58 protein-coding genes and 1 pseudogene (2 of these 59 only partly in view) are annotated in these 55448 nt (G+C 67.6%); 32 read left to right on the forward strand and 27 right to left on the reverse strand.

Annotation, left to right across the window (positions count from 1 at the left end; genetic code table 11):
* Together BN996_RS04540 and BN996_RS04550 are read right to left on the reverse strand one after the other, a co-directional pair.
* Positions 1–469, reverse strand: the 5' portion of a protein-coding gene (locus BN996_RS04540; RefSeq protein ID WP_089777384.1) for a helix-turn-helix transcriptional regulator. 428 nt of this gene lie to the left of the window's left edge; only the first 469 of its 897 coding nucleotides appear in the window; the start codon lies at positions 467–469; its stop codon lies beyond the left edge, outside the window.
* 1034 nt (positions 470–1503) lie between these two features.
* Entirely contained in the window at positions 1504–1767 is a 264-nt protein-coding gene (locus tag BN996_RS04550; protein ID WP_089777386.1) for a hypothetical protein, read from the reverse strand.
* A 209-nt stretch (positions 1768–1976) separates the two neighbouring features.
* On the opposite strand from BN996_RS04550, the gene BN996_RS04555 reads away from it, so the two are divergent.
* From BN996_RS04555 to BN996_RS04565, 3 genes are all read left to right on the forward strand, one after another.
* Positions 1977–3368, forward strand: a complete 1392-nt coding sequence (locus BN996_RS04555; protein WP_089777387.1) for an FAD-binding oxidoreductase — start codon at positions 1977–1979, stop codon at positions 3366–3368.
* 65 nt (positions 3369–3433) lie between these two features.
* Positions 3434–4318, forward strand: coding sequence for an aldo/keto reductase (locus BN996_RS04560; protein WP_007275241.1), 885 nt, complete (start codon positions 3434–3436; stop codon positions 4316–4318).
* A 40-nt stretch (positions 4319–4358) separates the two neighbouring features.
* Positions 4359–5105, forward strand: a complete 747-nt coding sequence (locus BN996_RS04565; protein WP_089777388.1) for a class I SAM-dependent methyltransferase — start codon at positions 4359–4361, stop codon at positions 5103–5105.
* Positions 5106–5114: 9 nt separating this feature from the next.
* On the opposite strand, the gene BN996_RS04570 is transcribed toward BN996_RS04565, so the two are convergent.
* From BN996_RS04570 to thiE, 4 genes are all read right to left on the reverse strand, one after another.
* On the reverse strand, positions 5115–5912 hold the full coding sequence (locus tag BN996_RS04570) for an HpcH/HpaI aldolase family protein (protein WP_089777389.1): 798 nt from the start codon (positions 5910–5912) through the stop codon (positions 5115–5117).
* Positions 5913–5990: 78 nt separating this feature from the next.
* Positions 5991–6830, reverse strand: coding sequence for a bifunctional hydroxymethylpyrimidine kinase/phosphomethylpyrimidine kinase (gene thiD / locus BN996_RS04575; protein WP_089777390.1), 840 nt, complete (start codon positions 6828–6830; stop codon positions 5991–5993).
* Positions 6831–7727 (reverse strand): hydroxyethylthiazole kinase, encoded by an 897-nt coding sequence (thiM, locus tag BN996_RS04580; RefSeq protein WP_188422929.1) that lies wholly within the window; start codon positions 7725–7727, stop codon positions 6831–6833.
* Positions 7724–8356 carry a thiamine phosphate synthase gene (gene thiE, locus BN996_RS04585; protein WP_193310929.1) on the reverse strand — a complete coding sequence of 211 codons (633 nt, stop codon included), beginning with the start codon at positions 8354–8356 and terminating at the stop codon, positions 7724–7726. The genes thiM and thiE overlap by 4 nt, the downstream gene beginning before the upstream one ends.
* A gap of 148 nt (positions 8357–8504) precedes the next feature.
* On the opposite strand from thiE, the gene BN996_RS04590 reads away from it, so the two are divergent.
* The 17 genes from BN996_RS04590 (at position 8505) to BN996_RS04670 (ending at position 24260) form a co-directional block, all read left to right on the forward strand.
* Positions 8505–9080 carry a flavodoxin domain-containing protein gene (locus tag BN996_RS04590; RefSeq protein ID WP_007275235.1) on the forward strand — a complete coding sequence of 192 codons (576 nt, stop codon included), beginning with the start codon at positions 8505–8507 and terminating at the stop codon, positions 9078–9080.
* A gap of 26 nt (positions 9081–9106) precedes the next feature.
* Positions 9107–9919, forward strand: a complete 813-nt coding sequence (locus BN996_RS04595; RefSeq protein WP_089777392.1) for a hypothetical protein — start codon at positions 9107–9109, stop codon at positions 9917–9919.
* Positions 9920–10064: 145 nt separating this feature from the next.
* Positions 10065–13226 carry an FAD-binding and (Fe-S)-binding domain-containing protein gene (locus tag BN996_RS04600; protein ID WP_089777393.1) on the forward strand — a complete coding sequence of 1054 codons (3162 nt, stop codon included), beginning with the start codon at positions 10065–10067 and terminating at the stop codon, positions 13224–13226.
* A gap of 144 nt (positions 13227–13370) precedes the next feature.
* Positions 13371–14507, forward strand: a complete 1137-nt coding sequence (locus BN996_RS04605) for a pyridoxal-phosphate-dependent aminotransferase family protein (RefSeq protein WP_193310940.1) — start codon at positions 13371–13373, stop codon at positions 14505–14507.
* A gap of 127 nt (positions 14508–14634) precedes the next feature.
* The gene (locus BN996_RS04610; RefSeq protein WP_089777395.1) at positions 14635–14901 is read left to right on the forward strand and encodes a hypothetical protein; all 267 of its coding nucleotides are present in this window, start codon (positions 14635–14637) and stop codon (positions 14899–14901) included.
* A gap of 70 nt (positions 14902–14971) precedes the next feature.
* A complete protein-coding gene (locus BN996_RS04615) occupies positions 14972–15568 on the forward strand; it encodes a hypothetical protein (RefSeq protein WP_089777396.1) in 597 nt (198 codons plus the stop codon).
* A 188-nt stretch (positions 15569–15756) separates the two neighbouring features.
* Positions 15757–16989 (forward strand): Nramp family divalent metal transporter, encoded by a 1233-nt coding sequence (locus BN996_RS04620; RefSeq protein WP_089777397.1) that lies wholly within the window; start codon positions 15757–15759, stop codon positions 16987–16989.
* A gap of 113 nt (positions 16990–17102) precedes the next feature.
* Positions 17103–18389 (forward strand): histidinol dehydrogenase, encoded by a 1287-nt coding sequence (hisD, locus tag BN996_RS04625; protein ID WP_089777398.1) that lies wholly within the window; start codon positions 17103–17105, stop codon positions 18387–18389.
* A 129-nt stretch (positions 18390–18518) separates the two neighbouring features.
* The gene (locus tag BN996_RS04630; RefSeq protein WP_008095106.1) at positions 18519–18884 is read left to right on the forward strand and encodes a HesB/IscA family protein; all 366 of its coding nucleotides are present in this window, start codon (positions 18519–18521) and stop codon (positions 18882–18884) included.
* Positions 18885–18923: 39 nt separating this feature from the next.
* Positions 18924–19172 carry a DUF5816 domain-containing protein gene (locus BN996_RS04635; protein WP_004042840.1) on the forward strand — a complete coding sequence of 83 codons (249 nt, stop codon included), beginning with the start codon at positions 18924–18926 and terminating at the stop codon, positions 19170–19172.
* Between the two features lie 87 nt (positions 19173–19259).
* On the forward strand, positions 19260–19604 hold the full coding sequence (locus BN996_RS04640) for a DUF7116 family protein (protein ID WP_089777399.1): 345 nt from the start codon (positions 19260–19262) through the stop codon (positions 19602–19604).
* A 56-nt stretch (positions 19605–19660) separates the two neighbouring features.
* The gene (locus BN996_RS04645; protein WP_089777400.1) at positions 19661–20383 is read left to right on the forward strand and encodes a hypothetical protein; all 723 of its coding nucleotides are present in this window, start codon (positions 19661–19663) and stop codon (positions 20381–20383) included.
* A 56-nt stretch (positions 20384–20439) separates the two neighbouring features.
* Complete coding sequence (locus BN996_RS04650) at positions 20440–21039, forward strand: DUF2238 domain-containing protein (protein WP_394326167.1); 600 nt, start codon at positions 20440–20442, stop codon at positions 21037–21039.
* 100 nt (positions 21040–21139) lie between these two features.
* On the forward strand, positions 21140–21949 hold the full coding sequence (locus BN996_RS04655; RefSeq protein WP_089777402.1) for a helix-turn-helix transcriptional regulator: 810 nt from the start codon (positions 21140–21142) through the stop codon (positions 21947–21949).
* A 100-nt stretch (positions 21950–22049) separates the two neighbouring features.
* Positions 22050–22262 carry a dodecin gene (locus tag BN996_RS04660; protein WP_008576032.1) on the forward strand — a complete coding sequence of 71 codons (213 nt, stop codon included), beginning with the start codon at positions 22050–22052 and terminating at the stop codon, positions 22260–22262.
* 119 nt (positions 22263–22381) lie between these two features.
* Positions 22382–23761 carry a bifunctional metallophosphatase/5'-nucleotidase gene (locus BN996_RS04665; RefSeq protein ID WP_089777403.1) on the forward strand — a complete coding sequence of 460 codons (1380 nt, stop codon included), beginning with the start codon at positions 22382–22384 and terminating at the stop codon, positions 23759–23761.
* Between the two features lie 91 nt (positions 23762–23852).
* The gene (locus tag BN996_RS04670; protein WP_042662696.1) at positions 23853–24260 is read left to right on the forward strand and encodes a universal stress protein; all 408 of its coding nucleotides are present in this window, start codon (positions 23853–23855) and stop codon (positions 24258–24260) included.
* An 82-nt stretch (positions 24261–24342) separates the two neighbouring features.
* Here the strand turns inward: BN996_RS04670 and BN996_RS04675 are convergent, their stop codons facing one another.
* Positions 24343–25500, reverse strand: coding sequence for a mechanosensitive ion channel family protein (locus tag BN996_RS04675; RefSeq protein ID WP_089777404.1), 1158 nt, complete (start codon positions 25498–25500; stop codon positions 24343–24345).
* 92 nt (positions 25501–25592) lie between these two features.
* On the opposite strand from BN996_RS04675, the gene BN996_RS04680 reads away from it, so the two are divergent.
* Positions 25593–26333 carry a proteasome assembly chaperone family protein gene (locus BN996_RS04680; RefSeq protein ID WP_089777405.1) on the forward strand — a complete coding sequence of 247 codons (741 nt, stop codon included), beginning with the start codon at positions 25593–25595 and terminating at the stop codon, positions 26331–26333.
* A gap of 129 nt (positions 26334–26462) precedes the next feature.
* Positions 26463–27524 carry an HTH-type sugar sensing transcriptional regulator TrmB gene (gene trmB, locus BN996_RS04685; protein WP_042662698.1) on the forward strand — a complete coding sequence of 354 codons (1062 nt, stop codon included), beginning with the start codon at positions 26463–26465 and terminating at the stop codon, positions 27522–27524.
* A gap of 59 nt (positions 27525–27583) precedes the next feature.
* Here trmB and BN996_RS04690 read toward each other — a convergent pair whose 3' ends face one another.
* From BN996_RS04690 to BN996_RS04725, 8 genes are all read right to left on the reverse strand, one after another.
* Complete coding sequence (locus tag BN996_RS04690; RefSeq protein WP_089777406.1) at positions 27584–28384, reverse strand: DUF8054 domain-containing protein; 801 nt, start codon at positions 28382–28384, stop codon at positions 27584–27586.
* A 42-nt stretch (positions 28385–28426) separates the two neighbouring features.
* A complete protein-coding gene (locus BN996_RS04695; RefSeq protein ID WP_089777407.1) occupies positions 28427–29527 on the reverse strand; it encodes a Gfo/Idh/MocA family protein in 1101 nt (366 codons plus the stop codon).
* Between the two features lie 170 nt (positions 29528–29697).
* Positions 29698–29901 carry a DUF8005 family protein gene (locus tag BN996_RS04700; RefSeq protein ID WP_042662700.1) on the reverse strand — a complete coding sequence of 68 codons (204 nt, stop codon included), beginning with the start codon at positions 29899–29901 and terminating at the stop codon, positions 29698–29700.
* 104 nt (positions 29902–30005) lie between these two features.
* Complete coding sequence (locus tag BN996_RS04705) at positions 30006–31193, reverse strand: ABC transporter ATP-binding protein (RefSeq protein ID WP_089777408.1); 1188 nt, start codon at positions 31191–31193, stop codon at positions 30006–30008.
* A gap of 2 nt (positions 31194–31195) precedes the next feature.
* Complete coding sequence (locus BN996_RS04710) at positions 31196–32281, reverse strand: carbohydrate ABC transporter permease (protein WP_089777409.1); 1086 nt, start codon at positions 32279–32281, stop codon at positions 31196–31198.
* A 1-nt stretch (position 32282) separates the two neighbouring features.
* On the reverse strand, positions 32283–33230 hold the full coding sequence (locus BN996_RS04715; protein WP_089777410.1) for a carbohydrate ABC transporter permease: 948 nt from the start codon (positions 33228–33230) through the stop codon (positions 32283–32285).
* Positions 33231–33356: 126 nt separating this feature from the next.
* The gene (locus tag BN996_RS04720; RefSeq protein WP_139043103.1) at positions 33357–34907 is read right to left on the reverse strand and encodes a substrate-binding domain-containing protein; all 1551 of its coding nucleotides are present in this window, start codon (positions 34905–34907) and stop codon (positions 33357–33359) included.
* A gap of 155 nt (positions 34908–35062) precedes the next feature.
* Positions 35063–36040, reverse strand: a complete 978-nt coding sequence (locus BN996_RS04725; RefSeq protein WP_089779830.1) for an aldo/keto reductase — start codon at positions 36038–36040, stop codon at positions 35063–35065.
* Between the two features lie 125 nt (positions 36041–36165).
* Between BN996_RS04725 and priS the strand changes: the two genes are divergently transcribed.
* Genes priS through bcp form a run of 3 tightly spaced genes read left to right on the forward strand, consistent with a single transcriptional unit; the run spans position 36166 to position 38804 of the window.
* The gene (priS, locus tag BN996_RS04730) at positions 36166–37323 is read left to right on the forward strand and encodes a DNA primase small subunit PriS (protein WP_089777412.1); all 1158 of its coding nucleotides are present in this window, start codon (positions 36166–36168) and stop codon (positions 37321–37323) included.
* Positions 37320–38300, forward strand: a complete 981-nt coding sequence (locus tag BN996_RS04735) for a DNA replication complex subunit Gins51 (protein WP_089777413.1) — start codon at positions 37320–37322, stop codon at positions 38298–38300. The genes priS and BN996_RS04735 overlap by 4 nt, the downstream gene beginning before the upstream one ends.
* Positions 38301–38336: 36 nt before the next feature.
* Complete coding sequence (gene bcp, locus BN996_RS04740) at positions 38337–38804, forward strand: thioredoxin-dependent thiol peroxidase (protein WP_089777414.1); 468 nt, start codon at positions 38337–38339, stop codon at positions 38802–38804.
* 337 nt (positions 38805–39141) lie between these two features.
* Here the strand turns inward: bcp and BN996_RS04745 are convergent, their stop codons facing one another.
* Complete coding sequence (locus tag BN996_RS04745; RefSeq protein WP_089777415.1) at positions 39142–41406, reverse strand: CDC48 family AAA ATPase; 2265 nt, start codon at positions 41404–41406, stop codon at positions 39142–39144.
* Positions 41407–41658, reverse strand: a complete 252-nt coding sequence (locus BN996_RS04750) for an Hsp20/alpha crystallin family protein (RefSeq protein WP_042662709.1) — start codon at positions 41656–41658, stop codon at positions 41407–41409.
* A 251-nt stretch (positions 41659–41909) separates the two neighbouring features.
* On the opposite strand from BN996_RS04750, the gene BN996_RS04755 reads away from it, so the two are divergent.
* The gene (locus tag BN996_RS04755) at positions 41910–42692 is read left to right on the forward strand and encodes an alpha/beta fold hydrolase (protein WP_089777416.1); all 783 of its coding nucleotides are present in this window, start codon (positions 41910–41912) and stop codon (positions 42690–42692) included.
* Positions 42693–42737: 45 nt separating this feature from the next.
* Here BN996_RS04755 and panB read toward each other — a convergent pair whose 3' ends face one another.
* Positions 42738–43547, reverse strand: coding sequence for a 3-methyl-2-oxobutanoate hydroxymethyltransferase (gene panB, locus BN996_RS04760; RefSeq protein WP_089777417.1), 810 nt, complete (start codon positions 43545–43547; stop codon positions 42738–42740).
* Between the two features lie 148 nt (positions 43548–43695).
* Here panB and BN996_RS04765 point away from each other — a divergent pair, with 148 nt between their 5' ends.
* From BN996_RS04765 to BN996_RS04775, 3 genes are all read left to right on the forward strand, one after another.
* Positions 43696–44202 carry a type IV pilin domain-containing protein gene (locus BN996_RS04765; RefSeq protein ID WP_089777418.1) on the forward strand — a complete coding sequence of 169 codons (507 nt, stop codon included), beginning with the start codon at positions 43696–43698 and terminating at the stop codon, positions 44200–44202.
* A 132-nt stretch (positions 44203–44334) separates the two neighbouring features.
* Entirely contained in the window at positions 44335–44571 is a 237-nt protein-coding gene (locus BN996_RS04770; RefSeq protein ID WP_049920556.1) for a DUF5822 domain-containing protein, read from the forward strand.
* A 103-nt stretch (positions 44572–44674) separates the two neighbouring features.
* Complete coding sequence (locus BN996_RS04775) at positions 44675–45523, forward strand: eIF2B alpha/beta/delta subunit family protein (protein WP_089777419.1); 849 nt, start codon at positions 44675–44677, stop codon at positions 45521–45523.
* A 378-nt stretch (positions 45524–45901) separates the two neighbouring features.
* Here BN996_RS04775 and BN996_RS19710 read toward each other — a convergent pair whose 3' ends face one another.
* The 5 genes and pseudogenes from BN996_RS19710 to BN996_RS04795 all read right to left on the reverse strand — a co-directional run bounded on the left by BN996_RS19710 (position 45902) and on the right by BN996_RS04795 (position 49960).
* Positions 45902–46222, reverse strand: coding sequence for a hypothetical protein (locus BN996_RS19710; RefSeq protein WP_139043104.1), 321 nt, complete (start codon positions 46220–46222; stop codon positions 45902–45904).
* A gap of 68 nt (positions 46223–46290) precedes the next feature.
* A pseudogene (locus BN996_RS20770) lies at positions 46291–46443 on the reverse strand (integrase core domain-containing protein); the annotation flags it as partial.
* Between the two features lie 670 nt (positions 46444–47113).
* Positions 47114–48232 (reverse strand): Gfo/Idh/MocA family protein, encoded by a 1119-nt coding sequence (locus BN996_RS04785; protein WP_089777420.1) that lies wholly within the window; start codon positions 48230–48232, stop codon positions 47114–47116.
* Positions 48233–48405: 173 nt separating this feature from the next.
* The gene (locus BN996_RS04790) at positions 48406–49374 is read right to left on the reverse strand and encodes a sugar phosphate isomerase/epimerase family protein (protein WP_089777421.1); all 969 of its coding nucleotides are present in this window, start codon (positions 49372–49374) and stop codon (positions 48406–48408) included.
* Between the two features lie 109 nt (positions 49375–49483).
* On the reverse strand, positions 49484–49960 hold the full coding sequence (locus tag BN996_RS04795) for a GNAT family N-acetyltransferase (protein WP_042662716.1): 477 nt from the start codon (positions 49958–49960) through the stop codon (positions 49484–49486).
* 175 nt (positions 49961–50135) lie between these two features.
* Between BN996_RS04795 and BN996_RS04800 the strand changes: the two genes are divergently transcribed.
* Positions 50136–50546, forward strand: coding sequence for an archease (locus BN996_RS04800; protein WP_089777422.1), 411 nt, complete (start codon positions 50136–50138; stop codon positions 50544–50546).
* Positions 50547–50652: 106 nt separating this feature from the next.
* Entirely contained in the window at positions 50653–52113 is a 1461-nt protein-coding gene (locus BN996_RS04805) for an RtcB family protein (protein WP_089777423.1), read from the forward strand.
* Positions 52114–52134: 21 nt separating this feature from the next.
* On the opposite strand, the gene BN996_RS04810 is transcribed toward BN996_RS04805, so the two are convergent.
* From BN996_RS04810 to BN996_RS04820, 3 genes are all read right to left on the reverse strand, one after another.
* Positions 52135–52482: a hypothetical protein gene (locus BN996_RS04810; protein ID WP_042662718.1), complete on the reverse strand. Its 348-nt coding sequence runs from the start codon at positions 52480–52482 to the stop codon at positions 52135–52137.
* Positions 52483–52608: 126 nt separating this feature from the next.
* Positions 52609–53022 (reverse strand): DUF7969 family protein, encoded by a 414-nt coding sequence (locus tag BN996_RS04815; RefSeq protein WP_089777424.1) that lies wholly within the window; start codon positions 53020–53022, stop codon positions 52609–52611.
* 193 nt (positions 53023–53215) lie between these two features.
* Positions 53216–53770, reverse strand: coding sequence for an HAD family hydrolase (locus tag BN996_RS04820; protein ID WP_089777425.1), 555 nt, complete (start codon positions 53768–53770; stop codon positions 53216–53218).
* A 75-nt stretch (positions 53771–53845) separates the two neighbouring features.
* Here BN996_RS04820 and BN996_RS04825 point away from each other — a divergent pair, with 75 nt between their 5' ends.
* Entirely contained in the window at positions 53846–54259 is a 414-nt protein-coding gene (locus BN996_RS04825; RefSeq protein ID WP_089777426.1) for a hypothetical protein, read from the forward strand.
* Between the two features lie 46 nt (positions 54260–54305).
* On the opposite strand, the gene BN996_RS04830 is transcribed toward BN996_RS04825, so the two are convergent.
* Positions 54306–55448 carry the 3' portion of an acyl-CoA dehydrogenase family protein gene (locus tag BN996_RS04830; RefSeq protein WP_089777427.1) on the reverse strand. Its footprint extends 3 nt past the window's final position, so 1143 of the gene's 1146 nt are visible here — the last part of the coding sequence; its start codon lies off the right edge, out of view — the gene reads right to left on this strand; its stop codon occupies positions 54306–54308.

Here is a 55448-nt window from a genome sequence, read left to right on the forward strand (position 1 = left end):
CGACGGTCACCGTCGCGTCCGCGAACGGTTCGACGACGAACTCGTCGTGGTCGTCGCAGATGGCGTCGAGGAGCGGCGTCAACCGCCGGGCGGTTCGGACGTTCGCCTCGAATCGCAGGACTTCCTCGGCGACGACTTCTCCGAGGCCGGTCAACCGGAACCGGCGGTCGGTTCGCTCGCCGAGTCCCCGCTCGTCCAGCCAGCGCGTGAAGCGGTGGCTCGTCGCCTTCGAGACCCCGAGTCGGTCCTCGATTCCCCGCCTGTCCAGCGGTTCGTCGAGGAGCGCCTCCAGTAGCGGACCGTGCCGGACGACGTCCACGAGGTCGTCCGTCTTGATGCGCTCACCCGCGGTCGACAACTGCCGTCCGAGACGTCGGCGGTTCCGCGCGTTTTCGAGAATCGCGTCCAGAACCGACGGCTCCGGCGGCGAACCGTCGCCACCGCCGGAACCGCCGTCGGAACTGTGCATGTGAATCACTGGCTAGTTGGTCGGCCCGAGTAGTAACTTCATCCCTCGGCGCTCAGTGGTCGGTGGCGCGCCCCTTCAGCAACGGGTTCCACCTCGGTTGGGTTCCACCGGCTCACTGCAGCGTCTCGTTGGAATGGCGTGGTGGACCCCTCTTTGGTAGATTAGTGGACGCGGTGCAGACAAAACACATACTTCGTGGCGGGGTCTCAATGTCAAACGTGAAGACTGTCAGACAATTTAGTCTGGAAACTCCGTGGGTCTTCGTTCTCGTAACGGTGGTTCTGTGGGTTCTCCTCTACGTTCTCCTCGAATCGGTGCTCTTCGGCGGACAGTGGGTGAGTGCGGTGAGTCGGGGCGCGTTCGGCGGGTTCGTCTGTGGCCTGACAGTGTTGGCATGGAGACGTTATGAACCATAATCACGAGACACGGCTGTAACGCGGCTGCTGACAGGTGCGGCGTGATACGTATTGCGGTGAGACTATCGACCGAGCATACCGAGGCTTCCATAGAACACGAACAGTGCCCCGAGGACGACCCCTCCAACGAGCGTTCCGGCTGTCGACGAGACAACGAGCCCAAGCGTCGCTATCCCGCCACCGACGACTATCCAACACAGGCCAGTCCAGCGATGGCTGAGGCGCTCGAACCACGGCGAGATTCGGGGGGGCGAGAACCCGTACAAGACCGATGAGCGCGAGAGCGATTCCGGCGACAACGCCAGCAGTATCGATGGGGTCTGTCGTGAAGACGAGAACGCCGATAGCGAGCAGTGCGACCAGCACCGTACTCACGCCGGACCACACACCACCGAACTCGTCGTCACTGTCAGTCATCGATAGCGGTCAGATGTCGGTTGCAACGCATCTGTGAACGAGTACTGGTCGGACGTCTAATATATTTCGTCAGCGCCAGTGACCGACTCGCGCGTTGTATTCGGCAAACCGCCGCTCTCTGTTTCCACTGGGCGAGCCAAACGAACCGATTGAAAAAGCGTGCGTATTCGTCATCGATCTAGAGAGGTCGCGAATCCACACTCAGAGTGACGTAGACACCTGAACTGAGAGAACTCCCACAGCGCCCAAGACTACGGCCCAGAATCCTAAATCGCCGATCTCGAAGTCGGATGGAGACCCGGTGGACATCTCGTATACTGATGCGAGTATCAGCCCCACTCCAGCGATGCTACCCAAGATGATGGGTAGGCCCGCGCTCCCCTCGGTGAGAGCGAGGACTGGCCCGATTGCGAAGGCCGCACCATAGACCGCCAAGCACGCGTAAAATACGTAAAATCGCTCCATGGATAGTAGTAATACAGAGCTGACATAATCGTGGGGGTTGAGCCGACCGATACGCGCGCTGTGTTCAGCACGACTTCGACGCGGTGTCTGAAACGAACACTCTCGATAGCGTCATCGGACCCACTTGTCTCACGGAGTGAAACGCGACTCACGCCGGAACACACCTCTCGGGAGTTGAGGCTAACGGCCGTGCGAACCAATGGCAACGCATGTCCAACGACCAGCAACGCGACAGCTTCGACGCGAGCCTTCGCGGAACAGTCCTTCGCCCGGGAGACGCCGAGTACGACGAGGCCCGCGCGGTGTGGAACGGGATGATAGACAGGCGACCGTCGCTCATCGTCCGCTGTGCGGGTGTCGCCGACGTGGTCCGGTCGGTGGACTACGCGCGGGAGAGCGGCCTCGTCGTCGCGGTTCGCGGCGGCGGCCACAACGTCGCGGGAACGGCCGTCTGCGACGACGGCATCGTCATCGACCTCTCGGAGATGACGGGCGTCCGGGTCGACCCCGACGAGCGAACCGCGTGGGTCGAGGGGGGCGCGCGGTGGGCCGACGTCGACCACGAGACGCAACTGTTCGGTCTTGCCGCGCCGGGCGGCGTCGTCTCCGACACGGGCGTCGCCGGACTCACGCTCGGCGGCGGCCTCGGACACCTCCGCCGGAAGCACGGCCTCAGTTGCGACAACCTCCGGTCGGTGGAACTCGTCACCGCCGCCGGCGAAGTCGTGACCGCGAGCCGGGACGAGAACGCCGACCTGTTCTGGGGGCTCCGCGGCGGGGGTGGAAACTTCGGCGTCGTCACCGGCTTCGAGTTCGAACTCCACCCCGTCGGCCCGGAGGTCGCGATGTGTCTGGTGTTCTACCCCGCGGCCGACATCCCGGACCGCCTGCGGGACTTCCGCGAGTACGCGCGGTCCGCCCCCGACGAGGTGAGCGCGCTCACCTTCTCGGGCGTGCTTCCCGACGAGGAACTGTTCGGCGAGGCGGCGGCGACTCCGAAACTCGGCGTTCTCGGCTGCTACGCCGGTCCGCCCGAGGAGGGAACCGAGGCGCTCGCACCGCTCCGCGAGTTCGCCGACCCAATCGCCGACTTCAGCGGCGTGATGCCCTACGTCGAACTCCAGCGCCTCCTCGACGAGGACTACCCCGACGGCATGCGCTACTACTGGAAGTCGCTCTACCTCGACGGGCTTTCGGACGACGTCATCGAACGACTCGGCTACTGGACCGACGCGGCTCCGTCGCCGCTTTCGACCGTCGACGTGTGGCACCTCGGCGGCGCAATCGCCGACGTCGGCGCGGACGAGAGCGCGTTCGCCGGTCGGGGCGCGCCGTACCTCCTCGGCGTGGAGGGTAACTGGGAGGACCCCGACGCCGACGCGGAGAACGTCGCGTGGGTCCGCGACTGCATCGACGACATGCGGCGGTTCTCCGACGGCACCGTCTACCTGAACTTCCCCGGCTTCCTCGAAGGCGGTGACGAGCTGGTGCGGACGACGTTCGGCCCCGCCTACGAGCGACTCGTCGCCCTGAAAGACGAGTACGACCCGACGAACCTGTTCCGGCTGAATCAGAACGTCGCGCCGTCGGCCTCCCGGTGAGCGCGTCACGGAAAACGGACCGGGGGAGACGCACGTTTTTGTCCGTCGGCGATGACGTTCGACGTATGCAGACCCGCGCACTCGGCGACACCGGCCACGAGAGTACCATCGCAACGTTCGGCGCTATCGCGCTCAACTGGCTCGAACAGGAGGGCGCGAACCAGATGGTCGAACACGTCCTCTCGAAGGGCGTCAACCACTTCGACGTGGCCCCGACCTACGGCGACGCGGAGCTCAAACTGGGCCCGAAGCTCCGCCAGCACCGCGAGGACATCTTCCTCGGCTGTAAGACCCAAGAGCGGGGCTACGAGGGCGCGAAGCGGAAGCTCGACCGCTCCTTTGACCGCCTCGGCGTCGACTACATCGACCTCTATCAGGTCCACGGCCTCGAATACGAGTCCGAACTGGACGAAATCACGGCCGACGACGGCGCGCTCGCGGCCTTCCGCGAGGCGAAAGACGAGGGGAAAATCGGCCACATCGGGCTGACGAGCCACGGGAATCCGGGGCTCATCCGCGACGCCATCGACCGCATCGACGACCTCGAAACGCTGATGTTCCCGCTGAACCCCGTCGTCGTCGGCAAGGGCGACGACGAACACGACTACGCGGGCGTCTTCGAGGCGGCCGAGAAGGCGGGTATCGGGACGCTCGGCATCAAGGCGTTCGCTCGCGGCCCGTGGCCCGACACCGACGACCTCCCCGAGGCGGACCGGCCGTTCGCCAACTGGTACGAGCCGGTCGACGCCCCGGACGAAATCGCCGAGCGGTTCGACTTCGCGGCCGCCCAGGGCCTCACGAGCGTCGTCACGCCGGGCGACCCGAAGCTCGTGGCGATGGTCCTCGACGCCGCGACGCGGTACAACGGCATGGACGAGACGGCCCAGCGGTCGCTCATCGAGCGCCTCCGCCACGACGAGAGCCCCGTGCCCGAGCAACTCCACCACTAGCGAGGCGAGACGACTCCCGCCTCGATTCCACCCGCCGCCAATGGACGTTCCAACGACCGTCACGGCCGCCCTCGACGACCGGCCGGTCCGCGACGCGGTCTGTCTGGAGGCCGGCGCGGGGACCGGCAACGCCACCGCCGGACTCCTCGACGCGGGCGCGAAACGGGTCTACGCCGTCACGAACGACCCGGAACACGCCGCCCTCGTCCGCGACCGGGTGGCACCCGAGCCGGCGGACCGAGCGCGGACCGCGGTGCTTCAGGCCGACGTTCGGAGCCTCCCGCTCGCCGACGACTCGGTCGGTATCGTCACCGCCCACGGGCTGTTCAACCTCATCGGTCCCGAGTCGCTCGCCGCCGTCGCACGGGAGCTAACGCGGGTCGCCGCGCCCGGCTGTCACCTCGTCGTCGACGACTACGAACCGCTCCCCGACGACGCCGCGATTCGGGAGCTGTTCGCGCTCGAAAACGCGGCGAGCCAGTTGGCCCGCGGGCGACCCGCGCTGACGTTCTATCCGGGCGACGCGCTCGGGGCGCTGTTTTCGGGGTACGACTGGCGCTTCGACCGCGAACTGACCCTACTGGACCCGGTGCCGTGGTCCGAAAGCCACGTCGAGGCGCACGCGTCGCTGGCGAGGTCGCTGGCGGCCGAGGTTCCCGACCCGATGGGCGGGTGGCTCGCGGCCGAGGTCGAGCGCGTCGCCGACGCGGTCGAATCGGAGTCCGCGGGCGAGATGTACAGCGTGGCGATGCGGCTGTCCGACTCGGGGGCGGACGCGACTCGATAGCCGCGGGCGCTACTCCCCGCGGTCGACCGCCGCGTCGTCGAGCCAGCCGTCGACGACGCCCTTGAGCGCGCCGGTGGTACTGCCGAGATTGATGAGCTGATAGCCGTGTTCCGCCTTCCGGTTCGCGTCGTCCATGCCGAAGCCGAGGCCGCCGACGGGGACGCCCGCATCGACGGCGGCCGAGCGGATGCGCTCGACCGCGTCCCGCACGTCGGGGTGGTCTATCTCGCCGGGGTGGCCGAGCGCCACCGAGAGGTCGAACGGCCCGATGAAGACGAAGCCCAGTTCGGGCACGTCGAGAATCGCGTCGAGGTCCGCGAGCGACTCGGCGGTCTCGATGGTCACGCCGACGAGCGTCTCGCGGTCCTCGCGCGCGACGTAGTCGTCGGCGAGGCCCCACCGGCGGGCGCGGGGCGACGCGAGGCCGCGGTCGCCGGGGCCGTCGCCGTAGGTGAAGCGGGCCGACCGAACCGCCGCGCGGACCTCGTCGGCCGACTCCACGCGCGGGAGGAAGACGTTCCTGACGCCGAGGTCGAGGGCCTTCCGGACGAACTCGGGGTCCGCCGTCGGGAGCCGAACCAGCGGCTCGATGCCGGTTCGTTCCGCCGCGCGGAGGAGGTCCTCCATCGCGCCCGAGTCGAGCGGGCTGGGGCCGCCGTGTTCGAGGTCGAGCCAGACGAAGTCGAGACCGAGTTCGCCGTAGAACTCCACGAGCGTCGGGCTGTAGGTGTTGTCGAGGACGCCGAGCGCGACGCCGCCGGCCTCGATTCGGGCGCGGAGCGCGTTCGATGCTGGTGTGTCGACCATGTTCGCGATACGACACGTAGCCGGAAAAAGGGGCGTGGCGGCCGTCGGAGAGCCGCGTCGCCGGTCGCCGGTCGTCGCTTACGACTCGTCGGGCGTCCAGCCGTCGCCGACGCCGACGAGGTGGTTCACGCTCCCCGCGCCCTCGCCCACGTCGGCGGGTTCGGCGAGGGTCGCGCGCGTGAATTCGATGCCGTGCCGGACCGCGTCGGCGAGGTCGTCGCCGCGGGCGAGGCGAGCGGCGACGGCGCTCGAAAGCGTACAGCCCGAGCCGTGAGTCGCCGTCGCGTCGATGCGGGGGTTGACGAACGTCGTCGTCTCGGTCGGCGTGACGAGCGTGTCGACCACGGTGTCGCCGTCGGGCGCGACGTGGCCGCCCTTCAGGAGCACGGCGTCAGCGCCGCGGTCGAAGAACCAGTCGGCGGCCTCGGAGACGGCCGTCGGTGAGTCGGGGAACACGCCCGTCAGCGCCTCGGCCTCGTCGGCGTTCGGCGTGGCGAGCGTCGCCCGCGCGAACAGCGCGTCGTAGGCGTCGACGGCGTCCTCGGCCAGCAGTCTGTCGCCGGAGGTGGCGACCATCACGGGGTCGAGGACGACCGGAGCGTCGCAGTCGGCGAGGCAGTCGGCGACCGTCTCGACGGCCTCGGCCGTCGCCAGCATCCCGAGTTTCACGGCCGCGATGTCGAAGTCGTCAGCGACGGCCTCGAACTGGGCGCGAATCGACTCGGTGGGGAGGACGTGCGACCCCTCGACGCCGCGGGTGTTCTGGGCCGTCGCGGCCACGATGACCGACCCGCCGTAGACGCCGAGTCGGGTCATCGCCTTCAGGTCGGCCTGGATGCCCGCGCCGCCGCCGGAGTCGCTGGAGGCGATGGTGAGGGCGTACGGCGGCGTCCGCGGGTCGGGCGGGGTCCCCGGCATCTATCGCACCTCGATGCGGTCGATTCGGTCGGCGATGTCCGGTGTCGAGGCGTCCGCGAGCCCCGCGACCGCGTCGAGGAAGGCGATTTTGTAGCTCGCCGGGCCGCGGTAGTCGCCGAACGCGCCCTCGGCGGCGAGTTCGCCCGCGAGCCCGTACGCCGCGGTTCCGGCGAGCGCCGCGTCGAGCGGGTCGTCCACGGCGGCCGCGAACACCGCGAGGGTCACGCCGAGCATACAGCCGGTGCCGACGACCGCGCCCATCATCGAGTGGCCGGCGTCGACCTCGAAGGCGGTCTCCTCGGTGGCGACGATGTCGGTCTCGCCGGAGGCGACGACGACCGCGCCGGTCTTCCGGGCGCACTCGACGGCCGCCGCGGCGATTTCGGCGTACTCGCCGACCGACTCGACCCCGCGGACCTCGGCGTCGTCGCCGACGAGCGCGGATATCTCCCCGTAGTTGCCGTTGAGCACGTCCACGTCGAGGTCGGTGACGAGGCGGTCCGCGACCCGGTCTCTCGTCGGGGTCGCGCCGACGCCGACGGGGTCGACGACGAGGGGCACGCCGCGCTCGTTGGCGGCCCGCCCGGCGGTCAGCATCGTCTCCTCGCCGGACTCGCTCACGGTCCCCATGTTGAGCAGACAGCCGTCGGCGATACCGACCATGTCGCCGACCTCGCGCTCGTCGTCGGACATGACCGGCAGGCCGCCCCAGTAGAGCGTGACGTTCGCCACGTCGTTGACCGTCACGTCGTTCGTGACCGAGTTGATGAGCGGTTGCTCGCCCGCGACCGCGGCGAGCGCCTCGTCCAGCGCCACGTCGGGCACGCCGCCCGTACCGGGCGCGTCGTCCGAACCGCCCGGTCCACCCGCGCCGTCAGCGTCGTCGTGTCCGCTCATCGGCTGTCCCTCCCGGCGGCGACCGAATCGGCGAGGTGGCGGGTCGCGTCGGCGGGGTCGTCCGCGGCGGTGATGGCCGAGACGACCGCGACGCCGTCGGCCCCGGCGGCGACCACGTCGGCGGCGTTGTCGGGCGTGACGCCGCCGATGCCGACGAACGGAATGGAGACGGCGTCCGCGATGGCAGACACGCGCTCGGTCCCGATTTCGGACTGCTCGGGGTCGGTGTCTTTCGTGTCGGTGGCGAACACCGCGCCGACGCCGAGGTAGTCCGCGCCGGCCTCCGCGGCGGCTCTCGCGCCCGCGACGGTCGAGACCGACCGGCCGACGATGGCGTCGTCGCCGAGTTGCTCGCGCGCGACCGAGACGGGCACGTCGTCGTCGCCGAGGTGGACGCCGTCGGCGTCGATGGCGGCCGCGATGTCGACCCGGTCGTTGACGACGAGCGGGACGCCCGCGTCGGCCGTCACGGCGCGAACCTCGTGGCCGATCTCGTAGCGCTCGCGGGCGCTCGCGTGCTTCTCCCGGAGTTGAACGACGTCGACGCCGCCGTCGACGGCGGCCCGCACCACGTCGGGCGTCGACCGCCCGGCGGAGCGGTCCGACTGCGTGACCAGATAGGTTCCCATCGGGATATTCATGAGTTGTATTCAAGAGTGATGCGGCGACGGGCAAAACAGTTCCTCCTCCGAGCGTCGTCCGGCCGGATTCCCGACGACTGAGAGGTGCCGACTGCCGTTATGGTGTGAGCGAGCTAACAGGAACGCGGTGAACTGTATGGGAACGATACTCGTCGCGTACGGGAGCAAAGAGGGACAGACGGAGAAGATAGCCGGGCGCATCGCGATGGCGCTGGCGGCCCACGGGTACGACGTGCGGACCGAGTCGGTCACCGACGACGCCGCCGGCGAGGCGGTCGCCGACGCCGACGCGGTGCTCGTCGGGTCGTCGATTCACATGGGCGCGCACTCGAAGCAGGTGTACGCGTTCGTCCGCGAGTACCGCGAGGACATCGAGGCGCGGCCCAACGGCTTCTTCCAGGTGTCGCTGTCGTCGGCGCTCGACGACGAGGACGCCCGCGCCGAGGTCGCGACGTACATCGACGAGTTCGTCGAGGAAAGCGGCTGGCACCCCGAGCGGATGGCCGCGTTCGGGGGCGCGCTTCGGTACTCCGAGTACGGCTTTCTCACCCGGATGGTGATGAAGCGCATCGCCAAGGGCGCGACCGGCGACACGGACGCCTCGCGGGACTACGAGTACACCGACTGGGACGAAGTCGAGACGTTCGCCGCCGACTTCGCGGACTTCGTGGACTCGACCGCGGGCACCGCCGCGGGAGGGGCGGCGGTCTGAGCGGGCGGGCCGGCCCGGTGATTTCCGTGAATTTCCGCACACTCGGTATCGTCGTCGTCGCCGCGCTCGTCGTGGTCGCGGTCGCGGCCGGCGGGCTCTGGGCGTTCGGCCGGCTCTCGTTTCTCGACTCCTACGGGAGCCAGTACGACTACAGCGTCCGCATCTCGGCGGACGAACCGGTTTCGAACGTGACGGTCCTCGTCCCGCTTCCCGTCAGCGACGGCTCCTCGGCCGTCGGCGACGCCGTCGAGTCCCGCGAGTACCTGCTTCCGGCGGGCTGGGGGTACGCCGTGGCCGAGACGGAGTACGGTCCGATGCTCCGCCTCCGGGCCGACGAGATTCCCGCCGACCCGACGTACTACCGGAGCGTCGTCGAGAACGACCGACTCGTCCGCTGGGAGCGGATTCCGGCGAGCGAGTACAGTCGGAACGACTCCGACACGCTCCGCGTCGAACACGACGCGATAGACCTGTCCGCCGACGTGCGGGTGAACCAGTCCATCGACACGCTCGCGCCCGAGGGGACCGAACCGCTGTTCGAACCCCGCGAGAACGCCCGGCTCGTCCCCTGCGACTGGCCGAGCGAGGGCGACGACACCCGGTGTTACGACTACGAGTCGATGCTGTTCGTGCAGTACGACGGCCCCGCGACGACGAACGTCTCGGTGAGCGTCGAACTCCGCGGCGCGAACTCGTGGTGGGTCGGCGGCTGGAACTACAACGAGTACGTCGACCACGTCGCCGCCTACGACCTCCCGGCGGACCGACAGGGCTGGGTCGTCGCCGACGGCGAACTCCGAACCGGCGTCGGGAACTACCCCCGGAACCCGCCGCAGTAGCCGAGGTCTCAGCCGGGTGAAAACCCGTACAACCCCCGCTCAGACCCCGTGCGACGAAGCCGGCCCGCCGCGAACGACTACCGCTTCGGGCAAACGTGGCGAGTCACACACAGGTTTTTGCTATCCTGAACGATTATATGTGATAATGTCTGGCGACGGCCCTCCGCGGGCGACGCGAATCACGGCGGAAACGAACGGCGAGAGACGGGGAGATTTCCAGCGATTTCAGGAGTCGCGCGACTACGACGTGGTCGACGTGGCCGAACACGCCGACCTCGCCGCCGACCTCCGGGACGTCGTCTCCGGCGAGGTCCGGTTCGACGAGTACGCGCAGGTGCTGTACGCGACCGACGGGTCGATTTACCGGGCGCGCCCGGCGGGGGTGGTCATCCCTCGCGACGAAGACGACGTGCGCGCCGCGGTGCGGACGGCGGCCGAACACGACGTGCCGGTGCTCCCGCGCGGGGCGGGGTCGTCGCTGGCGGGGCAGACCGTCGGCCCCGGCTGCGTCGTCATCGACTGCTCGAAGTACATGGACGACATCGTCTGCGTGGACCCCGACGCGCGGCGGGCGCGGGTCCAACCCGGCGTGGTGCAGGACGACCTCGACGACCGCCTCGCCGACCACGGCCTGAAGTTCGCGCCGGACCCCGCCTCGTCGAACCGCGCGACCGTCGGCGGCGGCATCGGCAACAACTCCACGGGCGCGCACTCGGTCCGCTACGGCATCACCGACGCCTACACCGAGGAGCTGCGGGTCGTCCTCGCGGACGGGTCGGTCGTCCACACCCGCGACGTGGTCGTCGGGAGCGACGAGTGGGACCGCATCGTCGGGAAGGACGACCGCGAGGCCGACCTCTACCGGACCGTCCTCGGCCTCGTCGAGGACCACGAGGAGGAAATCGAGCGGCGGTATCCGACCCTCAAGCGGTCGGTGTCGGGCTACAACCTCCACAAGGTCGTTTCCGAGACCGACGACGGCGAGACGGTGGTCAACCTCTCGAAGCTGTTCGTCGGCGCGGAGGGCACCCTCGGCGTCGTCGTCGAGGCCACCGTGTCGCTCGTGACGGTCCCCGAGGAGACGGCGCTCGTCCTCTACGCCTACGACGACCTCGTGGAGGCGATGGCCGCGGTCCCCGACGCGCTCGACTTCGACGCCAGCGCGGTCGAACTCATGGACGACGAGGTGTTGCGAATGGCCGCCGAGTCGAGCGAGTACGCCCAGTACGTCGAGGAGATTCCCGACGGCACGGCGGCGACGCTGATGCTGGAGTTCGACTCCGAACTGCACGACGACTTCGAGGCGGTGATTCGCGAGGCGAACGACCACTTCCTGCGAGACGGCGACGCCGAGTCGGCGGCTGGTGACGCCAACGACGGCGGCGGCGGCGCGTTCGAGGCCATCGAGGCGTACACGCCCGCGGCGCAGGCGGACCTCTGGAAGCTCCGCAAGGCGGCGATACCGCTTCTCATGTCGCTGCCGGGCGACCCGAAGCCCTACCCGTTCATCGAGGACGCGAGCGTCCCGCCCGAGGAGTTGGCGGAGTACGTCCAGTCGTTCGAGGACGTGCTGGAAGCCCACGGCACGTCGGCCGCGTACTTCGCCCACGCCGGCGCGGGGACGCTCCACATCCGTCCCATTCTGAATCTGAAGGACGGCGCGGGCATCGAAACGATGCGCGCCATCACCGACGACGTGACGGACCTCGTGTTGGACCACCGCGGGGCCTTCTCGGGCGAGCACGGCGACGGGATGGCCCGGACCGAGTGGAACCCGAAGATGTACGGCCCCGAACTCTGGGGCGCGTTCAAGGAGCTGAAGACGGCGTTCGACCCCGACTGGCGCATGAACCCCGGCAACGTCGTCTACCGCGACGACGCCGACGACTTCGGTCCGGACGGCGACCGCGGCGTCGGCGCCGACATGCGCGAGAACCTCCGGTACGGCGCGGCCTACCAGTCTCTCGAACCCGCGACGACCCTCGATTTCGACGACGAGGGCGGCTTCTCGCACCTCGTCGAACTCTGTAACGGCTGCGGCACCTGCCGGCAGACCGGGTCGGAGACGATGTGTCCGACCTACCGCGCCTCGAAGGACGAGGCCGAGACGACCCGCGGCCGGGCCAACATGCTCCGCGCGGCCATCAGCGGCGACCTCCCGGAGGACGAGATTCACTCCGACCGGTTCCAAGAGGAGGTCCTCGGCCTCTGTGTCGGCTGTAAGGGCTGTCAGAACGACTGCCCGACCGGCGTCGATTTGGCGAAGCTCAAAGCCGAGGTGAAACACGCCCACCACGCCGAGGAAGGCGCGTCGCTCCGCGAGCGCCTGTTCGCCAACATCGACCGGCTGGCCGGCGTCGGGAGCGCCCTCGCGCCCGTCTCGAACTGGGCGGCCGAGATTCCGGGCGCGCGGGCCGCGATGGAGCGGCTCGCGGGCGTCGCCCCCGACCGGTCGCTCCCCTCGTTCACCCGCGACACGCTCGAATCGTGGATGGACGCGCGGCGGCCCCGCGTGCCGGCGAGCGAGGCCGACCACCGCGTCCTCCTGTTTCCCGACACCTACACGAACTACGTCACGCCCGAAATCGGGAAGGCGGCGGTTCGCGTGCTGGAGGCCGCCGGCGTCCACGTCCGACTCGCGGAGGGCGTCGAACCGAGCGGCCGCGCCGCCTACTCCGGCGGTTTCCTCGACCTCGCGCGGCGGCGCGCCGGCCACAACGTCGAGACGCTTCGCCCGTCGGTCGAAACCGGCTGGTCGGTCGTCTTCGTCGAGCCCTCGGACGCGGTGATGTTCCAAGACGAGTACGCCGACCTCCTCCCGGACGACGCGGTCGCCCCGGTCGCCGCGGCCGCCTACGGCGTCATGGAGTTCCTCGACACCCACCGACTGGACGAGTCCCTGCCGATTCGCGGACGCTCGGCCGACGGCGACGACGCGGCCGGACCCGTCGCATCCGCGGTCGCCGACGGCGGCGCGTTCGGCTCGCTCACCTATCACGGCCACTGCAACCAGAAGGCGCTGAACAAGGACCACCACGCGGTGGGCGTCCTCCGGCGGGTCGGCTACGAGGTCGACCCGCTCGATTCGAGCTGCTGCGGCATGGCCGGGAGTTTCGGCTACGAAGCCGAACACTACGACCTCTCGAAGGCTATGGGAGACATCCTGTTCGAACAGGTCGACGACAGCCCGGGCGACGAGGTGGTCGCCCCCGGCGCGTCGTGTCGGACGCAACTCGAAGACAGGGACGAGGCGGCGCGGCGACCGCCGCACCCGATAGAGAAGGTCGCGCAGGCGCTGTCGGGGTGAGCGTGCTGGGGGGCCGGTCGATATCTGGCCCGTTTCACGACGTTCCGCAATCACATCGTTTTTGCCGGTTTGCGTGGCACGTCACATCAGACCATGTCCGATGCACCCGATGTCGGCGAACTCACCCCGCCGAATCGCACGCTGATGGGCCCCGGCCCGAGCGACGTTCACCCGCGCGTCCTCCGCGCGATGTCCACGCCGCTGGTCGGTCACCTCGACCCGTCGTTTATCGACATCATGAACGAGGTGCAGGAGCTCATGCGTTACACGTTCCGCACCGACAACAAGTGGACGATTCCGGTCTCGGGTACCGGGTCGGCGTCGATGGAGGCGGCCATCGGCAACCTCGTCGAACCGGGTGACACGATGCTCGTCCCGACGAACGGCTACTTCGGCGGCCGCATGGAGTCGATGGCCGAGCGCGCCGGCGGCGAGGTCGTCCACGTGGACGCGCCGTGGGGCGAGCCGCTCGACCCCGCGGACGTGCAGGACGCCTTCGACGAGCACCAGCCGGACGTGTTCGGGTTCGTCCACGCCGAGACCTCGACGGGCGTGAAACAGCCGGGCGTCCCCGAACTGACGAGCATCGCCCACGACCACGACGCGCTCGTCGTCGCCGACACCGTCACCTCGCTCGGCGGGGTCGAACTCGAAGTCGACGACTGGGGCATCGACGCAGCCTACTCCGGCCCGCAGAAGTGCCTGTCGTGCCCGCCGGGCGCGAGCCCGCTGACGCTCAACGACCGCGCGATGGACAAGGTTCTCTCGCGCGAGGAGCCGACCCGCTCGTGGTACCTCGACCTGTCGCTGCTGGAGGGCTACTGGGGCGACGACCGCTCGTACCACCACACCGCGCCCATCACCAACGTCTACGCCATCCGCGAGGCGCTCCGGCTGGTCGCCGAAGAGGGCATCGAAGCGCGGTGGGCGCGCCACCGCCGGGTCGCGGGCGCGCTGAAAGCCGGCGTCGAGGCGATGGGCCTCGGCCTCAACCCCGAAGACGACTACTGGCTCCCCAGCCTCAACGCGGTGCTCGTCCCCGACGGCGTCGACGCGGGCGCGGCAATCGACTACGTCCTCGAACACTACGACCTCGAAATCGCCGGCGGCCTCGGCGCGCTCGCGGGCGACATCTTCCGCGTCGGCTGTATGGGCCACTCGGCGCGGCCGGAGAACGTCTCGTTCCTCCTGACCGCCCTCAGCGAGGCGCTGGAGGCGCAGGGCGCGGACGTGGACCCCGAAGCCGGGTTCGCCGCCATGCGCGAAGCGTTGAACCAGTAACGGCTCCGAACCGGCGGCAATTCGGTGTGAACCGCGTCGAAACTCGGCGAAACCGACGCAAAACGCCCGCCACGGTGTCCGCTTTTCATGAGCGTCGCCCCGCGAGTGGCGACCGGAGCGATTCACCATGACCCGACTCACTCTCGTCGGCGTCGCGCTCGCGGTCCTCGTCGCGACCGCGGGCGTCGCCGCCGCCGCACCGTCCGAGAACGCACGCGAATCGTCCCCCGCGTCAGAGGCCGGACAGCAGGGGCCGCCGGGCGAGCTCCCGGACCCGGTTCCGGAGTTCGTATCGGACGTCCACCGCATCGTTAGCGACTTCCTGAGCGGGGCGCTCGACGGCTCGCTTGGGGACTCGCTAAGCGACCGCGCCGACGACTTTTCGGGTGCGTAACTAAGTGCAACCCGAAGGTAGCCGACAACTGCGCTGAACGCCACCCGTTCAACCCGAATCACCAACTCATATGAGACGAACACTCCTCGTCGCCGCGACAGTTCTGGTCCTCCTCACGGCCGGCGTCTCGGCCGCGTTCGTGACCGGAGTCGGACCGTTCTCCGACGACGACGCCGAGTCAGACGAACCGTTCCCCACGAAGACGACCGCACCGCCCGATGACGACGGCGGTGACAGCGGCGGGAGCGACAGCAGCGACAGCAGCGACAGCGGCAGCAGCGACAGCGACAGCGGCGGCGACGCGGCCGAGAGCGAATCGGTGCCGCCGTTCGGTGTCGTCGTCGACAACATCGAGAACTGCGGCCAGACGTGTCGCGACGTGACCAGCACGATAACGAACCAACAGGACGCCGATAGTTCCGGCGTCACCGTCTACAGTCGCATCTTCGTCGGCAACAGCACCGACCCGGACGACGAGGTCTGGCGCGGGTCCCAAGCGGTCGGCGACCTCGCGGCGGGCGAGTCGTACACGACGACGAAGCGCGTCAAACTCTCGTACTCGGAGGCGTTCGCGGTCCGGCAGGCCGACGGCTGGATTACGGTCCAGACGACAATCGAGACCGACGACCGGACGCTGACGTACACTGAACAGCGCCACGTGGCATAACCCGGCGCAGCGGCGCGGCGTGACGCCCGGCCCGGCGGCGACCCCGCGTCCGCGCCCGACTCGTTTTACTCCCCCGCTGGTTCGCGTCTGAGACGAGCGACAGTGACTTTAGTTTTTGAGCTAAACTATTATTAGACATGGCAAATTCATGCATTCGTCTCAATGAACAATCGGGGTGGCGGTAGGGGATGCGCCCCTCGCTCCGCGAACTTCTCTCGTATCTCGGCCCCGGTTTTATCATCAGCGTCGCGTACATGGACCCCGGCAACTGGGCGACAAACATCTCGGGCGGCGCGAAGTTCGGCCCCGCCCTGCTGTGGGTCATCGTCCTCGCCAGCGTCATGGCGATGGGAATTCAGGTGCTCGCCGCCAAACTCGGCATCGCCACCGGAAAGGGCGTGGCACAGCTCTGCCGCGAGCGGTTCTCGGGACCCGTCGTCGTGGTCCTGTGGGCCGCCGCGGAGCTGGCGATGGTCGCCACCGACATGGCCGAAATCATCGGGGCCGCAATCGGCTTCAGCCTCGTCTTCTCGCTCCCGCTGTGGGCGGGGGCCGTCCTCGCGGCGGTGAGCTCGTTCGCCCTCCTCGGCGTTCGGACCGCCCACAAACGGGGGTTCCGCTGGGTCGAACTCACCGTCATGTCGCTCGTCGGCGTCATCGCGCTCTCGTTCGTCTTCGAGATGGCGCTGGCGAGGCCGACCGCTTCGACCGTCGCGTCCGGCCTCGTCCCGACCGTGCCGAACGCCTCGGCGCTGTACGTCGCCATCGGCATCCTCGGCGCGACCGTGATGCCCCACAGCGTCTACCTCCACCCGTACATCGTCCAGGACCGCCGCGACCGCCTCATCGAGTCCGACGGCGACACCGAATCCGTCCACCGCCGCCACTTCCGGCTGGAGCGCCTCGACACCGTCGTCGCGCTCTTCGGCGCGATGTTCGTGAACGCCGCGATGCTCATCGTCGCCGCCGCGGCGCTTCAGGGAACCGGCATCGAGACGCTCGAAGAGGCGTACGTCACCCTCAGCGGCGTCTTCGGCGCGAACGCGAGCCTCGCGTTCGGCGTCGCGCTCATCGCCGCCGGGCTCTCGTCGTCGCTCGTGGCGACGATGGCCGGCCAGACCGTCATGGACGGCTTTCTGGACCTCAACATCAACGTCTGGCTCCGGCGGTCGGTCACGCTCGTGCCGAGTCTCCTCATCGTCGCCGCGGGGTTCGACCCCACGTCGGTGCTCGTCGCCTCGCAGGTCGCGCTGAGCTTCGAACTGCCGTTCGTGCTGATTCCGCTCCTCTGGTTCACCCACGAGGCGTCGCTGATGGGGACCTTCCGCAACCGGGCGACGACGACCGGCGTCCTCGGCGTCGTTATCGCCGTCATCGTGGCGCTGAACGGGTGGCTCCTGTACTCGACGCTCCTCGGGTGACGGAGGAGGGTGGTCGACCCCCGCTCGGCGACTGTCGGCGCGAACCGGACGACCGCCAACCGCCCGCCCACCGCATCCGCAACGACTTTTCGCGCCGGCCGCAAAGCCGGGGTATGAACATCGAGGTTCTCGAACTAGCCGACCTCGGCACCGACGCCCGCCGCGCCTTCTTCGAGCGGGACGCCGGCGTCGGCGAGGTTCGCTCCGACGTGCGCGACATCGTCGAGCGGGTCAGCCGAGAGGGCGACGTCGCAGTCCGTGAGTTCTCAAAGGAGTTCGACGGCGTCCAGGTCGGCAACATCGACGTGACCGACGCCGCCGAGCGCGCCTACGACGAAATCGACGACGACGTGCGCGAGGCCATCGAGGACGCCGCGGCGAACGTCCGCGAGTTCCACGAGAAGCAGGTCCCCGAGGACTGGCGCGAGGAGTTCGGCGACGACGGCACCCGCGAACTGGGTCGTCGCTACCGGCCGCTCGACCGGGTCGGCGTCTACGCCCCCGGCGGCACCGCCGCCTACCCGTCGAGCGTCCTCATGGGCGTCATCCCCGCGAAGGTCGCTGGCGTCGAACACGTCGCGGTCGCCACGCCGCCCGCGGAGCCGATGAACCCCGTCACGCTCGCCGCGATGCACGTCGCGGGCGCGGACGCGGTGTACTCGGTCGGCGGCGCGCAGGGCATCGCCGCGCTCGCCTACGGCACGGAGACGGTGAAGGCCGTCCAGAAAGTCGTCGGGCCGGGCAACAAGTGGGTCACGGCGGCGAAGGCCGAGGTCCGCGGCGACGTGGACATCGACTTCCTCGCCGGCCCCTCCGAAGTACTCGTCGTCGCCGACGAGACCGCCGAGGCGCGGTTCGTCGCCGCCGACCTCGTCGCGCAGGCCGAACACGACCCGAACGCGTCTGTCGTCGCCGTCACCGACGACGCCGACCTCGCCGCGGACATCGTCGCGGAGGTCGAGCGACAGGCGGGCGAGCGCGACCGGGCCGAGACCATCGAGGCGGCGCTCGAAAACGACGCGTCGGGCGTCCTCCTCGCGCGGTCGATGTCCGAGGCGGTGCTGTTCGCCGAGGAGTACGCCGCCGAGCACCTGACGATTCAGGCCGACGACGACGAGGCGCTGTTGGACCGCATCGACTCCGCGGGGAGCGTCTTCCTCGGCCCGTACACGCCCGTCGCGGCCGGCGACTACGCCTCCGGGACGAACCACGTCCTCCCGACCGGCGGCGGCGCGAAGCGGCAGGGCGGGCTCTCGGTGGACCACTTCGTCCGCTCGACGACGGTCCAGCGCCTCGACCGCGACGGGCTGTCGGAGCTCTCGGAGACGATTACGACGCTCGCCGAGGCGGAAGGCCTCGACGCGCACGCCCAGAGCGTCCGCGAGCGGTTCGAAGAGTAAAGAGTAGGCCGAACGGCCGAGTCGAGCCGTTTTCTGTCCGTCTCGCACCCGGTAGCCGCAGCCTACCGGGTCGGCGCGCGAAGTTCCGCCTGCGCCACAGTTAACCGTTCCCACAGTATAATGGGGCGTATGAGCACGGAATCCGCGAGTGGCGGCGGCGATGTGGCGGTCACGGTCACGCCCGCGGCCGCGGACGAGGCCGTCTCCCTCCTCGAAGGCGAGTCGATGGACACCGACGTGGCCGGACTCCGGCTGTTCGTCCAGCAGGGCGGTTGCGCCGGGTTGTCCTACGGGATGCGCTTCGACAACGAACCCGAAGACGACGACACGGTCGTCGAACAGCACGGTCTCCGCGTGTTCGTCGACCCCGCGAGCATGAACTACATCGGCGGTTCGACCCTCGACTTCGAAGGCGGCCTGCAGGGCGCGGGCTTCCACGTCGACAACCCGAACGCCGAGAGCAGTTGCGGGTGCGGCGAGTCGTTCCGGACGTAGGGACCAATTTCTTAAGCCGCCCCCGCGCGAAGCGGTGGCATGGCCGAACTTCAGACCCAGACCGTATCGAGCGGTAAGACCGTCTTCGTCGCCACCGACGAGCCAGAGCGAGGCTCGAAGGGACCGTTCTACGTCGTCTATTCGACCGAGGACGCCGAGAACCGATGGGGCTACCTCTGCGGGAACTGCGACTCGTTCGACACCGCGATGGACACGATGGCCCGCATCGAGTGCAACAACTGCGGGAACGTCCGCAAACCCGAGGAGTGGGACGCCGCTCACGAGTAGTCGAGCGTCCGGCGCGGCCGCTCGCCGATTATTGGTATGGTATACCGTGACAATCTTTATCAGGGGTGCGGGTGTACGTTGACCTGCATGGCCCAGGCTTCGATGCCTCCTGTTCAGGAGGCTCGGTCGATATTCGGCCGGCTCGGCTACTCCGTCTCGGGGGACGGACCCGATATGCTGGCCGAACGCAAGTGGCGTACGGTCCACGTGACCGCACTGAGTTCGCGCGAAGCGACCGAATGCCGTCCGGTGCTCGCAGACGGCGGAACCGAGACACCGTATCGGTTCCGCTGCTTCGTGACGTGGGACGACCACATCAGCTCGCTTCGAGAGCGGCTTCGCGGTATCGACCTTCCATACGAGTGGGCAATCATCGGCGTGTCGAACGGTGGTGGGAACGACTACGAGGTCGTTCACGGCACGAACACGTAATCGAAACGGGGCGTCTTCGCCCAAACGTTTTCTCAGCCCGTCGCTAACGGACGAGCATGTCGCAGGCCGCAGAGACGGAGCTGGCGCGATTCGTCCGGAGCAGACGGCTCAACGCGGCGCTCGCGTGGCTGTTCGTCGGCTTCCTCGTCGCCGTCGCCGTCGGGAGCGTCGTCACCGGCGGCGACCTCGTCTGGGGCGGCTTCGCGGCCGTCGTGGCCGCGGTCACCGTCGTTCCGGCCGTCGCCTTCCGCGAACCGCGAGCGATGCTTCCGTGGGAGGTCGTCGCGCTCGCCTCGCTCCCGCTCGTCGCCCGCGTCCTCGTTCGGGGCCAGACCATCGGCGGCGTGGCGTTCACCGGCCGCGTCTCGACGTACCTCGCGGTGGCCGCCATCGCGCTCATCGTCGCCGTCGAACTCGACGTGTTCACGCCGGTCCGCATGAACCACTCCTTCGCCGTCTTCTTCGTCGTCATCGCCACGATGGCCGCCGCCGGCGTCTGGGCGGTCGTCCAGTGGCTCTCCGACCTCTACCTCGGGACGCGCCTGCTTTTGAACGGCCGGCCCGACGACGTTATCGAGGCGGGGCTGATGTGGGACTTCGTCGCCGCCACCGTCGCCGGTCTCGCCGCCGGGTTGCTGTTCGAGTACTACTTCCGCCGCCGGGCCGCCTCGCGCGAGCGGCTTCCGGAGGAGGTCGCGGAGATGGCCGACGTGTCGGAGACGACGGAGGCGGCGGAGGCGGACGACCACCCCGCGTCGGAGGGCGGTGAGTCGTCGTGAATCTTCGCACCTACCTCCGCATCGACGCGCGACGCCAGCGTCAGCTCTCTCGGGCGATGCAGGTGGTCCTCGTCGGCCTCGTCTTCATCGGCCTCGACCGCGGGAACTTCGGCATCGTCGTCAACGCGCTCGTCGGCCTCGGCGTGACCTACCTCCCGGCGCTACTCGAACGCGACTACCGCATCCCGATGGACGCCGGACTGACGCTCTGGATATCCTCCGCGGCGTTCCTCCACGCGCTCGGCACGGTCGGCCTCCCCGGTTCGGAGACCAGTTTCTACGCGGGCGTCTGGTGGTGGGACCACCTCACCCACGCGCTGTCGTCGTCGGTCGTCGCGGCGGCCGGCTACGCGACCGTCCGCGCGGTCGACGAGCACACGACGGACATCTACCTGCCGCCGCGGTTCATGTTCGTCTTCATCCTGCTTTTCGTCCTCGCGTTCGGCGTCTTCTGGGAGGTCATCGAGTTCGCCATCTCCGGGGTGGCCTCGCTCGCCGGCACCGGGTCGGTGCTGACGCAGTACGGCCCCGACGACACGCTCCTCGACCTCGTGTTCGACGCCGTCGGCGGCGTCATCGTCGCCGTCTGGGGGACCGCACACCTCTCCGACGTGGTCGGCGCGTTACAGAGCCGGCTCGAAGGGACGGCCCGTTGACACGACGGGGCGGACACCAGTACGTCGGAATCGGCCGACTGGGGGAGAATCTCTCCGAGTCCCGATATACATTTGTACACGGGCTGAGACGTTCACACCGATGTCGAGCTGGGTCGGAGACGGAGACGAGGACGATGGCGAGGACGCCGCCGCCGCGTTCGAGACGGTCGGTCGCCGCAGTCAGATTCTGCAGGCGCTCTCGTCGGAGCCGCTAGCGAAGGCCGAGCTGGTCCGCACGCTCTCAGTCTCTCGGTCCACCGTCGACCGCGGCGTCGAGCGACTCGTCGACCTCGGCCTCGTAGAACGGTCGGACGGCGGGTTCGTCGCTACGACGGCGGGCCGCGTCGCGCTGGAGACACACGACGAAGCGATACGGGCGATGGCGAACGTGCTCGGCGCGGGGCCGGTGCTCGACCGCCTCCCCGAGTCGGTCAACCCGCCGCCCTCGCTGTTCCGCGACGCGGTCGTCTGTACGGGCGACCTCACGGCGATGGAACAGCGGACCTCGCTCGATTTCGACCTCGGCGAGGTGACGACGCTCACCGGCTTCAACGGCCCGTTTCTGTTCAGCCTCTGGCCCGAGGGGAGCGAACAGCTCGCGCGGCTCGGCGACAGCGCCACGCTCGTTCTCTCCGCGGAGTCGCTCGACTGGCTCTCGAATCGCTATCCCGACGGTCTCGACGCGATGGTCGACGCCGGCGTCCGCGTGTGCGCGGTCGACGACGACCCGGCGTTCGGCGTCGTAGTGATGAACCGGCCGACGACGGCCTCGGTCACGCTCGTCGTCTACGACCACATGGGCGGACCCGAGGCGCTGGTCGTGAGCTACGACCCCTCGGCCGTGGCGTGGGGGCGGACGCTCGTCGCGGCGCGGGCCGAGACCGCGCGCCCGTATCGGGTCGACGACTGAGTCCCGCGACGACGCGTCGGGGGTTGCTCCGTTCGCCCCGGCCCCCGGCCGCCGAGTTGGGGACGATTATTTGTGATAGTAAGACGAAGGGTCCGACGAGATGGTGTTCAAGAAAATCACCCTCGTCGGTCGGAGTGCAGAGAGTTTCGACGCCGCCGTCGACGACGCGATTAACCGCGCGGAGGAGACGCTCGCGGGCGTCCACTGGGTCGAAGTAAAGGAGCTCGGCGTCGAACTCGCGTCCGTCGAGACGCGGGAGTACCAAGCCGAGGTCGAAGTCGCGTTCGAACTCGAAGGAGAAGACGACGAGTAGAGACGTAACTCGCCCGCGTCGAGGCGAGGGCAGTCGCGCCGGTTCTGCGCTGTCTCGCCCGACCCGCGGGCCGTCCCGACGGCTTCTTATCCGCCCGCACCGCCACATTCGAGAAGCGAATGCCTCGGCTCCTCCACTACTCCGACATCGAGAACGTCTTCGACGACACCGAGCGCGCCGGCCGCCTCGCGGGCTGTGTCAGCGCCCTCGCCGGCGACGACTCGCTCGTGGTCGGCACCGGCGACAACACCGCGCCGGGCGTCCTCTCGCTCGTCGAGCGCGGCGGGCAGGCGCTCGACTTCTACGACGCCGTGGACGCCGACCTCGAAACGTTCGGCAACCACGACTTCGACTACGGGGCGAGCCGGACCCGCGAACTCGTCGCCGCAAGCCGGCCGACGTGGGTTACGAGCAACGTCCGCGGCGAGGGCGGCGTCCGGTTCGCCGCCGCCGAGGGAACCGTCCCGCGGACGACCCGCGGGGTCGACGGGCTGACGCTCGGCTTCTTCGGCGTCACCGACCCCGCGACCGGCTCAATCAACCCCGAGGCGGTCGACCTCGACTTCTCGGACCCCTACGAGGCCGCCGCCGACGCGGCCGCCGCCCTCAGAGACGACGGCGCGGACCTCGTCGTGGCGCTCTCGCACCTCGGGAGCGGCGACGACGAACTCGTCGCGCGGTGCGACGTGGACCTCGTCCTCGGCGGCCACGTCCACGCCGAGCGCGACGACGTGGTCGACGGCGTGCCAATCGTCCGCCCCGGCGCGAACGGCCACGTCGTCTGGGAGGTCCGCGTCGCCGCCGACCGAATCGAGACGGTCCGCCACCGGACCGCCGAGTACCGACCCGACGAGGGACTGGTGGCGGCGCTGGAGGGGCGAGTCGACGCCGCCGGGCTCGACGAAGTTCTCTGTCGCATCGACCGCCCGATGGACCGCGCCGAGGAGACCGTCGCGGCCGGCGAGTGCCGCGTCGGCAACGCCATCGCCGACGCCTACCGCTGGGCGACCGGCGCGGACGTGGGGCTCCAGAACAGCGGCGGCATCCGCTCCGGCCCGCCCATCGGCCCCGACGTGACCCACGCCGACCTCGTGAGCCTCGTTCCCTTCGAGGAACACCTCGTCGTCGCCGAGGTGACCGGCACGGAGCTACTGGCGGCGTTCGGAGCCGCCCGCGGAGCCGAGATGGGCTTCGGCGAACCCGACTGGTGGCACGCCCACGTCAGCGGCGCGCGCATCGTCTGGGACGACGACCGAGACGAGGTGGTCGAGGCGTTCGTCGACGGCGAGCCAATCGACCCCGAGGCGCGCTACACCGTCGCCACGAGCGACTACCTGCTGCACAGCACACAGGAGTTCCCGGCTATCACGCAGGCCCACCGCGTCGGCGAGTTCGAGATTCAACACGACGCGCTGGCGCGGTACGCCCGCGAGGTCGGCTTCGACGCCGCCGTCGAGGGCCGCATCGAGCGCCGGTCGGCCACCCGCGCCGACGACTGAGCGCGGAACGGGGCCGAAACCGAGACGCGGCCGCCGGCGAACCCGTCCGAGAGGGAAAGGTTCACGCACGCCCGGCGAGTGGCTTCGGAGTATGACACGGGTCGTGGTCCCGGTTCGATACCCCCTCTCGAAGCACTCCCGGGCGACGCTCGAAGAGGCCGTCCGCGTCGCGAGAGAGCGCGACGCCGAACTGACGGTCCTCCACGTCGACCTCTACCAGTCGAACCGCGGCGTGACGCGGACCGAACTCAAGCGGGCGGTCGAAGGCGAGTTCGGCCCGCTCGTCCGCGCGCGCTACGTGGTCCGCCGGGGCTTCCTCGTCGAGGAGACGATTCTCGAAGAGGTCGCCGCCGAGGAGGCCGACATCGTCGTCATCGGGTCGAAACAGGCGAGCCGCTGGCGGCGGATGCTCCGGCGGTTCCTCGACGACCCCGACATCGACGTGTTCCTCCGCGAAAAGCTCGACTGCACGGTCATCACCGTCCGCGCGGACGACTGAACCGGCGACGCTCGGGTTCGGGTTCGGTCGGTTTTCCGTTTCCGCCGCCGCCCCAGTGCCGACCGTCTCGGGCGCTACCCGCTCAGTCGTCGTCGGCGGTGTCCGTCGACTCCGCGTCAGCCGAATTCGGGGAGTCAGTCGCGTCGGCCGCGTCGGCCGAATCAGCCGCATCGACCGGGGCTTCGCCGCCCTCCCCGGAGACCGGGTGGGTAGGCGCTCCCGGTGCCGGCGACGCGGTGGCGTGACGCCGGTTCGCGGCCTCGTCGCCGGTGACGTGGAGGCTCCCGCTCGTCTCGTCGAAGACGAGGTGGGTGTGCGGGTAGGCGAACTCGACGGTCGCCTCTGACTCCTCGACGAGCGTCCAGAGCCGCGTCTGGACCTCGGACTGGATGCGGCCGATTTTGTACGGTTTCAGCGCCCAGTAGCGGAGGCGCAGGAGGACGCCGTTGTCGGCGTAGGAGTTGATGTAGGCGGTCGGCTTCGCCGGGTAGCGGGCGCTCCCGATGCGGATGTCCGGCCCGCCTTCAACCACCGCGTCGCAGTCGCGGGCGGCGCGCTCGACGAGGTCGCGGGCGGCGTCGATGTCCGACTCGTAGGTGACGAGCACGTCGAGCGACAGGCGGGTCCGCTCGTCCTCCGCGGAGTAGTTGATGACGTCGCGGTCGCGGATGTTCGAGTTCGACATCACGAGAAAGGTGTTGTCGAGGGTGAATATCTTCGTGTAGCTCAGGGTAATCTCGTCGATGAAGCCCTTCGTGCCGTCGTCGAGTTCGATCATGTCGCCGATTTCGAACGGCTGGTCCGAGAGGACGAACACCCCGTTGATGATGCTCCCGACGATGGGCGCGAGGACGATACCGAGCACCGCCGAAAACACCGTCACCGAGAGGACGATGTCGCCGAGTTCGAGGCCGAGGACGTTCGCCCCGACGCCGACGCCGACGAGGACGATGGCGAGGCGGACGATTCGGAGGACGGTCTGGGCGACGCTCTGACGGCGGAACTGCCGGGCGACCGGCCGGCCGAGCAGGCGGACGATGTACTTCGAGAGCCCGACCGACAGGGTGACGATGACGAGCGCGACGGCGATGCGCCACCCCGGGAACAAGAGGTACTCCGGCACGAACGTCGGCGGCGTGAGCGCCGTGGACTGGAGCGGGGCGACCGCGACGTGGATCCCCGCAGTCGGTACCCCGCCCGACGCGCCCGACACGTCGGCAACCCCCTCGACTCCGTGCATGGAAACCGCAACGGGGAGCGGCGAAAAAAGGGTTGTTACTACGGGGGGCGGTCGCGGTGAACGGCTAAGTGTCGGGGCGTCGCAATATTAGTATGAGCAACGCGACGACCTCCCGTCCCGACTTCCGGATAACGCACGACACCCCGCCCAGTCGAGCGCTCCTCTGTGGCTTTTCGTCGTTCGGACTCGCCGGCCTCACGGCCGTCGACTTCATCGTCGACCACCTCGACCTCGAACAGACCGGTCACCTCACCGTCGAGGGCCTCCCGGCGGTGACGCCCTTCGAGGACGGGCGGCCCCGACACCACACGCGACTGTTCTCCCGCGACGACCTCGACGTGACCGTGCTCGTCGGCGAACTGTTCGTCCCGGCGGTCCACGGCACGCAGTTCGGAAACGCCATCCTGGAGTGGACCGAACGAAATCAGGTGGAGGAACTCGCCGTCCTGTCGGGGATTCCGATGGCCCACGGCCCGGACGAACACCGCGTGTTCTACATCGCCACCGACGACTACCGCGAGGCGCGACTCGCCGACAGCGACATCCCGCCGATGGGGCGCGGATTCTTCGACGGCACCAACGCGGCGCTCGTCGAGCGCGGCATCGGGTCGCCCCTCGGCGTCGGCGTCTACGTCACGCCCGTCCACGCGCAGGTCCCCGACGTTGAGGCGGCGATTCGACTCGTCGACGCCGCCGACGACGTGTACGACCTCGGCGTCGACTCCTCGCCGCTGGAGTCCTTTGCGGCCGAGGTGCAGCAGTACTACGCCGAACTCGCCGAGCGACTCCACGACAGCGAGGCCGACCTCCCGGAAGACCGGATGTACATGTGAGGGGCGATTCGCCCGCCGTCCCGCGATATTCGGCGGCCACCCTGCTATCAGTTGTGCCACTTGTTTTCGGAATTTCGTGCTACTCGGATTTCAGTAAATGATTTAGGTGATGCCGTACACGTCACGAGCATGGCCGACGAACTGCGGCTCACCATGGAGCGAGTCGGTGAGCGCTTCAACCTCGGTGAGTACGAGATAGACGCGTATCTGGCCGTCCTCGAACACGGACAGTTGACGGCGAGCGAAATCGCCGACCGAACCAGCATCCCCCAGCCGCGGGTGTACGACACGGTCCGGAGCCTGTCCGACCGCGGCCTCGTCGAACTCCGCGAGTCGCGGCCGATGAAAATCGTCGCCGTCGACCCCGACGACGCCTTCGCGAACGTCAAGACCTCGCTGGAGGAACTCATCGAGGAACTGGAGGCGCGGTACACCGCCCCCGCCCGCGACACCGAGGCGGTTTCGCTCGTCAAGTCGCGGTCGACCATCCTCCGCTACATCGAGGAGATTATCGAGGCCGCCGAGTACGAACTCGTGCTCTCTTTGACGCCCGACCTGCTCCGTCGCTTCCGCGACGACCTCGCGGCGGCCATCGATAGCGGCGTCAGCATCGACCTGCTCGTCACGCCCGCCTCCCGCGCGCCCGACCCCGAGGAGTTCAACTACCTCGACGTGGCGACCATCGCCCGCGCCCGCCGCGGCATCACCTCGCCCGTCCTCGCGGTCGCCGACGGCGAGTACTCCATCTACGCGACGCAGGACGCCCTCCGAGACGACCGCGACCGCTACGGCGTCATCTTCAACCGCTCCGCGCTCGGCTTCCTCGTCAGCGGCTTCTTCGGGACCGTCCTCTGGACCACCGCCGAGACCATCGTCGCCAACGGCAAGCGTCGGCCGTTCCCGCGCCGCTACGCCTCCATCCGCCGGGCCGTCAAGGACATCCGCGAGATAGACGGCGACTTCTACGCCTCCGTCTCCGGCCGCGACATCGAGACGGGCGACCCCGTCGTGGTCGAGGGCCGCGTCATCGAGACGGCCTTCGAGGACACGGAGGAGGTCGCGTCGCTCCACATCGAGACCGAAGAGAGCGTCGTCGAAGTCGGCGGACTGGTCGCCGCGCTCGAAGACGTGGAAGGACAGGAGATTCTGCTCGGCCGCGACGAGGTTCCGAACCGCGACGAAATCGTCTGAAGCCGCGTCGTCAGTCACCGCACGTAGCTTTTCGGGCCCGCCGCCCTCGCCAGCGACGGCTACTCGTCGGGGAACTCGTAGACGACCGCGCCGCAGTCCGCACAGCCGAGCACCTCGTGTTCCGGTGAGTCGTACAGCCCCGCGGTGCCGCCGCAGCAGTTGCGCGTCGTCGTCTCCTCGACCGGGCCGCCGCAGTCCGGACAGACCTCGGCGAACATCCGCATCGGCTCCGTGGCCGCGAGCGCGACCATCGGGTCGACGCCGCGCTCGACGACCGTGTAGAGGGTCGCCACGTCCGCGATGGCCTGCGGCCGGGAAATCCACACGGACATCGAGGGACCGTCGAGCGAGATGCCATCGAACTCGGCGTCGACCGTCGCGTCGAACGGGACCGCGTTGGCGACGGCCTCGGCGAGTTCCTCGTCGGTGGTCTTCCGGAGCGTCGCCATCGTCGACTCCCACTCCTCGCGGGCGTCGTCAGTGAGGAACAGCCCGTCTTCTTCTTCGACGAGGACGCCGGCGTTCAGGAGCGCCGAGAGCATCACGTCGGGGTCGACGTTGGCGTCGAGCGATTCCGAGCGGCGGTCCGAGGCCGGCCCCTCGTCGCCGTGGTCGAAGACGCCGGCGAGGCCGACTGCGCCGACCAACTGCGGCGCGAACGAGGGCGTGCCGGGGACGACGTAGCCCCGGAGGTACACAGAGAGCGCGCCGCCGACGAGGACGACGAGGCCGGCGACCGGCGAGAGCACGCTGACCGCGAGACCGACGACGACGACGATTGCGACGTTGACGGCGGTACACGGCAGACAGCGGTTCTCGCCGGTGTGTTCCGGGCGCCTGAGTGAGTCGATGACGGACATGGTGTGAGAAGTGGGACTGAGAGGTGTTCGCGTTCGCGGTGGTCAGTTCGCCGGGGGCGTCTCGGTCTCGGTCTCGGCCGCGTCGAGGCGGACCGCCTTCCCCGTCTCCGACGAGCGGTAGATTGCGTCGATGACGCGCTGGACGGCGAGGCCCTGTTCGACCGTGTTGCGGCCGGGGTGTTCGCCCTCGGCGACGGCCGCGAGGAACGCCTCCTGTTCGGTCTTGTGGGTGTCGTTGTCCTGCGTCACCACGTCCGTCGTCGAGAGGTGGTTGCCGCCGCCGACGCCGTCCTCGTAGAACTGGAGATCGTGGCTCGCGCGGTCGAAGCGCACGCCGCCCTCCGTGCCGCGGAGGAAGAACTCGTCGTTGGTCGGGCGGTTCGTCGCCCACGCGACTTCGAGGGAGATGGTCGTCCCCTCGTCGGTGCGGATGAAGGCGCTCGCGGAGTCGTCCACGTCGAAGGCCTCCGGGCCCACGTCCTCGCCCCACATCTCGACGAAGGTGTAGTCGTCGCGGTCGCCGAACTCGGAGCGGGTGACGCCGGAGACTTCGACGACCTCGGGGAAGTCGAGGAAGTAGAGCGCGAGGTCGATGGCGTGGACGCCGATGTCGATGAGCGACCCGCCGCCCGCGACCTCCTTCGAGGTGAACCACGACCCGCGGCCGGGGATGCCGCGGCGGCGGACGTAGTTGGCCTCGACGTGGGTGACGTCGCCGAGGCGGCCCTCCTCGTAGTGGTGGCGGACGACCTCGACGGGGTTGGCAAAGCGGTTGTTGAAGCCGACCATGCAGAAGCCGTCGGCCTCCTCGGCCGCCTCGGCGATTCGCTCGGCGGATTCGAGCGAGTGCGCCAGCGGCTTTTCGAGCAGGACGTCGAGGCCCGCGTCGAGCGCGGCGACGGCGTACTCCTCGTGGAAGCGGTTCGGGGTGGTGATGATGACCGCGTCGACCGCCTCGAACAGTTCCGACTTCTCCTCGTAGGTGTTCACGTCGTACTTCTCCGCGAAGCGCCGACGGGCGTCCGCCATGATGTCGAGGCCGCCGACGAGGGTCGCGCCGAGGTCGACGAGGCGGTCTGCGTGGTGGTGTCCGATGTTTCCGAGTCCGACGATACCGATTCGGACCGATGATTCCGTGCTCATGATTCGATGATTAACTACTGGTGGTGTTAAGTTTCACGTTCTTTGGGCTGAATTGCCAGAATCGACCGCGAGACCCCGGTTAGCAAGCGTTCTCACTGCGACGGGTGGCGTGCAATGGAGCCGGACCAGACGGGGCGAGACGAGACGGGACACGCGGGTCGAGTCGGCGTTCAGTAGAGCTGTTCTTCTCGCTCCTTGCGTTCTTCTTCGCGGCGCTGTTCCTCCTTGAGCCGACGCCGTCCGCGGAGGTACTGCCTCCCCTTCGGGATGAACTTGTTCTTCAGGTCGAGGAGGAACGAGACGATACCGTAGGCCCAGAAGAAAAACAGGACGGTCATGCCGCCGAGGTACAACAATCCGAGTTCGTTGACCATGGGTGTGAGTGTGTGCTGTGGGTGGGTTCGGTGAGCGTTGTGCGGGCTGTGCGAGTCGCGTGCGGGGTCGAGGACGAACCGACGCGGGCCGTTTTACGGGCGCGTCAGTCGTCGCTTTCGGCTTCCGTGCCGGCCGCGCCGCTCGTCTGGACGGCCGTCTCGATGCCGTGGCTGATGGCCTCGCCCGTCGCCGTGTCGAAGAGGTGGACGCGCGAGCGGTCGAGGACGACCGTCACGTCCTCGTCCTCCTCGATGTCGGTGTCGGGGGCGACGCTCATCAGCAGTTGGTCGTTGGCGACGCCGCTCGTGTCTTCGAGGTCCGTCTCGGCCGACTCCGAGAGCTTCAGGTAGACGAATATCTCGTCGCCCATCGGTTCGAGCACGTCCGTCACGGCGTCGATGCGGCGGCTGGGGTTCGAGACAAGCGACTCCTCTTCGACGAGGTACACGTCCTCCGGGCGGATGCCCATCGTGACGTCCGTCCCCGGTTCGACGCCGAGGTCGGCGGGGTCGAACTCCACGTCGATGTTGGTCGAGACGAAGCCGCCTTCGGTGACTTCGCCGTCGAGGAAGTTCATCGAGGGCGAGCCGATGAAGCCCGCGACGAACAGGTTCGACGGCTCGTTGTAACAGACCAGCGGCGGGTCTATCTGCTGGAGTTGGCCGGAGTCGATGACCGCGATGCGGTCGGACATCGTCATCGCCTCCGCCTGGTCGTGGGTGACGTAGATGATGGTCGTGTCCAGTTCCTTGTGGAGGCGCTGGAGTTCGGTCCGCATGTGGACCCGGAGCTTCGCGTCGAGGTTCGCTAACGGCTCGTCCATCAGGAAGACGCCGGGGTTGCGGACGATGGCGCGAGCGATGGCGACGCGCTGGCGCTGGCCGCCGGACATCTCGTCGGGCATGCGTTCGAGCATCCCCTGCAACTGGACGATTTCGGCGGCGCGCTCGACGCGGCGCTCGATTTCCTCCTTGTCGTAGTTGCGGAGGCGGAGCCCGAAGGAGATGTTGTCGTAGACGTCCATGTGGGGGAACAGCGCGATGTTCTGGAACACCATCGCCACCCCGCGGTCCTTCGGCGGGAGGTTCGTCACCTCGCGGTCGCCGATGAACACCTTCCCCTCCGAGGGGATGGTGAGGCCCGCAATCATCTCCATGGTCGTCGACTTCCCGCACCCCGACGGACCGACGAGACAGATGAATTCTCCGTCGTCGATGTCGAGGTTCATGTCGTCGACCGCCGTTACGTCGTCGTAGTGCTTGCTTACGTGTTCGAGTGTTACGTCTCCCATGATTACTCCTTCAGCGCTCCTGCGGTCAGTCCACTCACGATGCGTTCCTGTGCGATGATGACAAGGATGGCCACGGGTAAGACTCCCACGATGGAGGCGGCGGCCATCAGGTTGTACGGGGTGTCGAACTGCCCCTGATACTTCAGGATACCCGCGACGATGGGGGCCCACGAGTCGGCCTCGCCGTTGTTCATCAGGAACGAGAAGAAGAACTCGTTGTAGACGCTGATGAACGTGAGGACGCCCGCGGTCGCCACGCCGGGTGCCGAAAGCGGCACGATGACGCGGAATAGCGCGCCCAGTCGGGTCGTTCCCTCCACCCGCGCGGCATCCTCCAACTCGTTGTAGACGCTGATGAACGTGAGGACGCCCGCGGTCGCCACGCCGGGTGCCGAAAGCGGCACGATGACGCGGAATAGCGCGCCCAGTCGGGTCGTTCCCTCCACCCGCGCGGCATCCTCCAACCCGTCGGGAATCTGCCCGTAGAAGGTCGTGAGGATGAATATCGACAGCGGCAGGAACAGCGCGCTGAACGGGAACACCATCGGTGCCGGCGTGTTGAACAGGTCCGGCGTCGATATCGTCACCATCCCGACGGTGAGCGAGGTGTTCCCGGTGAACAGCTCGAAAAGCGGGATGAGAAACGCCGCCGGGGGGAAGTAGCTGATGGCGAGGATGCCGAGCATCAGCACGCCCTTGCCGGGGAACCGGAGGCGACCGAAGACGTACCCCGCGAGGCTGGCGATGAGCAACACGAGCACGGTGGTCGTGATGCCCAGCACGAAGCTGTTGAACATGTAGTAGTGGAACGGCACCCGTTCGAACATGGCGACGAACACCTGCGGGTTGAACCCGTTCGGCACGAGCCCCATGTCGGCGATGAGGTTGTTCGGCGTGAGCGCGAGCACCAGCAGCCAGTAGAACGGGAACAGCGTCGTGACGAGGAAGAACAGCATCGCCACGTAGAACATCGCGCGGTAGACCCTGTCGGGGTTCTTGATGGCCGAGTCGACCCAGCGGCCGAGCGGCCCGCGTTTCGTGTCGGCGTCGTCGGAGCCGATGCCGGCTCCCGGAGTTTCGTTGGACATCTCAGAGACCCTCGCTGGCGAAGTTCACGATGTACACCGAGACCACGACGGCGATGATGCCCGCGGTGACGAACGCCACGGTCGCCGAGGTCCCGTACAGCGGCGTGTTGAACGTCGTGACGACGAGACACGACAACGACGGGACCGTCTGACAGCCGGCCATGGTCTGGATGATACCGTAGACGCGCATCGCGTCGATGGTGCGGAACAGCATCGCCACGAGCACCGTCGGCAGGATGAGCGGGAAGGTGATGAGCTTGAACTGCTGCCAGCGCGACGCGCCGGCGACCTTCGCCACGTCGTACAGAGACCGGTCGATGCTCTGCATCCCCGCGAGGATGAGAAGCGCCATGAACGCCGAGGTCTTCCACACGTCGGCCACGATGATGAGGAACAGCGCGTCGGCGGTGTTCCGAAGCGGCGTGGTGCCGATGAGGCCGAGTTGGTTCAACAGCGCCGGGTTCTCGGTCGTGCCGACGAGGAAGCCGATGTTCGGCTGGAACATCAGGTACCAGATCATCCCCTGGATGACGATGGGGACGGCCCACGGGATGATGATGGCGACGCGGACCCACCGCCGCCCGCGGAAGTCCTGGTCGAGGATGAGCGCCTGACCGAAGCCGATGAGCGTTTCGAACAGCACGCTGAAGACGGTGAAGATGAGCGTCACCGCGAGCGCGCTGGAGTAGATGTTCGTGACGAAGGGGAACTCCGAGGTGAACGTCGGGAGGAACTGCGACGGCAGCGCGTAGTTCCGCGCGCCGGTGAACAGGTCCACGTAGTTCTGCAGTCCGACGAACTCGCCGAGCCGCGCGCTCCCGGTCAACTGGTCTGCGAACAGCGACATGCTGAACGTCGAGACCAGCGGGTAGACGGCGATTACCCCCAAGAGGACGAGCGCGGGCGTCAAAAGCAGGTACGCGAACTGCGTCTCGGAAAGCGACTCCATCCAGTTGACGGCCGAGGCGTACGGGCCGCTGTTTCGGGTGTCGGAAAGTGCTTCCCCTGATTGTTGTTCTGTAGCCATGTCAAATGATAACGTGTATCTTGGTTACGTCTCGGTAAAGACGTTACTCTACGCGCTCTGCTCGATCTGTTCGAGCTGTGATGCGAGGTCGGACATCGCCTGTTCGGGGGATTTCTCCTGGGCGAACGTGTCGTTGACCTCCTGAGCGATGCGGCCGGACTGCTGCGGCCAGACGACGGTGACCGGCCGCGGAATCGCGTTCTCGCCGGCGACCTTCAGGGCGTCGAGGTAGCGGCCGATGATGGGCACCTCGGCGGCCTCGTCGGAGTCGAGCAGCGACGGGCGCGGCGGAATCCAGCCGATGATGCGGAACATGTCGAGCTGGAACTGCTCGGTTTGCATCGTCCGAAGCACCTGCACCGCTGCCTGCTTCTGTTCGTCCGACGAGTTCGGGTTCATCGTCATGTGCCAGCCGCCGAGTGCGGCGACGGGGCCGCCGGTGCCCTCGTACTGGGCCTCGTCGGCGGTGACGCCGTACGGAATCGGCATGACGCCGAGGTCCTCGCCGAAGCCGGTCTGCTCGTTCTCCGCCGACGGCTCCGCGCCGTTGATGACGATGGAGTACGGCCAGTTGCGGTGCATGACCGCGTTGCCGGTCGTGAAGGGTTGGCGGGACGGGTCCTCGGTCCACTGGAGGACCGCTTCGGGCGAGATGCCGCCCGTGATGCCGTCGAGGGCGTACTCGTCGTCCTCGCCGTGGATGAGCGTCCGAACCATCCGAATCGCGTTGATGACCGGCTCCTCTTCGACCGTGATGGGGCGGTCGCCGATGGGGCCGAACAGGTTCTCGCGGCCGCCGAAGTACGCGCCGCCGTACGAGGTCATGAACTCGTTGAAGTCACAGCACGACAGGCCCTCGTAGACGTTCGCCTGGAACGTAAACCCGTTCTCGATGTCTTCGTTGGCGTCGAGCGCCTCTCTCGTAATCCGCGAGAACTCCTCCCACGACATCGACTCGGTCGCCCACGTCGAGAAGTCCTCGTCCGTGTAACCCGCGTTGCGGAGCAGGTCCTTCCGGTACTGAATCGTCGGGAAGTCGGGGAACAGCGGCTGACCGTAGAGGTCGCCGTTCGGTCCCATCGCCGTCGAGACGCTGGCCTCGAAGTACTCCTCTTCGATGGTCGACGTCAACTCATCGGGGAGCGACTGCGAGAGGTTCTGCAGTTGGTTGCGGGCGATGAACGGAATCGTCCACCCGCTGTCCATCATGAGCAGCGTCGGCTCCGAGCGACCGCCGGAGAGCCACTGCTGATACTGCGCCTGTCTGTTGTCGGTCACCTGCGAGCCGGCGAGGATGTCGATGTCGATGTTCTCCGGGAGGCCCGCGTCCCGGAGCGCCTGCACGACTTCCGCTTCCGCCTCCGCGACCCGGGTGTCGGCGGCCCACTGAAGCGTGATTTCGTCGGTTGTCTCTTCGGTGTTAATCGGCGTGTCGGTGTCGGCGTCCGTGCCGCCGTTGCCGCCGCCGTTTCCGTCTCCACCGCCGGTGCTAATACATCCGGCCAGCCCGACGGCGACGCCCGATGCGCCGGCCGCCTTCACAAAACTGCGTCGAGAGACGCCAGTACGCTCGCCCTCGCGTGAGTCAGCATCAACCATTACAGTCTGTATTCTACAATTAGTGATTATTTATAGTTTTGGTGCTGGCCACTACCGCTGTTGTAGTAAATTACTTGATAATATTCTCGACGGCTCGAAAATCAACCAGTCCCGAATATGTAATAATTGTACGTGAAGGTTAGGTTCCCGGGGGTTTAGTCTTTCCCCGGCGCGGGCCACCGCGGCGACTTCGGTGCCTCGATTCGCTCGATATCGTCGTCGCTCAGGGTCACGTCGAGCGCGCCGACGTTCTCTTCGAGGTGGTCGAGTCGTCGCGGCCCGATGATGGGCGCGTCCACGACGGGCTTGTGGAGGAGCCACGCGAGCGACACCTGCGCGGGCGTGGCGTCTTTCTCCTCGGCGAGCGACCGAATCGCGTCGAGGACGGCCCAGTTCTCGTCGGTGAAGCGGTTCGACGTGTACTCGTCGGACTCCGCGCGCGTGTCGGCGGGCACCTCGGCGTCGCGCTCGTACTTGCCCGTGAGGAAACCGCCCGCGAGCGGCGACCACGGGATGACGCCGACGCCCTCGCCCTCGCAGACCGGAAGCAGGTTCGCCTCCTCGTGACGGTCGACCGCGTTGTACTCCGGTTGCATGCAGGCGAAGCGTTCGAGGTTCTCCACGTCGGCCGTGTACAGCGCCTTCGTGAACTGGTACGACGACATCGTGGACGCGCCGACGTACCTGACGAGGCCCTCCTCGACGAGGTAGTCGAGCGCCGACAGCGTCTCCTCGATGGGGACGCCGTCGTCCCAGCGGTGAATCTGGTAGAGGTCGATGTAGTCGGTGCCGAGGCGGTCGAGGCTCGCGTGCGCCTGGTCGATGATGTGCTTGCGCGAGAGCCCCGATTTGTTCGGCCCGTCGCCCATCGGGAAGTAGACCTTCGTCGCGATGGCGAGTTCCTCGCGGTCGCGCTCGGCGATAGCCTCGCCGACGATTTCCTCCGACTCCCCGTGGGAGTAGGCGTTCGCCGTGTCGAGGAAGTTAATGCCGGCGTCGAGCGCGCTGTCGTCGAGGTCGAGGCTCGCCTGCCTGTCGTTCATCATCCACTCCGCGCTGGAGCCGAAGTTCATACAGCCCAGACAGAGCCGCGAGACTTCGAGGCCGGTGTCGCCGAGGTAGGTGTACTCCATGTCGGTCACACCGGTTCATACACGAACGACAATGATAAGCATGCGCACACTACGGTAGTGAGAGAAACGACCACGGGCGCGCGGAGACGTAATCGCTTTACCCGCGCCACCGGAACCCGAGGTGTATGGACGGGCGCACTCGCGAGTACCTCGAAGGTCGCTTCGGCGATTACTACCGGAGCACCGACGTTCCGCTCCCGCCAGCGCCGGGCGAACGCGAGTGGGGTGTCATCCCGTGGTCGGCCGGCGGCACGCGGATGCACCGCCACCAGTCGCTTCTCGACCTCGGCGACCTCTCGGACTACCTCGCCCGGAGCGCGCCCCGGCACGTCTACTTCTCGTCGGCCCGGTTTGCGGACCCCGGCGCGTCCTCGATGGACGACAAGGGCTGGCGCGAGGCGGACCTCGTGTTCGACATCGACGCGGACCACCTCCCCGGCGTCGACCCCGAGACGACGGGCTACGCCGACATGCTCGACGCCGGGAAAGATGCCCTGTTAGACCTCCTCGACCTCCTCGAAGACGACTTCGCGTTCGAGGAGATGCAGGCGGTGTTCTCCGGCGGCCGCGGCTACCACGTCCACGTGCGCGACGAGTCGGTCCGCGGCCTCGACAGCGAGGCCCGCCGCGAGGTGGTCGACTACATCCGCGCCATCGACCTCGATTTCGACGCGCTCATCGAGACGCGACAGCACGGGACGACGACTCAGCGCGTCCTCCGAACCGAGGGCGGGTGGGGCCGGCGGACCCACCGGCGACTCCTCGCGTTCGTGGACGCGCTGTTGGAGATGGAAGAAGACGCCGCGCTCTCGCGGCTGAAGGAACTCGACGGCATCGGCGACGGGCGCGCGAAAACCATTCTCGGCGCGTTCCGCAACAACCCCGACGCCGTCCGCGAGGGCAACGTCGAGGCCGGCGGCCCCGGCGTCCGGACGCTGGTCGAGGCGCTCGCACACGAGACCGTCGAGGACGAGACCTCGCCGATAGACGAACCCGTGACGACCGACACGAAGCGGCTGATTCGCCTCCCCAAGAGCCTCCACGGCGGGTCCGGACTCGTCGTCGAACCGCTCGACCGCGACGAGATCGACGACTTCGACCCCCTGTCGGACGCGGTGCCGGACCGCTTCCGCGGCCGCGACATCGCCGTGAAAGTGACCGACGCCGGCGAAGTCGAGTTCGACGGCGATAGCTTTACACTCGACTCCGGCGTGCAGTCAGTAGACGAGAGCCTCGGCGTGTTTCTCATGACCCGCGGCCGAGCCGAGAAGGTGACAGAATGAACGTAGACGACCTCAGGAGCGTGCTTCGGACGGAGCGACAGAAAGACAGCTTACAGCACCTCCGCGAGTCGTTTTACGAGGACGTCGCGGAGTTCATCGCCGAGCAGAAGGCGAAACGCGAACAGAAGGCCGAACAGCTCGGCACCCACTACTCGCCGGAGATTCGGCGGCTCACGGACGAAATCGAGACCGCGGAGGAGGTCGTCACCTCCATCTACGAGCGCCGCGTCGGCAAGGTCGTCAAGGCCGCGAGCTTCGCGGCCGCGGGGATGTCCTCCGAGACGGACGGGCTGACCCGCGAGGAAAAGCGGCTGTTCGACGACCTCGTCGACCGCATCGAGGAGAACCGCGGCACGGTGCTGTCCGCGCTCGAAGACGTGTCGGCCGCCGACTCCCCGCGGGACGACGTTGCGGCGACCGACGTGGCGACCGCGGAACCGGACGCGCCCGGCGGGTCGGGTCCCGCGATTCCGCCGGACGAGCCTGACCCGGAGACCGCGCCGACCGGCACCGGAACCGACGCTGGCGGCTCCGAGACCCCCACCGGCGATTCGGCCGCGGGCGACGTGCTCGCGGACGCGATGGGCGGTGGGACCGGCGACGGCGCTTCGAACCCGGAGCCGACGCCTCAGACGGGGACCGACCGACCGGCCACCGAGGCCGCCGCGGTCGAACCCGACTCCGAACCCGCCGACTCCACCCCCACAGACTCCGGCCCGGCGGTTCCGCCGGACGAACCCGACCCGGAAACCGCGGCCCCGTCGGCGGACGACGCCGACACGGTCGAGCCGTCAGCCGACGACCCGCTTTCCGGCCTCGCCGACGAGCGCGAGACGGTGCGCATCACCGCCGACGTGGGGACCATCCTCGGCGTCGACGAGCGCGAGTACGACCTCGCCACCGAGGACGTGGTGACGCTTCCGTCGGCGAACGCCGACCCGCTGGTCGAACGCGGCGCGGCCGAGAAACTCGACTGAGAAAGACCCTTCTTTCCGCCGCCGGAACTGGTGGCTATGCTCGAAATTGGCGACGACGCCCCCGACTTCGAACTCCCCGACCAGCGCGGCGACCTCGTCTCGCTGTCCGACTTCCGCGGCGAACACGTGGTGGTCTACTTCTACCCGCGCGCCGACACGCCGGGCTGTACCACCGAGGCCTGCGGCTTCCGCGACTCGTGGGACGAGTTCGAAGACCGCGACGCGGCGGTCATCGGCATCAGCGACGACCCCGTCTCGGACCTCGACTCGTTCGCCGAGAAGTACGACCTCCCGTTCACGCTCCTCTCGGACGAAGACGGCAGCGTCTCCGCGGCGTACGACTCCTACGGCGAAAAGAACATGTTCGGCAAGACGTTCGACGGCGTCTTCCGCAACTCGTATCTCGTCGGCCCCGACGGGACCGTCGAACGGGTCTACGAGGGCGTCTCGCCCGACGGCCACGCCGACGAAATCCTCGCCGACCTCGACGAACTCGACGGCTGAGGGGGACGCCGCCCCGACCGGGCGACCGCTCCGCCGGACCGTCCGGGTTCCGTCCCGCGCCGAAACGACAACTACCGGCCGAGTACATTCTTTACAAACGCCGGGAGACACACCGCATTTCCGGTGAAACAAACGTAGGACTCGTTTATTATTTCGTATCCCGAGAACCGCGTACCACTACGTAGCAGATGGGAGTGATATGAACGTGACGGTCGCCACCGCCGCGGCGGGCGGCGGACGAACAGTCGCCGCGAACTGGCTGGGCTGTCGCGGCCGACAGCGCCACCGCTCGGGGACAATCACTTCGAAAAACCGCTTGAGCCGGGTTACGAGGCGCTTACTGGAAGGTGCGACCGACTTCCGTCTCGCGGTCGCGTTCGACCTCGCTCTTCTGGAAGCGCTCTTCGATTTCCTCGTAGCGGCGGCGCACGTCGTCGGTGACGCTCGCGCCGATTTCGTCGAGCGCGTCTTCGAAGTGTTCCATCGTCACGCGGACGTTCCCGACGCTCTCGCCGATGTCCTCTTTCTCGACGCTCCGGATGAACTCGCGGGAGGCGTTCATCGACGCCTCGCGGGCGAGCGCTTCGAGGTCGGCACCGACGTAGCCGTCGGTCTTGGACGCGATTTTGTCGAGGTTCACGTCGTCCGCGAGCGGCTTGTTGCGGGTGTGCACGTCGAGGATGGCGCGGCGGGCGTCCTCGTCGGGGACGGGCACGTGGACGTGGCGGTCGAGGCGACCGGGGCGCAGGAGCGCCGAGTCGATGAGGTCCGGCCGGTTGGTCGTCGCGATGACGACCACGTCTTCGAGCGCTTCGAGGCCGTCGAGTTCGGTGAGCAGTTGGGAGACGACGCGCTCGGTGACGCCCGAACTCGACGAGTCGCGGCCGCGCTCGGTCGCGATGGAGTCTATCTCGTCGAAGAACACCACCGTCGGGGCGTTCTCGCGGGCCTTCTTGAACACCTCGCGGACGCCCTTTTCGGACTCGCCGACGAACTTGTTCAGGAGTTCGGGGCCCTTGATGGAGATGAAGTTCGACTCCGCCTCGTTGGCGACGGCCTTCGCCAGCAGGGTCTTCCCCGTGCCCGGCGGGCCGTACATCAGGACGCCCTTGGCGGCGTCCATGTCCATCTGCTGGAACACCTCGGGGTATTCGAGCGGCCACTGGATGGTCTCGCGGAGGCGTTCCTTGGTGGGTTCGAGTCCGCCCACGTCCTCCCAGGTCACGTCGGGAACCTCGACGAACACCTCGCGGAGCGCCGACGGTTCGATGCTCTTGAGCGCCTGCTTGAAGTCGTCTTCCGTGACTTTGAGGCCTTCGAGCACCTCGGCGTCTATCTCCTCGGCGTCGAGGTCGAGCTGCGGGCGGATGCGCCGCAGGGCGTGCATCGCCGACTCCTTGGCCAGCGATTCGAGGTCCGCCCCGACGAAGCCGTGGGTGCTGTCGGCGTAGGCGTCGAGGTCCACGTCGTCGGTCAGCGGCATGTTCCGCGTGTGGACCTGCATGATCTCCTTGCGACCGTCGCGGTCCGGCACGCCGATTTCGATTTCGCGGTCGAACCGGCCGCCGCGGCGGAGCGCGTTGTCGATGGCGTCCACGCGGTTGGTCGCGCCGATGACGACGACCTCGCCGCGCTCGTCGAGGCCGTCCATGAGCGACAGCAACTGGGCGACGACGCGGCGTTCCACGTCACCGCCGGCCTCGCTGCGCTTGGGCGCGATGGAGTCTATCTCGTCGATGAAGACGATGGCGGGCGAGTTCTCCGTCGCCTCCTCGAAGATTTCGCGGAGCTGCTCTTCGGACTCCCCGTAGTACTTCGACATGATCTCCGGGCCGGAGATGGTGTGGAACGAGGCGTCGATCTCGTTGGCGACGGCCTTCGCGATGAGCGTCTTCCCCGTCCCCGGCGGGCCGTGGAGGAGCACGCCTTTCGGCGGCTCGATGCCGAGGCGCTTGAACAGCTCGGGGTGGCGCATCGGGAGTTCGATCATCTCCCGGACCTGTTCGAGCTCCTTGTCGAGGCCGCCGATGTCCTCGTAGGTGACGGAGGGGCCGCCCTCGTCGCCCGGCGCGGCGTCTTTAATCTGCTCGGCGGGCTTCTGGCTCACCTGGAACTCGGTGTTGTCGGTGACGACGACGGTCCCGTCGGGGTCCGTCGACGCGATTTTGATGGGGACCGACTGGTTCGACGCGCTCATGAAGCCGAAGCCGAGCGGAAGCTGGACGCTCTGGCCCTGCGCGACCGGCTGGCCGGAGAGCTTGTCGCGGATGTACGTCCCGATGTTGCCGCCGATGCGGAGGTTCTGCGGGAGCGCGATGGTGACGCGCTTTGCGGGCTTCACGTCGGCTTTCTCCACGTCGACGCGCTCGTCGATGCCGACGCCGGCCTGCTGGCGGAGGCGACCGTCGATGCGGATGATGCCCGTGCCCTGGTCTTCGGGGTAGCCGGGCCAGACGCGGGCGATGGCGGTCCCGTCGTTCGGACCGTCGATGCGGATGAAATCCCCGCCTTCGAGGTCGAGTTCCGCGGCCGCGGCTCGGTCGATGGCGGCGAGCCCGCGGCCGGCGTCCTTCTGCTTGAGGGGTTTGACGATGAGTTTCATTTACTTGGTGAGGGTGATGGTGAGCACGCCGTTCCGAACCGCCACGTCGGCGTCGCCGCCGGCGGGAAGTTCGAACTCCGTCTCGGTCACGCGGTCGCCGGTGTCGGCCACGACGATGGCCGTCGACCCGACGATGTCCACGTCGATCTCGTCTTCCGAGAGACCCACGTCGGCCGCGATGACCCAGCTGTCTTCGTATTCGTACCGGCGAATGAACCGCTCGTTCCCGCCGGCGAACTGTTGCATGCTCATGATAAGTCTAACCCAAGGTTAGCGTTTTGAATATATAAATCTTTCTCCGCCGAATCGGGTGACGACACCGATATTCCGCACTTCGGTTGAATTGCGGTTCACAGTCGCCACGCCTCACCGTACTGTTCGCGGCGGAGTAACGTCAAACTAGTGGCCTCGGCAGTCGGCCGCCCGGTCGGTCGGGGCGCTCCGCCGCCGAAACTCGGTGCCTGCGTGGGGGTTTATTGGCTCGCGGCGACCAGTTTCGAGGTATGGAGACGGCCTCGGTTGACCACCACGGACGGGAGACAGCCTATCGATACCGCGACGCGGGCGGGGAGGGACCGACGCTCCTCTGTGTACACGGGAGCGGCGGCGCACACGGCGTCTGGCGCGGCCAGTTCCGCCTCGCCGACGACTACCCGGTCGCCGCGCTCGACCTGAGCGGCCACGGCGACAGCGACGACGTGGACGCCGACGCCGGCTACGAGACGCTGTCGGCCTACGTCGACGACGTGGTCGCCGTGGCCGAGGAGACCGACGCGAGCGTCCTCGTCGGCAACTCGCTCGGCGGCGCGGTCGTCCTGACGCTCGCGCTCGAACGCGACCTCGACCTCGACGCGCTGGTGCTCGCGGGGACGGGCGCGAAACTCGCCGTGCTCTCGGACCTGCTGAACTGGCTCGACGACGACTTCGACCGCGCCGTCTCCTTTCTCCACGGCGAGGACAAACTGTTCCACGCCGACGACGAGCGACTCGTCGAGGGCTCCAAAGAAGCGATGTACGACGCCGGACAGGCCGTCACCCGCCGCGACTTCCTGTCGTGTCACACCTTCGACGTCCGCGACGAGGTGGGCGAGATTTCGGTTCCGACGCTCGCGCTCGTCGGCGAGTACGACCGTCTCACGCCGCCGTCGTACCACGAGTACCTCGCGGAGACGATGCCCGACTGCGAACTCGGGACGGTCGAAGACGCCGCGCATCTGGCGATGCTCGAACGGCCGGCGGCGTTCAACGAGGCCGTGAAGTCGTTCCTCGACCGCCGCGTCGCGTAGGTCGTCGCAACCGGGCGCGAGTTCGGGTGTCTGGAACGGGGCCCCTCAGTACAGTTCGTCGAGGTCGTCTTCGACGTGGCTGTGTTCCTCGGCCGGGAACTCCCCGGCTTCGACGGCGTCCCGGTACGCGCCGACCGCCCGCTCCATCTCCGATTTCACGTCGCCGAACTGGGCCGCGAAGGGCGGGGTTCGGTCGCTCATGCCCACTACGTCGTCGACGACGAGCACCTGCCCGTCGCAGTCGGGGCCCGCGCCGATGCCGATGGTCGGGACGTCGATGGCCGCCGTGACCTGTTTTGCGAGGTTCGCCGGGACGTGTTCGAGGACGAGCGAGAACGCGCCCGCGTCGGCGTGGGCCTTCGCGAGGTCGAGAATCTCCCGCGCGTCGTCGCGGTCGGTTCCCTGCCTGCCGTAGCCGACCTCCCTGACGCGCTGGGGCGTCAGCCCGAGGTGGGCCATCACCGGGATGCCGAGCCGGACGAGATGTTCGGTCAGTTCGACCGTGTGCGGGCCGGATTCGAGTTTGACCGCGTCGGCGTCGGCCTCCTTGAGCATCCGGCCGCAGTGTTCGACGCTCGACGCCTCGTCCACGCCGACAGAAAGGAAGGGCATGTCGGCGACGACGAGGGCGTCGTCGGCCGCGCGCGCCACCGCGGCGGTCCGGCTCGCCACGTCCTCGACGGTCACCGGGAGCGTCGAGTCGTAGCCGAGCGCCGTGTTGCCCATGCTGTCGCCGACGAGGACGATGTCGATGCCCGCCTCGTCGACGATGCTCGCGGTCGGCGCGTCGTACGCCGTGAGCATCGTGATAGGCTCGCTACCAGCCTTCGCCCGAATGGACCGTACCGTGACCATGCGTGCCGTTGGCGCGTCCGCGTTATCAGGTTACCCTTGCGCGTCGCCGAACGCGGGCCCCCGCCGCCCGCGGCGTCCGCGCGGGTCGCCCCGACCCCCCGTCCGAAGTAACACTTTACTTAGGGGAATGCGCCTGTGCGAACGACGCATGCCCGCTTTGTCCCCCACCGAACGCCGGTCGAACCGCGGCCTCTCGCCGGTCGTCGGCGTCTCGCTTCTCGTCGTCATCGTCGTCCTCCTCGCCGCCACGGTCGGCGCGATGGTGATGGGGTTCGAAGACGTGCTCACCGAGCCGCAACCGCAGGTGTCGTTCGACGTGGACTACCACCCCGACGGCCCGGGCAACGGCGCGAACGGCGCGTACATCAACATCACCCACGAGTTCGGCAGCATCGAAGACGGCAGTCAGGTGTTCGTCGTCGACGACGCCGGCAACCGAATCGCGTGGGAGGACGTGTGGACCGGCGGCGAGACGGTCGGCCCCGCGGGCGAGTACGCCCACATCGACGGTGCCGGCTCCGACAGCGCGCTCCGCCCCATCTGCGAGGCGGGCCAGCACTACCGCGTCGTCATCGAACGCGAGGGCGGCTCGTCGAGCGTCCTCGTCGACTACGAGATACCGACCGAGCCGACCGCGACGAACGCCGCCTGCTGAGCCCCGGCGGCCGGGGCGTCGGACCCCCGCGCAGCGAGCGGGAACCGGCACGCATTAGCCGTCGCCGTGAAACTGCTACCCGTGCAACCAGTCGAGCGCTCGAATCCGGACGGCGTCGATTACGGGTGGGTCATGCAGATGACGTTCGTCACGACGATTCTCGTCGGCTCGCCCATCGTCGCGGTCCTCTCGATTAACGCGGGGCTCCAGACGTGGGGCGCGCGCGCCGAGTTCGCGGTCCGCGTCGGTGCGGTCATCTGGTTCGTGACCGCCGTCGCCCTGTTCGTCTACGCCAAGCGGACCAACGCGGGCGACGGCGGGACGCCCCCCGAGGCCGAGTTGGACACCGACATCGACGCGGAGGACTGAGGCCGACCGCGGCTGACCGCGGGGCCGCGCCCACGACGGCGATGGCGACCGCGACGTCGCCCGCTCCCGGAAACTCTTTCACACGATACGGCGACGTTCTCGTATGATAGACGAGACCATCGAGGAGATTCGCGAGATGCAGACGCACAGCTCCTCGGTCGTCGCCGTCAAGGCCACGCGGGCGCTCGCGGAGCTGACCGAGCGCGACTACGCGACCGTCGAGGAGTTCGAACGCGACCTCGAACGGAACGTCGGCGCGCTCAAGCGGGCGAACCCCTCGCACGCGTCGCTGTACAACGCCCTGCAGGACGTGCTCCACAGCGTCCAAGGCGAGGCCGACGACCTCGACGAGGCGCGGGAGCTCACCGTGGCGACCATCGACCGCGTGGTCGAGACCGTCGAGACGGGCAAGCGCCGCGCCGCCCAACAGGCGGCCGCGACCATCGAGGACGGTCAGACGTTCCTCACCCACGACTACTCCTCGACGGTCATGGAGGCCGTCGAACTCGCCGTCGCCGACGGCGCGGAACTCACCGCCTACGTGACAGAGGCCCGCCCGCGGTTCCTCGGCCGGAAGTTCGCGCGCGAACTCGCCGCCATCGACGCGGTCGAGCCACACCTGATGGTCGATGGCGCGACCGGGATGTTCCTCCCGAAGTGCGACCGCGTCATCATCGGCATGGACTGCATCGTCGAGGAGACGCTCTACAACCGCATCGGGACGTTCCCGCTCGTCGCCGCCGCAAACGAAGTTGGCGTACCGGTCACGGTCGTCGGCTCGGGCGCGAAGGTCGTCGACGACGGCTTCCGCTTCGAAAACGAGATTCGCTCGCCCTCCGAAGTCATGCTCGAACCCGTCGAAGGCATCGAGTTGGAGAACCCCGCCTACGACGCCACGCCGGTCGACCTTATCGACGAGGTCATCACCGACGAAGGTGTCTTGGAGTACTAACTGGCTACAGTTCGGGGTTTTGCGGGACCGCCATACAGCGGTTGATGTGGCTACGTCGTAGCGTGCTTTCCGTCATGAACCATACCTTTTAACACGCATTCACGAAATTCTCGAGCTATATTTTCAAAAGAATAGGAATGTTGAGTTAAAGGTCCCAGACATGTAGAGAATCACCGTGACTAATGCGATTAGCCACCAATTATCTGGCCACGGGGATGCGTTAGTACCTTTTTCATCGCTCCAAACCCAGTTTGTGAGTTGGAGTCCGAGAACCGCTCCAATATACGTAACACAAAAGAACAGAATAGCCCGTTGCTCGGGCCTACATACAATCCAGATACATTCACTCATGAAAGGAAGATATTGATCTATAGCGTTCTAAACGGCACCTTCTGTAGTCGCCTCAAATCGTGCAGCAACCGCTTTTTCACGGTCAATCTCTGAAAGGTTTATCCCCAAGCCGTCCTTGGCAACCCGCTGGACAGTCTGGCTATCGAGCGCCGACGCAACCATGGTATCTTTCTGATCTCCATCAACCATGGTAACATCGGGTAACTCAATCTCGGAGTCGTCTCGACCATGGTCTGCCAATGCGGTACCAGCAAATGCCGTGGAAACAAGACTCGAACTTACTGCGCCGAGGATGGTCCGTCTTTTGAGCGACACACCGTTGTTGTCTGATTGGTCCTTTCCAGACACCATTAGTATAATCCAGTTGTCATAATATAGATCTTGTTGTATTGTCATTTATGGCTCTGTGGCACTGTCTAGTTAGTCGCCTCCTCGACCGGTGTTCGTCCGTCGAGCGCTTGATGCGGTCTTTGAAAGTTGTAGTATTGCACAAATTGTATGAACCACTCGCGGACGCTTCCGTGACTGCCCACCCACGAATTATGGAAGCGGTCGACTCGCATTTTGAGCTGGACGGCGAACGCCCTGACGGGCGTTGCCGTCCGCTCACGCTCCCAAGTTTCTTCTAAATCCGTCGCAAAGCACTCGCTGAGCAGGTCTGCGAGCATCTTGACCAACTAACTCAACGACCTGCTCGTTCCTCAAACTGGCTTAACTAGACAGTGCCGGCTCTGTTGAAATCCTTCAGCGTTGACATTGCGAAGAGCTACTCTTTCCACCGGATTTCGTCAATCCGGTTAGAAACTAGTCTCTCAGCAAATCGCCAGACGTGAAGAGGGTTTCAACAGAACCTCATTTATATAAAACGCCATTTATATTTCAGATATTCTTCTAATTGCACAAAACTCCAGAACGTGCTCTCCTAGTTGAGTTGTTAATTTAAGCCTCAACGGGTCTTGGCCAGACTCAGTAGAGATCGATACGCTATCTCGCCACATCTACGAAACTCCCACAGAGTGTGACAAGCTAGAGACTTTTGCGAAGGACACATCTCCCGTGTCTACGGTAGACCCGTCTTCGGGTTACCCAAGGACAACAAGAATGCACACCTTGCATCTGTTTTATCTGGGCAAACATAAGTGTCACCACGGAAACCTCGTTCAGTTTGGTGAGTTGGCGGAGCAGGTAAGCAGGCAACAGTGAATCTGTGAATACTGCCGGCAATGCGCCGTTTCTGACCTAGTCCAGACTGACCCACTCGCCGGCCTCGTCGGAGCGCTCGATGGCGTCGAGAATCGCCTGCACTTCGTAGCCGTCCTCGAACGACGGCGAGAAGTCGCCGCCCTCGGCGACCGCCGACAGGAACTCGTAGTTCTCGTGGACGAACGTGTGTTCCCAGCCGATGACGTGGCCCGGCGGCCACCAGTGGTCGAGGTAGGGGTCCGTCTCGTCGGTGACGAGCACCGTCTCGTAACCGCGGGCGTCGCCGGTTTTTACCTCCAGTTCGTTGAGGCGTTCGAGCGAGAACTGTAGGCTCCCCTCGGAGCCGTGAATCTCGATGGTGTGGTCGTTCTTGTGGCCGTCGGCGAAGCGCGAGGCCTCGAAGCTCCCGACCGCGCCGTTTTCGAACTCCGCCTGCGCGGTGTAGGCGTCGTCGACGGTCACGGGCCTGTACTCGTCCTCGCCGGGCACGGGTCGCTCGTCGACGAACGTCTGGAGATGCCCCGAGAGGCGTTCGATGTCGCCGGCGCGGTCGCCGACGAGGAACCGAACGAGGTCGACGGTGTGCGCGCCGAGGTCGCCGAGCGCGCCGGAGCCCGCGGCGTCTTCGTCCATGCGCCACGTCCACGGCGCGTCGGCGTCGACGAGCCAGTCCTGTAAGTAGCGCCCGCGGACGTGTCGAATCTCGCCGAGTTCGCCGTCCTCGATGAGCCCCTTCGCGTACCGGATGGCGGGGACGAAGCGGTAGTTGAACGCGCACCCGGCGACGCCGTCGGCCGCGCGGGCGGCGTCGCGCATCGCCTCGGCCTCGTCGAGCGTCGGCGCGAGCGGTTTCTCGCAGAAGACGCTGGCACCGGCTTCGAGCGCGGCGATGGAGGGCTCGGCGTGGAGGTGGTTCGGGCCGAGGTTGTAGAACACGTCCACGTCGTCGACCACGTCGCGCCAGTCGGTCGCCGTCGATTCGAAGCCGAAGCGGTCTGCGGCGTCGGAAAGCGCCTCCTCGTCGCGGCCGACGATGACCGAGCGCTCCACGTCGGGCGCGTCGGGGAAGAACATCGGCAGGCGGGCGAGCGCGTTGGAGTGCGCCTTCCCCATGAAGCGGTAGCCGAGGACGCCGACGGTGAGTGGTTCAGTCATTGTGCCACCTCCGTGCCCGATGCAGTACCGCGAGCGAGGCCGGAGGCCGAGTCTCGCGGCAGTTTTTGGTCCAGATTTTTGCGGTGAGCGGGTCGCGACGCGGCCCCGAACCGGAAAAAGGTGGGCCTGAAGCGGTAGCCGAGGACGCCGACGGTGAGTGGTTCAGTCATGGATTACTCCGCCCAGTAGGCGTCGCCGGGTTGCGTCTCGAAGACGGCGCGCGAGAGCACGTCGACGGCCTTTTCGAGGCCCTCCTTGGACGACGTGAGCGCGTCCTCGTGTTCGATGGAGAGCGCGCCCTCGTAGCCGACCATCCGGAGCGTCGAGACCACGTCCTTCCAGTGGCCCTCGTCGTGGCCGTAGCCGATAGAGCGGAACAGCCACGAGCGGTCGGCGGTGTCCGCGTAGGAGGTCGTGTCGAGGACGCCCTTGATGCGCGATTCGGACTCGTACACCTTCGTGTCCTTCGCGTGGAAGTGGTGGATGGCGTCCTCCTCGCCGAGGAACCGAATCGCGTCGGTGATGGAGATGTCCTGCCAGTAGAGGTGCGAGGGGTCGAAGTTCGCGCCGATGCGCTCGTTCGTCGCCTCGCGGAGCTTCAGCATGCCCGTCGGCTCGTAGACGAGCATGTTCGGGTGCATCTCGATGGCGATGTCGACGCCGTGGTCGTCGGCGAAGGCGGCGAGGTCGGACCAGTAGTCGACGGCGACCTCCCACTGGTAGTCGTGGGCGTCGGCGTGCTCGGTCGGCCACGGCGCGGTAATCCAGTTCGGCACCTCGTCGTTCGGCCCGCCGGCGGGGAGCCCCGAGAAACAGGTGACGGTGTTCACGTCGAGGGCGTCCGCGAGTTCGATTGCCTCGCGGAGTTCGGTGTCGGCCTCGGCGGCCGTCTCCTCGACGGGGTGCAGCGGGTTGTTGTGCGTGGCGAGCGCGCTGATCTGCAGGTCCCGGCTCTCGACCGAATCGAGGAGGTCGGCCTGCGCGTCGTCGTCCGCGAGGACGGCGCTCCGGTCGACGTGGTCCTCGCCGGGCCAGCCGCCGACGGCGAGTTCGACGCCGTCGACGCCGATACCCGACAGGTAGTCGAGCGCGTCGTCGAGGGGTTCGTCTCCGAGCGGGACGGTGAGCACTCCGATGTACATATCGACTACATATACTAGGAAGTGAATAAAAATTAAGGATACGCGCAAGGGGGCGTGGCTGCGGCGCGACGGCTCTCCAACCGGTGTCGAATGCGGCGCAGTCGGTCGGTTACCGGCGGAGGAACTCCGAGAGCTTCTCTCTGAGTCCGGCCTCCTCGCCGAGTCGGAGGTAGAACGCGGCCCCGCCGTCCTCGTAGTAGTTCTCGATGCGGCGGCGGACCTCGAAGCCCATCTTCTCGTAGAAGTCGAGGGCGTTCGTGTTCGTCGTTCGGGCGTGACAGGTCACGACCGGGTGTTCCTTTGCGACCTCGGCGACGAGGCGCTTGCCGTAGCCCTCGCCGCGGGCGTCGGGCGAGACCGCGAGAAAGAGGATGTAGCCGTCGCGCCGCGTGGAAGCGAACGCGACGAGCGCGTCGTTCTCGTAGAGGAGATACGTGTTCGCCCGGCGGTAGGCGTCCATGAAAAAGCCCCGTCGCTGTTTCAGGAGGCCTTCCTCGACCCGAATCCGCTCTTTCAGGTCCCACGCCTCCTCGGCGTACTCGCGCTGGCCGGGGGCGTCGACCCGCATCTCCACGTTGACGCTCACACCCGGTCGTAACCGGAGCGAGAATATAACTCCACCGTCCGTTTGGACGACCGGTCGACGCCGCCCCCCGACTGGATAGCGGGGCGACACGACCGGCGAACGGACCCCCGGGGAGCGAGACGCGCGCTCGCCGCCGACCGAAAGGACGAGGGTCGACGGCGTCCCTCGTCTCGGCATGGGATTTACGCTCCGCGACCACACCGCCGACGTGGCCGTCGAGGCCGACGGCGAGAGCCTCGGTGCCGTCTTCGCCGCCGTCGCCGACGGACTCACCGCCGCGATGTGCGACGCCCCCGCCGAGACGGGCGACCGATTTTCGTTCGTCGTCCGCGCGGAGAACCGCGAGGCGCTGTTGTTCGACTACCTCGACCAACTCATCTACGAGCGCGACGTGCGCGGGGTCCTCCCCGCGGCCCACGAGGCGGCCGTCCGGCGGGAGGGCGACGAGTGGGTCGTCGCGGCGTCCGCGCGGGGCGTCCCCTTCGCCGACGTGGACGCCCGCGACGTGAAGGCCGTCACCTACTCCGAGATGCGGTTAGCGGAGACCGACGCCGGCTGGGAGGCGTACGTCGTCTTCGACGTGTGAGTTGTCGGCTTCGTCTTCGTCGCCCTCGTCGTCCCCGGCGGCCGCGCGCCGCGGGCGCTCGCGGCGTGACGGAATCCTATTGAGTCGCCGCGTCGATTGTCCGGGTATGGAAACGCGCGAGTTCGGCGACATCGAACTGCGACGGGTTCGCGAGCACGTCTGGGAGATTCCGCGGGAGGGCGAGATGAACGCCCCCGCGCGGGTGTTGGCCTCCGAGGCGCTGCTCGACCACATCGGCGACGACAAGACGCTCGAACAGCTGCGGAACGCGACGCACCTACCGGGTATCGCCAACCACGCCATCTGCATGCCCGACGGCCACCAGGGCTACGGGTTCCCCGTCGGCGGCGTCGGCGCGACCGACGCCACGGACGGCTGTATCTCGCCCGGCGCGGTCGGCTACGACATCAACTGCGGCGTCCGCATGATGACGACGAATCTCACTTACGAGGACCTGCGGGGTCACGAGGAGGAGCTCGTCGACGCCCTGTTCGAGGCGGTTCCCTCGGGCCTCGGCGGCGGCGGCGTCGTCAAGGGCGACGCCGAGACCATCGAAGACATCCTCGCGCGCGGAATGCGCTGGGCGGTCGACGCCGGCTACGCCACGGAGGACGACCTCGCCCACTGCGAGGACGAGGGCTTCCGCGACGACGCCCGCCCCGAGTTCGTCTCCCAGAAGGCGAAGGACCGCGGCCGCAACCAAATCGGCAGCCTCGGCTCCGGGAACCACTTCCTCGAAGTCCAGCGCGTCACCGACATCTACCGCGAGGACGTGGCCGAGTCGTTCGGCCTCGAAGCCGACCAAATCGTCGTCCTCATCCACTGCGGCTCCCGCGGCCTCGGCCACCAGACCTGCACCGACTACCTCCGGCGCATCGAGAAGGAGCACAAGGACCTGCTCGACGAACTGCCGGACAAGGAACTCGCGGCCGCGCCCGCCGGTTCCGAGCTCGCCGAGGAGTACTACGGCGCGATGTGCGCCGCCATCAACTTCGCGTGGGTGAACCGACAGCTCATCATGCACCGCACGCGCGAGGTGTTCGCCGACGTGTTCGACCGCGACTGGCGCGACATGGAGATGCGTCTGCTGTACGACGTGGCGCACAACATCGCCAAGAAGGAGGTCCACGAGGTCGACGGCGAGGAGCGCGAACTCTACGTCCACCGGAAGGGCGCGACGCGGGCGTTCCCCGCGGGCCGGCCCGAACTCCCGCCCGCCTACGCCGACGTGGGTCAGCCGGTCATCATCCCCGGCAGCATGGGCGCGGGGAGCTACGTCCTCCGCGGCGGCGACCGGTCGCTCGACCTCACCTTCGGCTCGACGGCCCACGGCGCGGGCCGACTCATGAGTCGGACCAAGGCGAAACAGGAGTACTGGGGCGAGACGGTGCAGGACGAACTCCGCGAGCAGGAGAAGATATACGTGAAGGCCCAGTCGGGCGCGACGGTCGCCGAAGAAGCGCCGGGCGTCTACAAGGACGTCGACGAGGTCGTCCGCGTCTCCGACGAGTTGGGCATCGGCGACAAGGTCGCGCGGACGTTCCCCGTCTGCAACATCAAGGGCTGAAGTCCCCGACGTCTTTTCGCGTCAGGCGACGGTGGTTCCGACCGCGCGGCGCTTGTAGAAGTAGTACGCGAGCGCCGCGAGACCGACGAACACCGCGGTCACGCCGTCGCCGACCGCGCCGCCGGAGAGGAAGGCAGAGACGACGCTCCCGAGGCCGAGCGCGAGCACGAGCAGGCCGCCGCCGAGAATCCACGCCCGCGAGTCGCGGCCGACCTCGTCGTAGTGGCCGCTCTCGATGAGCGCCATCTCCTTTCTGTGTTCGAGGTAGACCACCGCGCCGGCGAACGCGAAGATGACGACGGCGAGGGCGACGAACGGGACGAAGAACAGCGCGTCGCCGAGACCGAACGAGGACTGAATGGGAACCATGCGTGAGTAATCGACGCGTGAGCTATTGAATACGAGCTGATGCGTGCTCGCACGACGTGGGCAGTCTCGCCGTCGAGCGACTACGTGACCGGGCGACCGAGTGTGCGTGCGAGTCGCGCCGAAGGTTCAGAACCCCCCGGGGCCGCGCGGCCCCGCGTTCGGTCCGCCGGGTCCGGCCGGCCCCGAAGGGCCTCGCCCGCCGATGACGACGTAGTCGCTCTCGGGGACCGCCTCGACCTCGCGGCCGTCTTCGTATCTGACGAACGAGAGGTAGAACTCGCGGCCGCACGGCGACTCCAATCCGGGGTGCTCCACGTCGTCGGCGTCGACCACGTCGCCGGTCCACGACAGGCCGGGCGCGTCGCTCTCGCCGCAGGAGAGCCGGACGCCGTCGGCGTCTTCGAAGTCGTCGGTCGGGTCGACGTACGACCAGCCTTCGAGGGGGTACGGCGTCACCGACTTGTCGGCCAGGTAGCCGTCGCGTTCGAGCTCGACGACCGCGCCGCAGTGCGGACAGTAGTACGAGACCGGAAATCCCATAGATGAGCGTAGGACTCGGCGGGCTTAACGCCCGCGCCGAAACGGGGATTTATCACGGATTCCGCGACCAGCGCCGCCGTGCGTTGAGCATCGCCGCCGGGCGAGACGCGGGAGCGCGGCACGCCGCCCGGCGGAGCGGCCGTGCCGCCTGTTCGCCCCTGTTCTGACGGGCTTCCGGCCCCCGGCTCTCGTCTCAGACGCCGGAGGGGCCGCCGTCGACGTATCTGAAGGCGATGCCGGCGCGGTCGGCCGTCACCTCGTCGCGGGCCGAGTCGCCGACGAACACGGCCGAGTCGGGGCCGACCGCCATGCGTTCGAGCGTCGTGAGCAACGGTTCCGGGTCGGGCTTCTGCGTCGCCACGGTGTCGCGGCCGACGACGGCGTCGACGTGGTCCGAAAGGTCGTGCACGTCGAGCGCGACCCGGCAGGCGTCCTCGGCGTTGAGAGAGCAGACGCCGGAGGGGACGCCGTCCTCGGCGAGGAGGTCCGCGAGCGGGAGGCGGTCGGAGAGCCGCGCGCCCTCCCGCTCGTGCGCCGCGATTTCCCGCTCCAGTTCGTCGCGGACGCCCGCCTCGTCGGCCGCGTCGAGCATCTTCCAGAGGTCCAGCGAGTCGGCGTCGACGCCGGCGTCCCGCAGGACGGCCGCGGCGTCGCGGGCGGTGTCGTTCCAGTCGACGCGGAGGTCGACGAGCGTCCCGTCGAGGTCGTAGACGACCGCGTCGAACGCCGAGAGATCGGGGAGCGTCATTGCCCGCAGTAGGGAACCGCGGGGAAAAGACGCTTCGGGAGAAGGCCTATACGGAAACCCGGCGTCGCTTCCTGCATGGCATCCCCGCTCCGCGAACGCCTCGCGCCGGTCCTCCCGTCGCTCGTCGTCGCGGCCGGCGTCTTCCTCCCGTGGATACAGGTCGACCCGGCCCACGAGGGGCCGGTCATCGACGTCTACTACGGCGGCATGGGAAACGGGCTGGAACTCGTTCACGGCATCGTCCTCCTCCCGACGGTCGTCGTGCTTTCTCTCGCCGCGCTCGCCGGACGGCGGTCCCGACGCGCGGAACTCGTCGTCGGCGTCGTCGGGACCGTCGCAGTCCTGCGGTTTATCCAGCTGTGGGACGAGACGTTCGTCTCGGCGGCCGGCGCGTGGGTGACGCTCGTCGGCTGTCTCCTCCTCGCGGGCGTCGCCGCCGCCGACGTGGTCCGCGAGCGAGGACTTCCGACGCTCGCCCGGAGTCCGTGAGCGACGCGACTGGCAGAAACAGAGGTCGGCTCGCCGGCTCGCGCGTTCAGTCGAGGAGCGACCGCGCGATAATCTCCTTTTGAATCTCGCTGGTCCCCTCGTAGATGGTCGTGATTTTCGAGTCGCGGTAGTAGCGTTCCACGTCGAAATCGGTGGTGTAGCCGTAGCCGCCGTGGATCTGCACGGCCTCGTTGGTCACGTCGACCGCGGCCTCGCTGGCGAAGTATTTCGCGATGGACGCCGCGGTCCGCGGGTCGTCGCCGGCGTCGGCGACGCGGGCGGCCTCGCGGACGAGCATCCGCGAGGCGTGGACCTGCGTTCCCATGTCGGCGATTTTGTGGCGAATCGCCTGAATCTTCGAGATGGGTTTGTCGAACTGCTCGCGCTCGTTCGCGTAGTCGATAGCGTCGTCGAGCGCGGCCTGCGCGAGTCCCACGGCCTGCGAGGCGATGCCGATTCGGCCGCCGGTCAGGATTCGGAAGGCCGCAGAGAGGCCCTTGCCCTCCTCGGTGAGCCGGTTTTCGGCCGGGATGCGAACGTCGTCGAAGATGAGCGCCGTCGTGTCGGACGCGCGGAGGCCGAGTTTCTCCTCTTTCTTGCCGACCTCGTAGCCGGCCGATTCCGGGACGAGGAACTGCGTGACCGACGAGGGGTCGTCGGGGTCGGTCTTGGCGAAGAGGATACAGACGCCGCCGCGCTGGCCGTTCGTTATCCACTGTTTTTTGCCGTTGATGACGTACTCGTCGCCCGCTCGTCGGGCGACCGTCGACATCTCCGCGGGGTTCGACCCGGCGTCCGGCTCGGAGAGGCCGAACATGCCGACCGGCCGGCCGCGGGCCATCTCGGGGAGCCACGTCTCTTTCTGCTCGTCGGTGGCGAACTCGGCGATACACTCGGTGGCGAGACAGTGCACGGAGAGCGCCGTGGCGACGGCAAGCTGGCCGTAGGCAACCTCCTCGTTGACGACGGCGTAGGTGGCGCGGTCGGAACCGAACCCGCCGTACTCCTCGGGGACGGTCAGCCCGGTCAGGTCGAGTTCGGCGAGACCGTCCCACACGTCCTCGGGGAACGTCTCCGTCTCGTCGGCCTCGCGCGCGGTCGGGCGAATCTCCTCGACGGCGAACTCGTGGACCACGTCGCGGATGGCCCGTTGCTCGTCGGTCAGACCCGTGGCAGACCCTACGGTTTC

Source organism: Haloferax massiliensis (assembly GCF_001368915.1).
GTDB lineage: Archaea > Halobacteriota > Halobacteria > Halobacteriales > Haloferacaceae > Haloferax > Haloferax massiliensis.

Excerpts from the sequence above, each read along its gene's own strand:
- BN996_RS04715 (WP_089777410.1), bottom strand. The coding sequence starts at position 33,230 with ATGGAGTCGCTTTCCGAGACGCAGTTCGCGTACCTGCTTTTGACGCCC.
- BN996_RS04815 (WP_089777424.1), bottom strand. The coding sequence starts at position 53,022 with ATGGGATTTCCGGTCTCGTACTACTGTCCGCACTGCGGCGCGGTCGTC.
- hisD (WP_089777398.1), top strand. The coding sequence starts at position 17,103 with ATGAACATCGAGGTTCTCGAACTAGCCGACCTCGGCACCGACGCCCGC.
- BN996_RS04810 (WP_042662718.1), bottom strand. The coding sequence starts at position 52,482 with ATGGTTCCCATTCAGTCCTCGTTCGGTCTCGGCGACGCGCTGTTCTTC.
- priS (WP_089777412.1), top strand. The coding sequence starts at position 36,166 with ATGGACGGGCGCACTCGCGAGTACCTCGAAGGTCGCTTCGGCGATTAC.
- BN996_RS04825 (WP_089777426.1), top strand. The coding sequence starts at position 53,846 with ATGGCATCCCCGCTCCGCGAACGCCTCGCGCCGGTCCTCCCGTCGCTC.
- BN996_RS04560 (WP_007275241.1), top strand. The coding sequence starts at position 3,434 with ATGCAGACCCGCGCACTCGGCGACACCGGCCACGAGAGTACCATCGCA.
- BN996_RS04700 (WP_042662700.1), bottom strand. The coding sequence starts at position 29,901 with ATGGTCAACGAACTCGGATTGTTGTACCTCGGCGGCATGACCGTCCTG.
- BN996_RS04600 (WP_089777393.1), top strand. The coding sequence starts at position 10,065 with ATGTCTGGCGACGGCCCTCCGCGGGCGACGCGAATCACGGCGGAAACG.
- BN996_RS04640 (WP_089777399.1), top strand. The coding sequence starts at position 19,260 with ATGGCCCAGGCTTCGATGCCTCCTGTTCAGGAGGCTCGGTCGATATTC.
- BN996_RS04645 (WP_089777400.1), top strand. The coding sequence starts at position 19,661 with ATGTCGCAGGCCGCAGAGACGGAGCTGGCGCGATTCGTCCGGAGCAGA.
- BN996_RS04765 (WP_089777418.1), top strand. The coding sequence starts at position 43,696 with ATGCCCGCTTTGTCCCCCACCGAACGCCGGTCGAACCGCGGCCTCTCG.
- BN996_RS04620 (WP_089777397.1), top strand. The coding sequence starts at position 15,757 with ATGCGCCCCTCGCTCCGCGAACTTCTCTCGTATCTCGGCCCCGGTTTT.
- BN996_RS04570 (WP_089777389.1), bottom strand. The coding sequence starts at position 5,912 with ATGGTCGACACACCAGCATCGAACGCGCTCCGCGCCCGAATCGAGGCC.
- thiE (WP_193310929.1), bottom strand. The coding sequence starts at position 8,356 with ATGGGAACCTATCTGGTCACGCAGTCGGACCGCTCCGCCGGGCGGTCG.
- BN996_RS04745 (WP_089777415.1), bottom strand. The coding sequence starts at position 41,406 with ATGAAACTCATCGTCAAACCCCTCAAGCAGAAGGACGCCGGCCGCGGG.
- trmB (WP_042662698.1), top strand. The coding sequence starts at position 26,463 with ATGGCCGACGAACTGCGGCTCACCATGGAGCGAGTCGGTGAGCGCTTC.
- BN996_RS04660 (WP_008576032.1), top strand. The coding sequence starts at position 22,050 with ATGGTGTTCAAGAAAATCACCCTCGTCGGTCGGAGTGCAGAGAGTTTC.
- BN996_RS04690 (WP_089777406.1), bottom strand. The coding sequence starts at position 28,384 with ATGTCCGTCATCGACTCACTCAGGCGCCCGGAACACACCGGCGAGAAC.
- BN996_RS04790 (WP_089777421.1), bottom strand. The coding sequence starts at position 49,374 with ATGTACATCGGAGTGCTCACCGTCCCGCTCGGAGACGAACCCCTCGAC.
- BN996_RS04655 (WP_089777402.1), top strand. The coding sequence starts at position 21,140 with ATGTCGAGCTGGGTCGGAGACGGAGACGAGGACGATGGCGAGGACGCC.
- BN996_RS04775 (WP_089777419.1), top strand. The coding sequence starts at position 44,675 with ATGATAGACGAGACCATCGAGGAGATTCGCGAGATGCAGACGCACAGC.
- BN996_RS04680 (WP_089777405.1), top strand. The coding sequence starts at position 25,593 with ATGAGCAACGCGACGACCTCCCGTCCCGACTTCCGGATAACGCACGAC.
- BN996_RS04735 (WP_089777413.1), top strand. The coding sequence starts at position 37,320 with ATGAACGTAGACGACCTCAGGAGCGTGCTTCGGACGGAGCGACAGAAA.
- BN996_RS04670 (WP_042662696.1), top strand. The coding sequence starts at position 23,853 with ATGACACGGGTCGTGGTCCCGGTTCGATACCCCCTCTCGAAGCACTCC.
- thiD (WP_089777390.1), bottom strand. The coding sequence starts at position 6,830 with ATGCCGGGGACCCCGCCCGACCCGCGGACGCCGCCGTACGCCCTCACC.
- BN996_RS04800 (WP_089777422.1), top strand. The coding sequence starts at position 50,136 with ATGGGATTTACGCTCCGCGACCACACCGCCGACGTGGCCGTCGAGGCC.
- BN996_RS04755 (WP_089777416.1), top strand. The coding sequence starts at position 41,910 with ATGGAGACGGCCTCGGTTGACCACCACGGACGGGAGACAGCCTATCGA.
- BN996_RS04615 (WP_089777396.1), top strand. The coding sequence starts at position 14,972 with ATGAGACGAACACTCCTCGTCGCCGCGACAGTTCTGGTCCTCCTCACG.
- BN996_RS04665 (WP_089777403.1), top strand. The coding sequence starts at position 22,382 with ATGCCTCGGCTCCTCCACTACTCCGACATCGAGAACGTCTTCGACGAC.
- thiM (WP_188422929.1), bottom strand. The coding sequence starts at position 7,727 with ATGAGCGGACACGACGACGCTGACGGCGCGGGTGGACCGGGCGGTTCG.
- bcp (WP_089777414.1), top strand. The coding sequence starts at position 38,337 with ATGCTCGAAATTGGCGACGACGCCCCCGACTTCGAACTCCCCGACCAG.
- panB (WP_089777417.1), bottom strand. The coding sequence starts at position 43,547 with ATGGTCACGGTACGGTCCATTCGGGCGAAGGCTGGTAGCGAGCCTATC.
- BN996_RS04565 (WP_089777388.1), top strand. The coding sequence starts at position 4,359 with ATGGACGTTCCAACGACCGTCACGGCCGCCCTCGACGACCGGCCGGTC.
- BN996_RS04650 (WP_394326167.1), top strand. The coding sequence starts at position 20,440 with ATGCAGGTGGTCCTCGTCGGCCTCGTCTTCATCGGCCTCGACCGCGGG.
- BN996_RS04805 (WP_089777423.1), top strand. The coding sequence starts at position 50,653 with ATGGAAACGCGCGAGTTCGGCGACATCGAACTGCGACGGGTTCGCGAG.
- BN996_RS04630 (WP_008095106.1), top strand. The coding sequence starts at position 18,519 with ATGAGCACGGAATCCGCGAGTGGCGGCGGCGATGTGGCGGTCACGGTC.
- BN996_RS04555 (WP_089777387.1), top strand. The coding sequence starts at position 1,977 with ATGTCCAACGACCAGCAACGCGACAGCTTCGACGCGAGCCTTCGCGGA.
- BN996_RS04610 (WP_089777395.1), top strand. The coding sequence starts at position 14,635 with ATGACCCGACTCACTCTCGTCGGCGTCGCGCTCGCGGTCCTCGTCGCG.
- BN996_RS04770 (WP_049920556.1), top strand. The coding sequence starts at position 44,335 with ATGCAGATGACGTTCGTCACGACGATTCTCGTCGGCTCGCCCATCGTC.
- BN996_RS04635 (WP_004042840.1), top strand. The coding sequence starts at position 18,924 with ATGGCCGAACTTCAGACCCAGACCGTATCGAGCGGTAAGACCGTCTTC.
- BN996_RS04590 (WP_007275235.1), top strand. The coding sequence starts at position 8,505 with ATGGGAACGATACTCGTCGCGTACGGGAGCAAAGAGGGACAGACGGAG.
- BN996_RS04820 (WP_089777425.1), bottom strand. The coding sequence starts at position 53,770 with ATGACGCTCCCCGATCTCTCGGCGTTCGACGCGGTCGTCTACGACCTC.
- BN996_RS04695 (WP_089777407.1), bottom strand. The coding sequence starts at position 29,527 with ATGAGCACGGAATCATCGGTCCGAATCGGTATCGTCGGACTCGGAAAC.
- BN996_RS04750 (WP_042662709.1), bottom strand. The coding sequence starts at position 41,658 with ATGAGCATGCAACAGTTCGCCGGCGGGAACGAGCGGTTCATTCGCCGG.
- BN996_RS04725 (WP_089779830.1), bottom strand. The coding sequence starts at position 36,040 with ATGGAGTACACCTACCTCGGCGACACCGGCCTCGAAGTCTCGCGGCTC.
- BN996_RS04785 (WP_089777420.1), bottom strand. The coding sequence starts at position 48,232 with ATGACTGAACCACTCACCGTCGGCGTCCTCGGCTACCGCTTCATGGGG.
- BN996_RS04710 (WP_089777409.1), bottom strand. The coding sequence starts at position 32,281 with ATGTCCAACGAAACTCCGGGAGCCGGCATCGGCTCCGACGACGCCGAC.
- BN996_RS04550 (WP_089777386.1), bottom strand. The coding sequence starts at position 1,767 with ATGGAGCGATTTTACGTATTTTACGCGTGCTTGGCGGTCTATGGTGCG.
- BN996_RS04705 (WP_089777408.1), bottom strand. The coding sequence starts at position 31,193 with ATGGGAGACGTAACACTCGAACACGTAAGCAAGCACTACGACGACGTA.
- BN996_RS04720 (WP_139043103.1), bottom strand. The coding sequence starts at position 34,907 with ATGGTTGATGCTGACTCACGCGAGGGCGAGCGTACTGGCGTCTCTCGA.
- BN996_RS04675 (WP_089777404.1), bottom strand. The coding sequence starts at position 25,500 with ATGCACGGAGTCGAGGGGGTTGCCGACGTGTCGGGCGCGTCGGGCGGG.
- BN996_RS04605 (WP_193310940.1), top strand. The coding sequence starts at position 13,371 with ATGGGCCCCGGCCCGAGCGACGTTCACCCGCGCGTCCTCCGCGCGATG.